Source organism: Bradyrhizobium sp. WSM4872 (assembly GCF_055811715.1).
Genome location: NZ_JBVVPT010000035.1, coordinates 1 through 54,566 on the forward strand (window position 1 = coordinate 1; position 54,566 = coordinate 54,566).

General features: G+C 63.7%; 57 protein-coding genes and 2 pseudogenes (1 of these 59 running past the window's edge). 35 read left to right on the forward strand and 24 right to left on the reverse strand.

Features of this window, described 5'->3' with window-relative positions; translation table 11 throughout:
- Both AC0L3C_RS31420 and AC0L3C_RS31425 read right to left on the reverse strand, forming a co-directional pair.
- Positions 1–273 (reverse strand): hypothetical protein (locus AC0L3C_RS31420; protein ID WP_473409887.1); only part of this gene is annotated, 273 nt, incomplete at its 3' end.
- A gap of 127 nt (positions 274–400) precedes the next feature.
- Complete coding sequence (locus AC0L3C_RS31425; RefSeq protein WP_473259426.1) at positions 401–907, reverse strand: GNAT family N-acetyltransferase; 507 nt, start codon at positions 905–907, stop codon at positions 401–403.
- A 146-nt stretch (positions 908–1,053) separates the two neighbouring features.
- Here AC0L3C_RS31425 and AC0L3C_RS31430 point away from each other — a divergent pair, with 146 nt between their 5' ends.
- The gene (locus AC0L3C_RS31430; protein WP_473258765.1) at positions 1,054–1,443 is read left to right on the forward strand and encodes a COG4315 family predicted lipoprotein; all 390 of its coding nucleotides are present in this window, start codon (positions 1,054–1,056) and stop codon (positions 1,441–1,443) included.
- A 13-nt stretch (positions 1,444–1,456) separates the two neighbouring features.
- Here AC0L3C_RS31430 and AC0L3C_RS31435 read toward each other — a convergent pair whose 3' ends face one another.
- Positions 1,457–2,011 carry a PAS domain-containing protein gene (locus AC0L3C_RS31435; protein WP_473409888.1) on the reverse strand — a complete coding sequence of 185 codons (555 nt, stop codon included), beginning with the start codon at positions 2,009–2,011 and terminating at the stop codon, positions 1,457–1,459.
- 465 nt (positions 2,012–2,476) lie between these two features.
- On the opposite strand from AC0L3C_RS31435, the gene AC0L3C_RS31440 reads away from it, so the two are divergent.
- On the forward strand, positions 2,477–3,313 hold the full coding sequence (locus tag AC0L3C_RS31440; RefSeq protein ID WP_473409889.1) for a rhomboid family intramembrane serine protease: 837 nt from the start codon (positions 2,477–2,479) through the stop codon (positions 3,311–3,313).
- Positions 3,314–3,502: 189 nt separating this feature from the next.
- The gene (locus AC0L3C_RS31445) at positions 3,503–3,931 is read left to right on the forward strand and encodes a CBS domain-containing protein (RefSeq protein ID WP_007611784.1); all 429 of its coding nucleotides are present in this window, start codon (positions 3,503–3,505) and stop codon (positions 3,929–3,931) included.
- Between the two features lie 17 nt (positions 3,932–3,948).
- Here the strand turns inward: AC0L3C_RS31445 and AC0L3C_RS31450 are convergent, their stop codons facing one another.
- Positions 3,949–4,989 carry a patatin-like phospholipase family protein gene (locus AC0L3C_RS31450; protein WP_473258758.1) on the reverse strand — a complete coding sequence of 347 codons (1,041 nt, stop codon included), beginning with the start codon at positions 4,987–4,989 and terminating at the stop codon, positions 3,949–3,951.
- A 241-nt stretch (positions 4,990–5,230) separates the two neighbouring features.
- Between AC0L3C_RS31450 and AC0L3C_RS31455 the strand changes: the two genes are divergently transcribed.
- The 3 genes from AC0L3C_RS31455 (at position 5,231) to AC0L3C_RS31465 (ending at position 10,397) form a co-directional block, all read left to right on the forward strand.
- Entirely contained in the window at positions 5,231–6,304 is a 1,074-nt protein-coding gene (locus AC0L3C_RS31455; protein ID WP_473258755.1) for a hypothetical protein, read from the forward strand.
- A gap of 356 nt (positions 6,305–6,660) precedes the next feature.
- A complete protein-coding gene (locus AC0L3C_RS31460; protein WP_473258753.1) occupies positions 6,661–6,900 on the forward strand; it encodes a hypothetical protein in 240 nt (79 codons plus the stop codon).
- Between the two features lie 1,034 nt (positions 6,901–7,934).
- Positions 7,935–10,397, forward strand: coding sequence for a putative bifunctional diguanylate cyclase/phosphodiesterase (locus tag AC0L3C_RS31465; protein WP_473409890.1), 2,463 nt, complete (start codon positions 7,935–7,937; stop codon positions 10,395–10,397).
- Here the strand turns inward: AC0L3C_RS31465 and AC0L3C_RS31470 are convergent.
- The 3 genes from AC0L3C_RS31470 to thrS all read right to left on the reverse strand — a co-directional run bounded on the left by AC0L3C_RS31470 (position 10,383) and on the right by thrS (position 14,441).
- Entirely contained in the window at positions 10,383–11,651 is a 1,269-nt protein-coding gene (locus AC0L3C_RS31470) for a serine hydrolase domain-containing protein (RefSeq protein WP_473258747.1), read from the reverse strand. The two genes, AC0L3C_RS31465 and AC0L3C_RS31470, sit on opposite strands and share 15 nt — an antisense overlap.
- A gap of 63 nt (positions 11,652–11,714) precedes the next feature.
- Positions 11,715–12,278, reverse strand: coding sequence for a nitroreductase family protein (locus AC0L3C_RS31475; protein WP_473258745.1), 564 nt, complete (start codon positions 12,276–12,278; stop codon positions 11,715–11,717).
- Positions 12,279–12,371: 93 nt separating this feature from the next.
- Positions 12,372–14,441: a threonine--tRNA ligase gene (gene thrS, locus AC0L3C_RS31480; RefSeq protein WP_473409891.1), complete on the reverse strand. Its 2,070-nt coding sequence runs from the start codon at positions 14,439–14,441 to the stop codon at positions 12,372–12,374.
- A gap of 186 nt (positions 14,442–14,627) precedes the next feature.
- On the opposite strand from thrS, the gene AC0L3C_RS31485 reads away from it, so the two are divergent.
- Both AC0L3C_RS31485 and AC0L3C_RS31490 read left to right on the forward strand, forming a co-directional pair.
- Positions 14,628–15,800, forward strand: coding sequence for an MFS transporter (locus AC0L3C_RS31485; protein WP_473409892.1), 1,173 nt, complete (start codon positions 14,628–14,630; stop codon positions 15,798–15,800).
- Positions 15,801–15,892: 92 nt separating this feature from the next.
- Positions 15,893–16,297: a hypothetical protein gene (locus AC0L3C_RS31490; protein ID WP_473258737.1), complete on the forward strand. Its 405-nt coding sequence runs from the start codon at positions 15,893–15,895 to the stop codon at positions 16,295–16,297.
- 44 nt (positions 16,298–16,341) lie between these two features.
- Here the strand turns inward: AC0L3C_RS31490 and AC0L3C_RS31495 are convergent, their stop codons facing one another.
- Entirely contained in the window at positions 16,342–16,668 is a 327-nt protein-coding gene (locus AC0L3C_RS31495) for a GrlR family regulatory protein (RefSeq protein ID WP_007611762.1), read from the reverse strand.
- Between the two features lie 167 nt (positions 16,669–16,835).
- A complete protein-coding gene (locus AC0L3C_RS31500; protein ID WP_473258735.1) occupies positions 16,836–18,182 on the reverse strand; it encodes an alpha/beta hydrolase in 1,347 nt (448 codons plus the stop codon).
- A gap of 329 nt (positions 18,183–18,511) precedes the next feature.
- Here AC0L3C_RS31500 and AC0L3C_RS31505 point away from each other — a divergent pair, with 329 nt between their 5' ends.
- Both AC0L3C_RS31505 and AC0L3C_RS31510 read left to right on the forward strand, forming a co-directional pair.
- Positions 18,512–19,879 carry an APC family permease gene (locus AC0L3C_RS31505; RefSeq protein WP_473409893.1) on the forward strand — a complete coding sequence of 456 codons (1,368 nt, stop codon included), beginning with the start codon at positions 18,512–18,514 and terminating at the stop codon, positions 19,877–19,879.
- A gap of 2 nt (positions 19,880–19,881) precedes the next feature.
- Positions 19,882–21,096, forward strand: a complete 1,215-nt coding sequence (locus AC0L3C_RS31510) for a hypothetical protein (RefSeq protein WP_473409894.1) — start codon at positions 19,882–19,884, stop codon at positions 21,094–21,096.
- 24 nt (positions 21,097–21,120) lie between these two features.
- On the opposite strand, the gene AC0L3C_RS31515 is transcribed toward AC0L3C_RS31510, so the two are convergent.
- Entirely contained in the window at positions 21,121–21,684 is a 564-nt protein-coding gene (locus AC0L3C_RS31515) for a helix-turn-helix domain-containing protein (protein ID WP_473258725.1), read from the reverse strand.
- 354 nt (positions 21,685–22,038) lie between these two features.
- Here AC0L3C_RS31515 and AC0L3C_RS31520 point away from each other — a divergent pair, with 354 nt between their 5' ends.
- The 3 genes from AC0L3C_RS31520 to AC0L3C_RS31530 are packed head-to-tail and all read left to right on the forward strand — an operon-like array spanning position 22,039 to position 24,882.
- Complete coding sequence (locus AC0L3C_RS31520; RefSeq protein ID WP_473280177.1) at positions 22,039–23,352, forward strand: MFS transporter; 1,314 nt, start codon at positions 22,039–22,041, stop codon at positions 23,350–23,352.
- Positions 23,353–23,407: 55 nt separating this feature from the next.
- Complete coding sequence (locus AC0L3C_RS31525) at positions 23,408–23,929, forward strand: MOSC domain-containing protein (RefSeq protein ID WP_473409895.1); 522 nt, start codon at positions 23,408–23,410, stop codon at positions 23,927–23,929.
- A complete protein-coding gene (locus AC0L3C_RS31530) occupies positions 23,926–24,882 on the forward strand; it encodes a PDR/VanB family oxidoreductase (protein ID WP_473409896.1) in 957 nt (318 codons plus the stop codon). The genes AC0L3C_RS31525 and AC0L3C_RS31530 overlap by 4 nt, the downstream gene beginning before the upstream one ends.
- 8 nt (positions 24,883–24,890) lie before the next feature.
- On the opposite strand, the gene AC0L3C_RS31535 is transcribed toward AC0L3C_RS31530, so the two are convergent.
- On the reverse strand, positions 24,891–25,103 hold the full coding sequence (locus AC0L3C_RS31535; RefSeq protein ID WP_473409897.1) for a hypothetical protein: 213 nt from the start codon (positions 25,101–25,103) through the stop codon (positions 24,891–24,893).
- An 88-nt stretch (positions 25,104–25,191) separates the two neighbouring features.
- A complete protein-coding gene (yidD, locus tag AC0L3C_RS31540; protein ID WP_473409898.1) occupies positions 25,192–25,530 on the reverse strand; it encodes a membrane protein insertion efficiency factor YidD in 339 nt (112 codons plus the stop codon).
- Positions 25,531–25,783: 253 nt separating this feature from the next.
- Between yidD and AC0L3C_RS31545 the strand changes: the two genes are divergently transcribed.
- A complete protein-coding gene (locus AC0L3C_RS31545) occupies positions 25,784–26,683 on the forward strand; it encodes a COG3904 family protein (protein WP_473258712.1) in 900 nt (299 codons plus the stop codon).
- A gap of 59 nt (positions 26,684–26,742) precedes the next feature.
- Here the strand turns inward: AC0L3C_RS31545 and AC0L3C_RS31550 are convergent, their stop codons facing one another.
- A complete protein-coding gene (locus AC0L3C_RS31550; protein WP_275168367.1) occupies positions 26,743–27,198 on the reverse strand; it encodes an iron-sulfur cluster assembly scaffold protein in 456 nt (151 codons plus the stop codon).
- A 229-nt stretch (positions 27,199–27,427) separates the two neighbouring features.
- Here AC0L3C_RS31550 and folE point away from each other — a divergent pair, with 229 nt between their 5' ends.
- From folE to AC0L3C_RS31570, 4 genes are all read left to right on the forward strand, one after another.
- Complete coding sequence (gene folE, locus AC0L3C_RS31555) at positions 27,428–28,120, forward strand: GTP cyclohydrolase I FolE (protein WP_473280183.1); 693 nt, start codon at positions 27,428–27,430, stop codon at positions 28,118–28,120.
- A 27-nt stretch (positions 28,121–28,147) separates the two neighbouring features.
- Complete coding sequence (gene hisI, locus AC0L3C_RS31560) at positions 28,148–28,570, forward strand: phosphoribosyl-AMP cyclohydrolase (protein WP_275168366.1); 423 nt, start codon at positions 28,148–28,150, stop codon at positions 28,568–28,570.
- Positions 28,571–28,694: 124 nt separating this feature from the next.
- Positions 28,695–29,714 (forward strand): lytic transglycosylase domain-containing protein, encoded by a 1,020-nt coding sequence (locus tag AC0L3C_RS31565; RefSeq protein WP_473409899.1) that lies wholly within the window; start codon positions 28,695–28,697, stop codon positions 29,712–29,714.
- 206 nt (positions 29,715–29,920) lie between these two features.
- Positions 29,921–31,096, forward strand: coding sequence for a DUF2336 domain-containing protein (locus AC0L3C_RS31570; RefSeq protein WP_473280189.1), 1,176 nt, complete (start codon positions 29,921–29,923; stop codon positions 31,094–31,096).
- A gap of 139 nt (positions 31,097–31,235) precedes the next feature.
- Here the strand turns inward: AC0L3C_RS31570 and AC0L3C_RS31575 are convergent, their stop codons facing one another.
- From AC0L3C_RS31575 to AC0L3C_RS31585, 3 genes are all read right to left on the reverse strand, one after another.
- Entirely contained in the window at positions 31,236–31,814 is a 579-nt protein-coding gene (locus AC0L3C_RS31575) for an Hpt domain-containing protein (protein ID WP_473258703.1), read from the reverse strand.
- A 33-nt stretch (positions 31,815–31,847) separates the two neighbouring features.
- A complete protein-coding gene (locus tag AC0L3C_RS31580; protein WP_007611745.1) occupies positions 31,848–32,393 on the reverse strand; it encodes a response regulator in 546 nt (181 codons plus the stop codon).
- A gap of 88 nt (positions 32,394–32,481) precedes the next feature.
- Complete coding sequence (locus AC0L3C_RS31585) at positions 32,482–33,261, reverse strand: NAD kinase (protein ID WP_007602648.1); 780 nt, start codon at positions 33,259–33,261, stop codon at positions 32,482–32,484.
- Positions 33,262–33,514: 253 nt separating this feature from the next.
- Here AC0L3C_RS31585 and AC0L3C_RS31590 point away from each other — a divergent pair, with 253 nt between their 5' ends.
- Entirely contained in the window at positions 33,515–35,077 is a 1,563-nt protein-coding gene (locus AC0L3C_RS31590; RefSeq protein ID WP_473280193.1) for a S10 family peptidase, read from the forward strand.
- On the opposite strand, the gene AC0L3C_RS31595 is transcribed toward AC0L3C_RS31590, so the two are convergent.
- Both AC0L3C_RS31595 and AC0L3C_RS31600 read right to left on the reverse strand, forming a co-directional pair.
- Positions 35,064–36,452, reverse strand: coding sequence for a serine hydrolase domain-containing protein (locus tag AC0L3C_RS31595; protein ID WP_473280195.1), 1,389 nt, complete (start codon positions 36,450–36,452; stop codon positions 35,064–35,066). The two genes, AC0L3C_RS31590 and AC0L3C_RS31595, sit on opposite strands and share 14 nt — an antisense overlap.
- Positions 36,453–36,560: 108 nt before the next feature.
- The gene (locus AC0L3C_RS31600; protein WP_354058561.1) at positions 36,561–37,103 is read right to left on the reverse strand and encodes a tetratricopeptide repeat protein; all 543 of its coding nucleotides are present in this window, start codon (positions 37,101–37,103) and stop codon (positions 36,561–36,563) included.
- Between the two features lie 257 nt (positions 37,104–37,360).
- Here AC0L3C_RS31600 and AC0L3C_RS31605 point away from each other — a divergent pair, with 257 nt between their 5' ends.
- From AC0L3C_RS31605 to AC0L3C_RS31620, 4 genes are all read left to right on the forward strand, one after another.
- Positions 37,361–37,744, forward strand: a complete 384-nt coding sequence (locus tag AC0L3C_RS31605; protein WP_473409900.1) for a His-rich protein BRANT — start codon at positions 37,361–37,363, stop codon at positions 37,742–37,744.
- Between the two features lie 389 nt (positions 37,745–38,133).
- On the forward strand, positions 38,134–38,529 hold the full coding sequence (locus AC0L3C_RS31610) for a hypothetical protein (RefSeq protein WP_473259424.1): 396 nt from the start codon (positions 38,134–38,136) through the stop codon (positions 38,527–38,529).
- Between the two features lie 289 nt (positions 38,530–38,818).
- A complete protein-coding gene (locus AC0L3C_RS31615) occupies positions 38,819–39,526 on the forward strand; it encodes an outer membrane protein (RefSeq protein ID WP_473258692.1) in 708 nt (235 codons plus the stop codon).
- Between the two features lie 254 nt (positions 39,527–39,780).
- Positions 39,781–40,023 carry a hypothetical protein gene (locus AC0L3C_RS31620; RefSeq protein WP_018455389.1) on the forward strand — a complete coding sequence of 81 codons (243 nt, stop codon included), beginning with the start codon at positions 39,781–39,783 and terminating at the stop codon, positions 40,021–40,023.
- A 28-nt stretch (positions 40,024–40,051) separates the two neighbouring features.
- Here AC0L3C_RS31620 and AC0L3C_RS31625 read toward each other — a convergent pair whose 3' ends face one another.
- Positions 40,052–40,306, reverse strand: coding sequence for a hypothetical protein (locus AC0L3C_RS31625; RefSeq protein ID WP_007602660.1), 255 nt, complete (start codon positions 40,304–40,306; stop codon positions 40,052–40,054).
- Between the two features lie 322 nt (positions 40,307–40,628).
- Positions 40,629–41,003 (reverse strand): hypothetical protein, encoded by a 375-nt coding sequence (locus AC0L3C_RS31630; protein WP_473409901.1) that lies wholly within the window; start codon positions 41,001–41,003, stop codon positions 40,629–40,631.
- Between the two features lie 102 nt (positions 41,004–41,105).
- Here AC0L3C_RS31630 and AC0L3C_RS31635 point away from each other — a divergent pair, with 102 nt between their 5' ends.
- Positions 41,106–41,270, forward strand: a complete 165-nt coding sequence (locus AC0L3C_RS31635; protein WP_473280201.1) for a hypothetical protein — start codon at positions 41,106–41,108, stop codon at positions 41,268–41,270.
- Positions 41,271–41,273: 3 nt separating this feature from the next.
- On the opposite strand, the gene AC0L3C_RS31640 is transcribed toward AC0L3C_RS31635, so the two are convergent.
- Positions 41,274–41,453, reverse strand: coding sequence for a hypothetical protein (locus AC0L3C_RS31640; RefSeq protein WP_473409902.1), 180 nt, complete (start codon positions 41,451–41,453; stop codon positions 41,274–41,276).
- A 246-nt stretch (positions 41,454–41,699) separates the two neighbouring features.
- Between AC0L3C_RS31640 and AC0L3C_RS31645 the strand changes: the two genes are divergently transcribed.
- From AC0L3C_RS31645 to AC0L3C_RS31675, 7 genes and pseudogenes are all read left to right on the forward strand, one after another.
- A complete protein-coding gene (locus tag AC0L3C_RS31645) occupies positions 41,700–43,397 on the forward strand; it encodes a methyl-accepting chemotaxis protein (protein ID WP_473409903.1) in 1,698 nt (565 codons plus the stop codon).
- A 247-nt stretch (positions 43,398–43,644) separates the two neighbouring features.
- A complete protein-coding gene (locus AC0L3C_RS31650; RefSeq protein WP_473258686.1) occupies positions 43,645–44,364 on the forward strand; it encodes a class I SAM-dependent methyltransferase in 720 nt (239 codons plus the stop codon).
- A 79-nt stretch (positions 44,365–44,443) separates the two neighbouring features.
- Positions 44,444–45,148 carry a class I SAM-dependent methyltransferase gene (locus AC0L3C_RS31655; RefSeq protein WP_473409904.1) on the forward strand — a complete coding sequence of 235 codons (705 nt, stop codon included), beginning with the start codon at positions 44,444–44,446 and terminating at the stop codon, positions 45,146–45,148.
- Between the two features lie 52 nt (positions 45,149–45,200).
- Positions 45,201–45,614, forward strand: coding sequence for a GFA family protein (locus AC0L3C_RS31660; protein WP_473258682.1), 414 nt, complete (start codon positions 45,201–45,203; stop codon positions 45,612–45,614).
- A 287-nt stretch (positions 45,615–45,901) separates the two neighbouring features.
- Positions 45,902–46,087: pseudogene (locus tag AC0L3C_RS31665) on the forward strand (cyclic nucleotide-binding domain-containing protein); the annotation flags it as partial.
- Positions 46,088–46,145: 58 nt separating this feature from the next.
- Positions 46,146–46,289: pseudogene (locus AC0L3C_RS31670) on the forward strand (xanthine dehydrogenase family protein molybdopterin-binding subunit); the annotation flags it as partial.
- 158 nt (positions 46,290–46,447) lie between these two features.
- Entirely contained in the window at positions 46,448–46,654 is a 207-nt protein-coding gene (locus AC0L3C_RS31675) for an oxidoreductase (RefSeq protein ID WP_473259421.1), read from the forward strand.
- On the opposite strand, the gene AC0L3C_RS31680 is transcribed toward AC0L3C_RS31675, so the two are convergent.
- Entirely contained in the window at positions 46,651–47,811 is a 1,161-nt protein-coding gene (locus tag AC0L3C_RS31680; RefSeq protein WP_473280314.1) for an iron-containing alcohol dehydrogenase, read from the reverse strand. The two genes, AC0L3C_RS31675 and AC0L3C_RS31680, sit on opposite strands and share 4 nt — an antisense overlap.
- Before the next feature lie 343 nt (positions 47,812–48,154).
- On the opposite strand from AC0L3C_RS31680, the gene AC0L3C_RS31685 reads away from it, so the two are divergent.
- Positions 48,155–49,354: an ABC transporter substrate-binding protein gene (locus AC0L3C_RS31685; protein ID WP_473258679.1), complete on the forward strand. Its 1,200-nt coding sequence runs from the start codon at positions 48,155–48,157 to the stop codon at positions 49,352–49,354.
- Positions 49,355–49,411: 57 nt separating this feature from the next.
- The gene (locus tag AC0L3C_RS31690) at positions 49,412–51,214 is read left to right on the forward strand and encodes an AMP-binding protein (protein ID WP_473409905.1); all 1,803 of its coding nucleotides are present in this window, start codon (positions 49,412–49,414) and stop codon (positions 51,212–51,214) included.
- Between the two features lie 28 nt (positions 51,215–51,242).
- Here AC0L3C_RS31690 and AC0L3C_RS31695 read toward each other — a convergent pair whose 3' ends face one another.
- Positions 51,243–51,755, reverse strand: coding sequence for a winged helix-turn-helix transcriptional regulator (locus AC0L3C_RS31695; protein ID WP_440639825.1), 513 nt, complete (start codon positions 51,753–51,755; stop codon positions 51,243–51,245).
- 239 nt (positions 51,756–51,994) lie between these two features.
- Between AC0L3C_RS31695 and AC0L3C_RS31700 the strand changes: the two genes are divergently transcribed.
- Together AC0L3C_RS31700 and AC0L3C_RS31705 are read left to right on the forward strand one after the other, a co-directional pair.
- A complete protein-coding gene (locus AC0L3C_RS31700) occupies positions 51,995–52,627 on the forward strand; it encodes a DsbA family protein (protein ID WP_473409906.1) in 633 nt (210 codons plus the stop codon).
- Between the two features lie 100 nt (positions 52,628–52,727).
- Complete coding sequence (locus AC0L3C_RS31705; protein WP_473409907.1) at positions 52,728–53,927, forward strand: CaiB/BaiF CoA transferase family protein; 1,200 nt, start codon at positions 52,728–52,730, stop codon at positions 53,925–53,927.
- A 33-nt stretch (positions 53,928–53,960) separates the two neighbouring features.
- Here the strand turns inward: AC0L3C_RS31705 and AC0L3C_RS31710 are convergent, their stop codons facing one another.
- Positions 53,961–54,566: the 3' portion of a glutathione S-transferase family protein gene (locus AC0L3C_RS31710; protein WP_473258669.1), read on the reverse strand. It continues 72 nt past the right edge of the window; 606 of the gene's 678 nt are visible here — the last part of the coding sequence; its start codon lies beyond the right edge, outside the window — the gene reads right to left on this strand; it ends in the stop codon at positions 53,961–53,963.

Sequence of the window (54,566 nt, forward strand, 5' to 3'; positions counted from 1 at the left end):
ACCACCACCTCCGCCGCCACCACCGCCGGCATCGCGCATCGACGAGATGTAGCGGGGATCGGTCTGCTTCATGTAGGTGGGCGAGGTGTCGTGAGTGACGCTGACGCGGCTTCTGCCGCTCGGCGTTGGCTGCTCGATCAGGATGCCGCAGCCCTCGAAGAAAGCGGAATCGCAGCCATAGGTCCGGAATTGAGCCGCGTTGGCACTGGTTGCGCTGAACGCGGCCGTCGCAGCCAATGCAAGCAAAGCAAGTTTCGACAATGTGAGTTTCATGGAAATTCTCCAGCCTCGATTCGGCGAGACCAGAACGGTCCGCACAGTTCTTGGACGAGAGCTGATCGAACCCGGTTCGAGGGAATAGCTTCACGCCGGCGTGAGCTGCGCCGGCGGGGCAGGGACGTTACGTCGCAGCGAGGTCGCGCAGCATGTAGGTTGCGCTGTCGCCGTAGGACGCGAGCTTTGCCCGCAGCTCCGCATCCGCCGTGACCGGCCGAAAGCCGAGACGCTGCCACAGCGGCCGCGTGGCGTAGACCGACACCAATGCGAGCATCGCGATTCCTGACGCGCGCGCGAGCTGTTCGACCACGACGACATAGTCGCGCGCAACGCCGCCGCGAAAGTCGGGCAGCACCGCGACGTCGTGCAAATAGAGGCAATCCGCATGGCCGGGCAGTTGCTCGAGGAAGCCGTCGAGCGGCGGAATCCGGTGCTGCATCCAGGGATGCGCGAGACCGTAGCCGACGATCCCGTCGTCCGCGACAAGCACGCGGCAGCCGTCAGGATAGAGCCGCATCTTTTCCGCGAAGACCTCAGGCCGCTCAGGCAGATCAGGATGGATCCGCGCTGCGATCACGCTGATCGCCGGCAGATCGGAGGCGCGGGCGGGACGCCAATGCGGCTTGCTCATGTCGATCCGTCGTTCCGTCTCAATCATCCCAGTTTATTCCGATGCGACGATGCGCGCAGCGAAAAATATCTTTGCCGCGATCTCAGGAATACGACGGCTCGCGCGGCGTCCTACCCATGCAAGCCCATTGCATGACAGGAGAGACCATGACGACATCCTCGATCCGCCTCGCGCTCACGCTCGCAATATCGCTCGCGATGGTTCCCGCTGCTTTCGCGGCACCGCCGACCAAGACCGGCAAGACCGACAAGGGCAATGTGCTCACCGACGCGAAGGGCATGTCGCTCTATACTTTCGACAAGGACGCGGATGGCAAGTCGGCCTGTAATGGTGCCTGCGCGACCAACTGGCCGGTGCTGAAGGCCGAAGCGAGCGATGCCGCCGCCGACGGCTACACCGTCATCACGCGCGACGACGGCTCGAAGCAATGGGCCTACAAGGGCAAGCCGCTCTACACCTTCGCCAAGGACACCAAGCCCGGCGACGTCACCGGCGACGGCTTTCTGAACGGCGCCTGGCATTTGGCGATGCCGTGAGCGGGGTGCACTCCTAGCGCAGCCCCTCATACACCATCAGCCCGCGTGCGATCTGCAGTTTGCGGATCGCGCGCGGCAGCAGTTTTTCCGGCTGGTGCAGATAGCGCCAGGAGGTGAGGGTGAACGGGCCGAGCGCGCCGCATTCGTCGTCGAACGGCGCGAGCACGCCTGTCACGCTCACAGGTGTATGCGGGCGGGCATTGAACGGCAGCAGCAGCAGCTCGAGATGCGCCTTGCTCCCGTCGTCGCGCGCGGCGGTGATGCCGGCGATTGCGCCGAGGCTCTCGTCGGCGACGATGGTCGTGATCTCCTCGATCTCGCGGCGGCTGCCTTCGTCGAACAGCGCCGCGAAGCTCGAGTCCTTGAGGTCGCACCCTGCGAGCGCGCAGACGCGCGTGCCGGCGACGCGGAACGGGAAGCCGAGATGGGGCTCGCAGGACAGCACGAAGATATCACCGAGCAGGCCGCGCACGGCGGCCGGATCGATATCGGCCCGGTCTGGCGCCCGCGCAGTACCGCGCTTCTCGTTCCAATATTCGAAGAACTCGCGGCTCGACGGATGTTTCATGGCTGAACGCTTATCCCGGGGCGCAAGCTTGCGGGACAAACCTGTCCCGCTTCAGTGCAGCCACGATCCCTGTGTTGTTGTGCAGGAGGGACTTTGCAGCGTCCATGCCGCCGCGGCGTTTTCGGCGCCCTTGGCGCTGCCTTTGCGTCGTTAACGTTAAATTAACTATGCGCTTTCCGTGCGCCGCCCCGCTGCTATGGTGGCCGCGGTCGCAAGCTTCGCCGCTTTTCTCCAGGTTCTCGGCGAGGCCTGTGCACAGGCGTCAAACAGTTTGGTCACCGGCCGCGGGGAGGGGTGGGGATATTCCCGTCTCTCTGGGTACCGGAAGTCCGACACGGATAGGCAGGGCTTTCCCAGGGCCCTGCCTTTTCCTTTTGTGCACTTGCGCAGGGCGGGCAAAGGCGACTATCTCCAAGGCCTGTCGTCAAGACTGTCGCTCCGATCGCGCCTGAAAGCGAAGCCGCCTTGGATTCCCCGCCAAATTCTCCGCCGCAAGATCCTCCGTTGCAAGATGCTTCGTTGGAGGTGCCGGCCGTTGTCGGGGAGCCTCCGCGCGAGCCGATCCTGACGCTGCCGTTCGCGCTGACCGCCTATATCCTCCTGCTCGCGGTGATCCATCTGCGGGTGCTGCTGCCGCCGGAGCTGGAGAACTGGACCATCGACGTCTTCGGCTTCATCCCGAAGCGCTACGATTCCTCGCTGCTCAATCTGGAAATTCCCGGCGGGGCCGGCGCGAAGGTCTGGACCTTCGTCACCTATTCGCTGTTGCACGCCAATCTCACCCATATCGGCTTCAACGTGTTGTGGCTGTTGCCGTTCGGCAGCGCGCTGGCGCGGCGCTTTGGCGCCATCAGGTTCTTCCTGTTCCTCGCGGTGACGGCGGCGGCCGGCGCGCTTGCCCATCTCGTCACCCATGAGCACGCGGTGGCGCCGATGATCGGCGCCTCGGCCTCGGTGTCCGGCGCGATGGCGGCGGCCATCCGCTTCGCCTTCGTTCGCGGCAGCTTCCTGTCGTTCAGCCGATCGGATGCCGATACCGCCGCAAGAGTTCCGGCGCTGCCGCTGGCGCGCGCGCTGCGCGACGGGCGAGTGCTCGGTTTCCTCGCGGTGTGGTTCGGCGTGAACATCGTCTTCGGCGTCGGCGCGATCGGCGTCGATAGCGAGACCACGAGCGTCGCATGGCAGGCGCATATCGGCGGCTTCCTTGCCGGCCTGTTGCTGTTCACGCTGTTCGATCCCGTGCCGCGCGTGCGAAGCGATGCTGCGGATGCGTCATCACAGGACATTTCAGACCGCATTTGAAGCGGCGCTTGCGGCGCCGCCCGAATTCATCCATCATTCCCGAGAAGAATGTTCCGAAGCGACAGGCCACTAGCGGCTTTGCTTCGCAAAGCGCCCGAGCGTGAAACCGGCGCTGAAACTGTTAGTTGAAGACTCGAAGAACAAGTCCGGACCGCGAACAGCGGACGGTTGCGATTCAGGGAGGCGACAATGACGGTACGTTCGATTCTCAATACCAAGGGCCACCAGATCATGAGCGTCGAGCCGGACGCGAAGCTGGCGGTCGCGGTCAAACTGCTCGGCGAGAAGAAGATCGGCGCTGTGCTGGTGATGAACCAGAGCCGGCTGGAAGGCATCCTCTCGGAGCGCGACATCGTGCGGGTGATCGGCGAGCGCGGCGCCGGCGCGCTGGAGGAGCCGGTCTCTCAGGTCATGACCCGCAAAGTGGTCACCTGCAAAGAGACCGACACGGTCGCGGAGCTCATGGAGATGATGACCACCGGCAAGTTCCGCCATCTGCCCGTGGTCGACAACGGCAAGGTGGTCGGCCTGATCTCGATCGGCGACATCGTCAAGCGTCGGGTGCAGGAATACGAGTCCGAGCAGGAAGCTCTGCGCGACTACATCAAGACCGCCTGATCAGTAAGACCGCCTGATCAGGCCTGCTGGTCGGCTTTGGGCGCGGCGCCCTCGGGCGCCGGCGCAAGTTCCTGGATTGCCTCCTGGATGGACTCCAGCGCGCGCTCGGCAGCGCGGGTGCCCAGGGCGATGAGGTCCTCGGAGCGGTGGAAATCGAACCAGCCGAATTGACCGATCCGCGGTGTGATCAGCATATCGGGCGGATCGCCGGCGAGGCGGGCACGGGTGATGCGGTCCTGCATGATGTTGAAGGCGTCGACCATCACCGAAGAGAGGCCGGGCCGGGCGCTGCCGCCGCCGAAGAACTCGCGCTTCACCGTCTTCTCAGGCGAGAAGAATCTCGGGAAGCGCCGCTTTGACGCCGGCTCTTCGGTCGGGGGGATCACCGGTTCAGGTATCGCGCCGTGCGAATACACCGTCGTCGAATAGGTGAAGATGTCGCTGGAAAGATTTGCGGCGATGACGATTTCCGCGCCGAGCGCACGGGCGGCCGAGACCGGCACCGGGTTCACCAATGCGCCGTCGACCAGCCAGCGATCGCCGATCAGGACCGGAGAGAAGATGCCCGGCAGCGCATAGGAGGCGCGCATCGCGTCGACCACGCGCCCGCGCGTCAGCCAGATCTCGTGGCCGGTACGGACCTCGGTCGCGACGGCGGCGAACTTGATCGGGAGATCCTCGATCTGGCTCTGGCCGCAGGCAGCCTCGAGCCGGGTCGCCAACTTCTCGCCGCCGATCAGGCCGGAGCCGTTGAGGCGGATGTCGAGATAGCCGAGGATGTTGCGCATCCCTTGCAGGCTGCGGCCCCATTCTTCCAGCGTATCGAGCCGGCCGGCCGCATAGAGGCCGCCGACCACCGCGCCGATCGAGGTGCCGACCACGACGTCGGGCACGATTCCGTTGGCGAGCAGGGTCCGGATAATGCCGATATGAGCGAAGCCGCGCGCCGCGCCGCCGCCAAGCGCAAGGCCGATGACCGGCCGGCGGATGCTGCCCAGGCCGACTTTCTCGGCGACCCTATCGCTGTTCGAACCCCGACCCTTCAATATGTCCAGCACCGAAACTCTCCTACGCCGGGACCCGCCATCAGACTAGGCACCGTACTCGCGCTCCGCCAGAACCGGGCCGAAGCATGGTTTATGCCGGTTTGGGAAGCGCACGGGGCAAGAGTATGGCGAGGCGCAGCTGCCTCTCGGGTAATCACGCAGGCGTCAACCAGGTTCCAAAACCGTGTCGGGCCGTATTTCTCGGGGAGTCAGAGGCTTGAATTTGCCGCGTTTTCGGTGAAAAGCAGGTGGCATGACTCTCGGGGGTGACGGCATCATCGGATGGCGGCGCAGCGCATCGCTGCTGCCGGCGCTGGTCCTTGCTGCCTGCCTCTATACTCTTGGCCAAAATGCTGCGCAGGCGCAGCTTTTCTCCGATCGTCCGCCGCCGGTGCCGCCCGCGTCGGTGCCAGATCCCGGCGGTGCCGTCAGCCTGGCGCCGCCCTCCGGCCCGGGTGCCGGACCGCCGAGCCTGCCGCCGACCCTGTTGCAGCCGACCACGCCCAGCATGCCGCCGCCCGCGGTCACGACCGTGCCGTCCGCTCCGCCGCTCAACGCGGCCGTGCCCGGACAGGGCGTGCTGTCGCTGACGGCGAAATACGGCAAGGACACCCCGCCGATCACCAGCGGTCTGGTCTGGCGCGTGTTTGCCGATCGTCCCGACGAGAACGGCACCTTCAAGCTGATCCGCGAAGACCGCAATGCCACGCCGAACATCGTGCTGCCGCCCGGCAATTACGTCGTGCACGTCGCCTTTGGTCTGGTCAGCGCGGTGCGCACCGTCGCCCTGAAGGCCGAAACCGACCGGGAATCCTTCGTGCTGCCCGCCGGCGGCTTGCGCATCGAGGGCCGCGTCGGCACCAGTCGCATTCCGCAGAACCAGATCTCGTTCGCGATCTACAAGGGCAGCCAGTTCGAATCCGGCGAGCGCGCCTCCCTGGTGCCGAACGTCGCCGCCGGTGACGTCGTGCTGCTGCCGGAGGGTACCTATTACATCATCTCGAATTACGGTGATGCCAATTCGGTGGTGCGCTCGGACATCCGCGTCCAGGCCAGCAAGCTCACCGACGTCACCATCACCCACCGCGCCGCCGTCATCACGCTCAAGCTTGTCAGCGACAGGGGCGGCGAGGCGCTCGCCAACACCGCCTGGTCGGTGCTGACCCCGGGCGGCGACGTCATCAAGGAATCGATCGGCGCCTTTCCGCGCGTCGTGCTCTCCGAAGGCGAATACCGCGCCATCGCCAAGAACGAGGGCAAGGTTTACGAGCGCGGCTTCAACGTCGTCAACGGCGTCGACGGCGAAGTAGAAGTCGTCGCGCGGTAGTGCGTGAGCGGTGATCCCGCATGCGGCCCGACGCAGGTCTTCGTGTCTGGTGAATACTTCTCATTCAGCGCACGGATCTCCCATATCGTATTACCGCCAGTCCCGCGTGCGAAAGCAGATGCTCTCCGCTGCCCGGTTTGGCGTTGCGATTTGGTTGGTGTTTCGATTTGAACAGCTCTGGCAGCGCTACCAAGAAGGACCGACCAACACCGGCACTGCCGGCTTATTCCAGCGACGCCGCGACTTCCTCACAGCCGGTGCAAGATACCTATTTCCGATAATCAATTTTAGTCGCTTTCCATCCTGCTGCGCTATATGTCGGGCATCACTCCAACGGAGGAGGCCGGAGCAGGCTCGTGCGTCTGCGAGACCGGCAAGGAGCAGGGGCCAAGCTCGTCGACATGTTCGAAGTGATCCTCACCAGGCGTAAGCGGTTCGGCTGGCGGTGGCAGGTGTGCGACCAATCCGGCAAGAAATTTGCCGATGGCTTCGAGCGCACCCGGCCGTCCGCCAAATATCATGGCGAGCGCGCATTGTTCTTTCTGTTGTCGCAGGCCCATCTGCGCAGCCGCTTGGCGACGTCCAGCGAGGACTAGTCGCGTCCGAAGGTCCGTAGCCCGGATGGAGCGCAGCGCAATCCGGGACCGCTGCGTCCGCCTTCGACAACCCCGGATTACGCTGCGCTCCATCCGGGCTACAAGGCCGTGTGTTGCCCGTCGGGCAAAACACCGAAACTGTCCGTCAACGCGCGCCACCAAAAATATTCCGCTTTACCGAAATTCGGAAATAGCATATCCACGCCTCACTCCGGCCCAAGGAAGAGGGGCGTATCGCGATCGTCACGAACGCGGGCCGGACGGCGGTGGACGTTGGTCACATCGGCGCGAAGGACTTCGCAGGGCGGGCAACCGTGAGTGAAGGCGTCGCGCACACGACCGGTGTGATCGGCGTACGGCAAAATCGTGTGGTCCTGGCGCCCGGGGTCTGTGCGCCAAGTGTTGCGGTGATGTGGGTTGCCCAACCGGGCACGCGCGTCAGCCATCCGCAAGGCGACGGGGGCAATAGTGCATCGCTCCCCGGGGAGATCACGACATAAGCCGTAAAGCCACTGCGCAGGGAAGGCCGTGTGTTGGGCTTCACCTGTATGCCGCTGTGCATTGTTCTTACGACAATCTCGCACAGTGGACCGCGGGTGCCAGCCGGCACCCGGTCTTCCCTGCGCCCTCCTTCAATTGAGGGTGAGGCGACGAAGCAAAGCTCGGGCGAACAAGCCGCGAGATGGCGAAGGTGTGTCTGCGAGTGAGATGCGAATTTAAAGAGCGACGCTGCCACCCGCAGATTCCGTCATTGCGAGCGCAGCGAAGCAATCCAGTCTGCCGCCGCGGAAAGATTCTGGATTGCTTCGCTGCGCTCGCAACGACACTGCTGATGCAGCGGTGCGCCAAAGCTTCGGTCTCACGCGCCGCCTCCGCAACGCCTTCGCACAACCGTCATAGTCTCTAACGCCCACTAACCAACGCCCGACTTTAAACTGTCATAATCGCCGAACGGAACCCGCGCTCGTGCGCTCTTTACACACCGTTAAGCGCGGCTGCATTGGATGCGGCGGGAAAGTGCGTTGGGGACTGCCATGAGTGCCGTGAAGAAAGTGTCGGGAAAACCGGCCGCCGAAATGTTCGACGACATCCCGGTGCTTCAGCGCAAATGGCGTGCCGCGTTGAAGCCGGGCGAACGGCTGCCGCGCTACGAGGACGTGATGCTCGGCAGCCTGGGGCGGCTCGCCGACCACATCGCGCTGCTCAAGGGCGACGGCGCGCTCGAACTGTCGCGCAGCGGACGCTACGTGCAGAAATGGCTCGGCGAAGAGCGCTGGGACATCCCGGTCGCCGCGCTCTCGCCCGATTGCGCTACCGCGCTGTCGGAAGCCGCGGCGAGCGCGCTCGCCAACGGGCGGCCACACCTGGCCAGCGCCCATTGCGTGCGCGACGGCATGGTCAGGACATTTGATGTGCTGGCGCTGCCGACCGCATCGCGCTGGGGCGCGACGCTGGTCGGCGCCTACATCAACGAACGCGGCGCGCAATACAATCTCCTGGACGCGATCTTCGCGTCGACCGACGACGCGGTGGTCTCGCTGGCGACGCTGCGCGATGCGGGGGGCAAGCCGTTCGATCTCCAGATCGTGCACCACAACAAGAGTGCGGCGCTGCTGCTGAAGGCCGAAGGCGCGAGCCTGCTGTGGCGCCGGATCGGCGAGGGCGACACGCTGCTGGCCTCGGTTGAAGTCATGGAATTCTTGCTCAAAGCCGTCTCCGGCGGTCGCGGCGAGCAGCTCGAGATCGAGAACGACGGACGCCATCTCCGGCTGAGCGCCACCGCGTTTGCCGACGTGGTCTCGCTGACGATCTCGGATGTCACTGTGTTGAAGCGGCGCGACGCCTCTTTCCGCCTGCTGTTCGACAACAACCCGATGCCGATGTGGGTGTTCGACGCCGCGAGCAAGCAGTTTCTCAGCGTCAACGATGCCGCGGTCCAGCATTACGGCTACAGCCGCGCCGCCTTCCTGCGCATGAAGTTGCACGAGATCTGGCCGCAGGACGAATGGGGCAGCCACGCCGAGGCGCTCGAACGCATCGGCGACGCCTATCACTCCTCGCGCAACTGGCGGCATCTGCGCGCCGACGGCAGCGAGATCGAGGTGTTGACCTTCGGCCGCCGCGTCGCCTTCGACGATCGCGACGGCTATCTGGTCGCGGTGGTCGACATCACCGAACGGCGCAAGGCCGAGGCGCGGATCGCCCACATGGCGCACCATGACGGGCTCACCGATCTGCCGAACCGCGAATACTTCCAGGAGCGCTTGAAGCAGGCGCTCGACCAGGCCAGCGGAAAGCGGGTCGGGGTGCTCTACCTCGATCTCGACCTGTTTAAGAACGTCAACGATTCCTTCGGCCATCCGGTGGGCGACCGCCTGTTGAAGGAGGTTGCCGCCCGTCTGAGCACCGCGGTCCGCGGCGCCAATCTCGCGGCCCGGCTCGGCGGTGACGAGTTCGCGGTGATCCTGGGGGCCGACGTCAGGCCCAACGAGGCCAGCGCCTGCGCGAGCTTGCTGATCGACCTGCTGAAGGCGCCCTACGAGATCGACGGTCAGGAGATGGTGATCGGCGCCAGCATCGGCATCGCGCTGTCGCCGGGTGATGGCGTGACGTCGGAAGAGTTGATGCGCAACGCCGACATGGCGCTGTACCGGGCGAAGTCGGACGGCGGCGGCGTGCATCATTTCTTCGAGCGCGAGATGGATTTGCAGGCGCAGAAGCGCCGTGACATGGAGCTCGATCTGCGCCGCGCGTTTGCCAATGGCGAGTTCGAGCTGCACTACCAGCCGCTGGTCTCGATCGCCTCCGACCGCATCTCCGGCTTCGAGTCGCTGCTGCGCTGGCATCACCCCGACAAGGGCATGATCTCGCCGGCGGAGTTCATTCCGGTCGCCGAGGACATCGGCCTGATCACCCAGCTCGGTGAGTGGGTGCTGCGCGTGGCTTGCTCCGAGGCGGTGAAATGGCCCGTCGACGTCAAGGTCGCGGTTAATCTGTCGCCGGCGCAGTTCCGAAGCCGCAATCTGGTTCAGGTCGTGATCTCGGCACTGGCGCAGTCCGGCCTGTCGCCGAAGCGGCTCGAGCTCGAGATCACCGAGTCGATCTTCCTGGCCGAGACCGACGCCAATCTCGCCATCCTGCATCAGTTGCGCGAGCTCGGCGTCAGCATCTCCATGGATGATTTCGGCACCGGTTATTCCAGCCTCAGCTATCTCCGCAGCTTCCCCTTCGACAAGATCAAGATCGACCGCTCCTTCGTCAAGGATTTGGCAGGGCGGCCCGATTGCGTCGCGATCGTTCGCGCGATCTCGGGGCTTGGCCGCAGCCTCAACATCACCACGACCGCGGAAGGCGTCGAGACCGAGGATCAGCTCGCGTGGTTGCGCGCCGAAGGCTGCAACGAAGTGCAGGGCTTCTTGTTCAGCGCGGCGCGGCCCGCCGCCGAGATCGCAAAGCTGCTCGCCGATTTCGGCCAGCGTGCTTCACGGGCGGCGTAACTCGGGCGGATAACAATCATAGACCAGCGCTTTGAAGGCGGGCGTGATGCGGCTGCGCTCGTTCTGAGTCTGCTGCATCAGCAGGTAGACCATGTCGAGCTTGGGATCGACGCCGAAATAGGTGCCGCTGCCACTGTCCCATTTCAACTCGCCGAGCGAGCCGGGCGGAGGCGGTCTGGCGTTGCCGGGATCGGTCCGCACCGCGAGGCCATAGCCATAGCCGAAGCCGTCGCCCGGAAAATAGAAGTAATCGCGTCCGACGCCCGAGCCCGGCCCGACGTGATCGGTCGTCATGGCCTTGAACGCGGCGGGGCTCAGATAGCGCTTGCCGTCGAACTCGCCGCCATTGAGCAGCATCTGCGAGAAACGCTGATAGTCGGTGATGGTCGAGAGCAGTCCTCCGCCGCCGGACTGCCATTCGGGATGGTCCAGGCGCTCGCGCTCGGCGGCGAGCAGGATGTTGTCGTTCGGCAGCGGCCGTGCCATCCGCGCGAGCTCGTCCTCGGTCGTCAGCGCGAATTTGGTGCTGCTCATGCCGAGCGGATCGAAGATGCGCTGCTTGAGGAATGCGTACAGCGTCTGGCCCGAGATGATCTCGATGACGCTGCCGAGCACGTCGGTGGAATGACCGTAGCGCCACAGCGTCCCCGGCTGCCGCGCCAGCGGCAGCTTCGCGATGCGTTGGGCGAATTCCCTGTTGTTGAACTGACCTTCGAAGATATTGGCGGCCTTGTAGGCCTGCTCGACCCATTTGCCACCGATATAGTCGTAGCTGATGCCGGAGGTGTGCCGCAGCAGATCCTCGATGTTGACGGGACGGATGGGGGCCACGAGATCCAGATGCAACGTGCCGTCGGGATTGGTGACCTCCAGTCCCACCTTGGTGTCGGCGAAGAGAGGAATGTATTTCGACACGGGATCGGCGAGCGCAAGCTTGCCCTCGTCGATCAGCATCATCGCGCCAAGGCACGTGATCGGCTTGGTCATCGAGTGGATGGCGAAGATCGTATCGGACGTCATCGCGAGGCCCGTCCTGGTGTCGCGCACGCCGAAAGTCTTCAGATAGACCGGCTTGCCGTGCTGCTGGACCAGCACCACTACGCCCGGCAGCCGGCCGCTCGTCACCTCGTTGTCGAAATACGCGGTGATACGGTCGAGCCCGTCGGACGACGGCGCGGGGATGTCGGCGGCGCGGCTTCGCGCCATCGTGCCGGCCAGCAGCGCGGCTCCGACCAGAAATTCACGACGCTTCATCCGGGCCTCCTCCCTTGCCGGGATCAAAGCCGCAAGACGTCGAAGGCGTCAACACGCCTTCGGTTAAAATCGCGTCACGATTTCAGAAAGGACCGGTCGCGGACGGTCTTCGCTCGGCCTGGTCGGCTTGCCGATATGGACGAAGCCGGCGAGTTTCTCGTCCGGCTTGAGGCCGAGGCCGTCCAGCACGTCGCGATCGAACGAGAACCAGCCGGTCAGCCAGCAGGCGCCGTAGCCGAGCGCGGTCGCGGCCGTGACGATGTTCATGACGCTGGCGCCGGCCGACAATTCCTGCTCGAAGGCCGGCACCTTCGGATGCGGCTTGGTGAAGCTGACGATGCCGATCACCAGCGGCGCATCCCTGAGGCGTTTGCGCTCGGTCTCGACATCGGCCGCCGCCGCGCCGGGATTCTTCCGGGCAAACACCTTCGCGATCACTTCGCCGGCGCGCTGGCGCGCATCGCCCTCGAAGACGATGAAGCGCCAGGGCGCGAGCTTGCCATGATCGGGCACGCGCGCGCCGATGGTGAGGATGGTCTCGAGCTCGGCGGGGGAGGGGCCGGGCCCGGACATCTCGCGCGGTTTGACCGAGCGGCGGGTCTTCAGGAGTTCGATGGCGTCGGGCACTGCGGTTTCCTCTTCGGCTGGTCGTCGGACGTGCAATCCCCACATAGGAATGCACGCCCGCAACCGAAAGCGAGTTTAGACCGATTTCAGATGTCAGACGGCGCCGCGCGCCCGCTTCACATCCGGCGGGGTCGCTTCGTCGACGAGGGCCGCGATCGCCTCCGCCGTCGTCGTGACATTCTGCCCGTCACTGCCGAGCCGGCGGATCGAGACCGACTGCGTCTCGGCCTCTTTCTTGCCGACCACGAGCAGTGCCGGAATCTTGGCCAACGAATGCTCGCGGACCTTGTAGTTGATCTTTTCGTTGCGCAGGTCGATCTCGGCTCTAAGTCCCGCACGCCGGACCTGCTCCAGCACCTGCTTGGCATACTCGTCGGCTTCCGACGTGATGGTGGTGACCACCACCTGCACCGGCGACAGCCAGAGCGGGAAGTTGCCGGCATAGTGCTCGATCAGGATGCCGATGAAGCGCTCCATCGAACCGCAGATCGCGCGGTGCACCATCACCGGCGGCTTCTTGCTGCTGTCGTGGTCGATGTAGAACGCACCGAACCGTTCCGGCAGGTTGAAGTCGACCTGCGTGGTGCCGCACTGCCAGTCGCGGCCGATGGCGTCGCGCAGCACATATTCGAACTTCGGCCCGTAGAAGGCGCCTTCGCCCGGATTGATCTCGGTCTTGATGTGATTGTTCTGCGACTGGATCTCGCGCAGCACCGTCGCCATCACGCGCTCGGCGTGATCCCACATCGCGTCGGTGCCGACGCGTTTCTCCGGCCGGGTCGACAGTTTCACGGTGAGATCGCCGGTGAAGCCGAAATCGGCATAGGTCGACAGGATCAGCTCGTTGATCTTCAGGCACTCGTCGGCGAGCTGATCCTCCATGCAGAAGATGTGCGCGTCGTCCTGGGTGAAGCCGCGCACGCGCATCAATCCATGCATCGCGCCGGATGGTTCGTACCGGTGCACCACGCCGAACTCGGCGAGCCGCAGCGGCAGGTCGCGGTAGCTCTTGAGGCCATGCTTGAAGATCTGCACGTGGCCTGGGCAGTTCATCGGCTTGAGCGCGAACCAGCGCTTGTCCTCGGCCTCCTCGCCGGCCGACTGCGCCGCGAACATGTTCTCGCGGTACCAGCCCCAATGGCCGGAGGTCTCCCACAGCGACTTGTCGAGGATCTGCGGGGCATTGACCTCGCTGTAGTCGCCGGCCAGGCGCCGCCGCATATAGGCGATCAGCTGCTGGAAGATGGTCCAGCCCTTGGCGTGCCAGAACACGACGCCCGGACCTTCCTCCTGGAAGTGGAAGAGGTCGAGCTCGCGCCCGAGCTTGCGATGGTCGCGCTTTTCCGCTTCCTCGATCTGCTTCAGATAAGCGTCGAGGTCCTCCTGCTTGGAGAATGCCGTGCCGTAGATGCGGGTCAGCATCGGGTTGTTGCTGTCGCCGCGCCAATAGGCGCCGGCCACCTTCATCAGCTTGAAGGCGTTGCCGACCTTGCCGGTCGAAGTCATGTGCGGGCCGCGGCAGAGATCGAACCAGTCGCCCTGGTAATAGATCTTGATCGGCTCGTTGCCGGGAATGGCGTCGACCAGCTCGACCTTGAACGCCTCGCCCTTGTCGCGGAACACCTGTTTGGTCTTTTCGCGATCCCAAACCTCCTTGGTGAAAGGTTTGTCGCGCGCGATGAGCTCGCGCATCTTTTTCTCGATCGCGGCAAAGTCTTCCGGCGTAAACGGCTCGTTGCGGAAGAAATCGTAATAGAAGCCGTTCTCGATCACGGGGCCGATGGTGACCTGGGTGCCCGGCCACAGCGTCTGCACGGCTTCGGCCAGCACGTGGGCGCAGTCATGGCGGATCAGCTCGAGCGCGCGCGGATCGTCGCGGTTGATCAGCTCGATCCTGGCATCGGCTTCGATGGGATCGTCGAGGTCGGAGACCACGCCGTCGAGCGCCATCGCGACCGTGCGCTTGGCCAGCGACGGCGAAATGCCCTTGGCGAGATCGAGACCGGTGATGCTCTTGGCGTATTCACGCCGGGCGCCGTCCGGGAAGGTGAGGGTGATTTTTTCCGGTGGGGTCACGGGTCTCAAATTGCTGAGGCTGTACTGAAAGCCGGATTCGGATTTGGGCTGTTCGGACTTGGACGGGTCCTTGGGCTGGTCGGTCATGGCATGTCTCCTGAGGCTCACTCCTGCGAACGAGCGCAGGTAAGCGGGAACGAGCGATATATCAGGCGATTCGGCCTGCGCAATCCGGCATTTCCAAGAAACCGGCGCGCAAAAGCGGGGGCGCTGCACGAACTATTCCGGGCAATGCCCTTTAACTGGTCGCAAGGCGGTTCTACATGCGCTTGCATGGAAAATGCACACGCCGGCCGTTTCGCGCCAACCGCCCTGATGCTCGGCAATCTCGTCACCGGCTGCTCGGTGTTGGCACCGGCGGGCATGCTGCCGGAATTGGCGACGGGGCTCGACGTCAGCATCCACGCGGCCGCGCTCCTGATCACCTTCGGGGCTGTCATCCTCTGCATCGGCTCGCCGCTGACGGCATGGCTCACCAGCCGGATCGAGCGCCGAACGCTGCTCACCACGACGCTGGCGGTGCTCGCCTTTGGCAATCTGGCCTCGGCCATTGCGCCCGATTATGCGAGCCTCCTCGTCATCCGCCTGGTGATGCTCGCGGTCGGCGCGCTCTATACGCCGCAGGCCGCCGGCACGGCGGCGCTGATCGTGCCGGTGGAGCGTCGCGGCAGCACGATTGCCTACATCTTTCTCGGCTGGTCGCTCGCTGCCGCCGTCGGCTTGCCGCTGATCACCTTCATCGCCAGCCGCTATGGATGGCGCGCGGCCTATGGCGGCATCGGCACGCTGGGCTGCGTCAGCTTGCTGCTGTTGCTGATGCGGCTGCCGGCGGGCTTGAAGGGGACGCCGGTGGACCTGAAGACCTGGAGCGCGGTCGGTCGCAACAGGACGATCCTGCTGCTGCTTGCGATCACGATGTTGCAGATGTCGGGGCAGTTCGTGGTGTTCACCTTCATGGGGCCGCTGCTCAACAAGCTGACCGGCGCGGGGCCGGATGCGATCGGCCTGGTGTTCGCTCTCTACGGCGTCTGCGGCTTCCTCGGCGTTGTCATCGCGACCCGCATCGTCGACACATCAGGGCCCTATCGCACCTCGCTGCTGTTTACCTGCCTGTTGCTTGCGGGGATCACGGGCTGGGCGCTCGGCGCCGGCACGCTCGCGTTGATGGCGGGTGCGGTCGCGATCTGGGGCCTCGGTTTTGCCTCGACCAATTCGATGCAGCAGGTCCGGCTAGTCTCGGCCGCACCGTCGCTGGCATCGGCGACCGTCGCACTCAACACCTCCGTCCTCTACATCGGCCAAGCGGTCGGCTCGGCCGTCGGCGGACTGCTGTTCGCCCGCGAACTCCTGCATACGCTCGGCTTCGTCGCGGTCGGTTTCGTCGTGCTGGCGCTGATCCTGGTGGTCCTGACCCGGCCCCCGCTGGCAACTGCCGCCCCGGCCTGAACGGAAGCGTGCCTGTGTGCGCAAGGTGCTTGGCAAACCGCGCGCCGGGAGGCTAGAAGGCCGGTCATGGGGACCAAAGAGGGTTGACTGAAATGAGGATGATTCTGGCGGTTGCCGCGGTGCTCTATTCAGCCTCCGCGTTTGCACAAGCCGACAAGCCACCACCAATGGTCGGGGACAAGCCGTTGGTTCAGGTCAAGCCCAAGGGCACCAAGGGGGGCACTACGGCGGGGACCAAGGAGGCCGCGGCCAAGCCGGCTGCGGCGCCCAAGGGCAAGCCACAGTCTATCGCGGCGCGGCTCCAGGCTTGCCTGGAACTCGATGACGGCACCAAAGACCGGCTCAATTGCTACGACGCCGTCATCGCGCCGACTCCGAAGCCGAAGCCCGCAAAGGCCAAAGGCTACGCCGATTGTCGTTTCTTCAAGGAAGAGGACGAGCGGCTGGCCTGCTTCAACGGCTTTGCCGAGAGCATTCCGAAGCTGCCAAAAACCTGAGGGCAAGACCTGAGGCCCATGGCCAAGGTCCAGCAGCCGGGCGGTTAGTCGCTGATCCGGCTCAGCACGGCCCTGAAGGCAACGCCCGGCAGTTGCAGTGCGGTGCCTTCGAATTCCGCCGTGTCGCCATCCTCCCGGCCGGCGAGCGTCAGCGTGATCCGGTCAAGACCGAACAACGCCTTGAAGCAAGGGTCGTCATTGTGGCGCTCGGTCGAGATCTTGACTCTGATGCTGTCGCCTTCGCCCGTGCAGGTGCCGATGAATGCGAAAGCGGAATTGCCGCCGCGCATCTTGCCCTCGGTCACATAGACGACGCCGCAACCGGTGCCGTGAACCGTGTGGAAGTCGACCTTGTAGAGTCCCTGACGCACTGCATGTCCCCGCAGAATCCAAAATACAACTTGGCCGGCAAAGTATGATTGTTGCCAGTGGAAGCAATCCGGTCGGCCCCGGGACCGTCGGCCATCAACATCACGTTTTGATCAAGGCTCGAAAGAATTGCGGGCCGTGCAGCCAAATGCCGACGGGCGCAATATCGCTACCGGCTCGATGCGGGTGGATTGGTGGAGGCCACGCGCGTGAGCGCGAGTGATGGCGTCGCTGACATCTTCACCAGGACGTCCTTGAGCGGGTCCCGCGTCCAGGCGCGGGTCACATAGTCACGATGGGTGATGCCGTCTCCGGTTTCGACGAACACCACGCTGCCCGGACGCAAGGGGCCGTCCATGTCTTCGGAGACGGTGATGCCCTTCTGCCGCAGCGTGCTCATCAGTTCGCGGTCGCGCCGCGCGGTGTAGCGGGTGTAGGAGCTGACGAAGAAGCCGGAGCGGTGGCTCTCGATCCATGAGGCGAACTTGTCCATCTCGCCATAGACCGCGTCGAGCAACACGACGCCGCGGACACGATCGCTGATGCCGCCGACCTCGAGGCTCCAGGCCGTCGGCAGGAAGCCGCCGCTGTAGCCGACGATCACGATCGGCATGTTGGCGAAGGCGCGGGCGCTGTTGGGATCGCCGGTGAGGCGGGCGAGATGGCTCGCCGACTCGTCGATGAAGCGTTTGAGGCCGCCGGCCTGCCAGAATTTTCCTGCGCTGGAATCGGCGGCATCGACCGCCATCTGCGGTGCGAGCAGGATGGCATTGGCGCCGGAATCCGTGATCTGTTGCGGCACCAGCTGGCGGTCGCGCACGTCGCGCTCCAGCGTCGCGCCATTGCCGTGGAAGAACACCACGATCACGCCTGGCTTCCGCACGTCGAAATGTTCGGGCACGTGCATCAAGACGCGGTTATCGTTGTAAGTCTCGTCCTGCCAGAACACGCGCCCGGAATAGCTGCGGTGGCCGCGGCGGTCGCCCTTGGAGATGTTGAGGAATGGCGCGTCGGAGGCAGGGTTGTTGCCGAAATAGGGGAAAGCTGACGACTTCATGCTGACGAGCGTCGTCAGGTCCTCGCGCGGCGGACGCTGGTAGGGGGCCTGCGGCGCGAGCGAAGCGACCTTGTAAGGCGCCTGCTCCGGCTGCTGCTGCTGCACGGCGCGCTTGGGTGAGAAGTCCGACATCTGCCGTTGCAGAAAACCCTCGCTCGCGGATGGAAAGCGCTCCTTGAACTGAGGGGCCGGGAAGCGATCCTCGAACGTGTCGTTGCTCGCGACCTGCTGGTTTGTCTTGGCAACGATCTGAACGTTGGCTTGGGCGTTGCCTTGGACGTTGGCCTGCGAGTTCGCCGCGAGAGCTGCCGGATTGGGCGCCTTGCCGCATTGAACCAGGGTCAGCGACAACGGCACCAAGGCTGAGATCAGAGCGATCCGAAGCGCACGACCGCGTGCGCCGGACGTGGTCCGGTCGGCGCGGATGTCAGCTCTCGGTTTCGGAACGGCCCCGACCATTCACCCATGACCCCAAGTCATGACCACAAGTCCATCGGCAATCATTAAGGCAATTGAGCCGATGGGCGTTTAGGCGACGTTAAGTGTCCGGAGAAACTTCCCCACATCCGGAACGATCAAAAGGACCACGCAATCGTGTCGTGATTGTGGGGGACGGGAGCGGGATGTCCCGGTGTTTACGAAGCTTTATTGCCCTGATCGTGGATTAATGGTGCTAGAGTACCGAAGTGACCCCGCCTCATTTAACCCTTGTTAACCCTGCTTGAATTGACTGGACCGAGCTGCACGATGCTTCCCACGAGGCGTGACGCCTGAGGTTGAGGACGGCGATGACGGCATCAGATGCGGGTACTGCACCCTGGACCGGCCGGCTGACCGGAAGCGGGTCGGGGGTCTCCGTTTTGGTTGCGACCGCCATCGTCGTGGCCGACATGATCGGGGTCGGCGTCTTCACCAGCCTCGGCTTCCAGGTCAAGGACATCCCATCGGGCTTCTCGATCCTCCTGCTGTGGACCGTCGGCGGCATCGTCGCGCTGTGCGGGGTGTTCTCCTACAGCGAGCTCGGCGCCATGTTTCCGCGCTCGAGCGGCGAATACAATTTCCTCGGCCGTGCCTATCATCCCGCCTTCGGCTTTCTCGCCGGCTGGGTGTCGGCGACGGTTGGTTTTGCAGCACCTGTCGCGCTCGCCGCGATGGCCTTCGGCGAATACGCCAAATCGGTCGTGCCCGGTGTGCCGCCGATCCCGCTTGCCATCGCCGTGGTGTGGCTGGTCTCGGTCGTGCAACTGACCGGGGTCAGGCACTCCTCGACCTTCCAATTGATCTCGACCATTTTGAAAGTCGTGCTGATCGTTGCTTTCCTGGTTGCAGGCTTCATCGTCGGCGTGCCGCAGCCGATCGCCTTCGCGCCGCAGGCGGGCGATCTCGCGCACATTGTCAGCGCGCCTTTCGCGATCGGGCTCGTCTTCGTGATGTATTCGTTCTCGGGCTGGAATGCCGCCACCTACATCATCGGCGAGATGAACATGCCGCAGCGGGACCTGCCGCGTGCGCTGCTCGCGGGCACGCTGATCGTGCTCGTGTTGTACGTCGCGCTGAATGCAGTGTTTCTCCATTCGACGCCGGTCGGCGCGCTCGCGGGTCAGCTCGACGTCGCCAGCGTCGCCGGCAGCGCGATTTTCGGCAATTTCGGCGGCCGGATCGTCGGCGCGATGATCTGTTTCGGCCTGATCTCCTCGATCAGCGCGATGATGTGGATCGGCCCGCGCGTGATGATGACGATGGGGGAGGACATTCCGGCGTTGCGCGTGTTTTCGCAGAGATCGGTGCGCGGCGCGCCGGCGTATGCCATCCTGTTTCAGCTCGCCGTCGCCAATCTGCTGCTGTTCACGCGCAGCTTCGAGGCCGTGCTCGACTTCATCCAGTTTGCGCTGCTGTTCTGCTCGTTCTTCACGGTCGCCGGCGTCATCAAGCTGCGCATCACGGATCCCGATTTGCCCCGGCCCTATCGCGCCTGGGGATACCCGTTCACGCCGCTCGTTTTCCTGCTCGTGACCGCCTTCATGATGTACTATTTGTTGATCGAGCGGCCCGTGCAATCGCTGTCGGGGATGCTCGTCATGGTCTCGGGCCTGTTGATTTATGCTGTTTTCCGCAGGCGGCCGGTCGCCGCTGGCATCTCATCACATTGCGAATAGACATGTTTCGACCCATGAGAATTGCGGCCGTCGCTCTCACCTTGCTGGCTGCGGCCGTCTCGTCCGCACGTGCCGCCGAGGCAACCTTCGATGATACCGCGCGCTTCCTCGCGGGCATGCAGCCTTCCGCGGATTCGCCGCTGGTGCCGCTCACAAAGGACCCGGGCTGGCAACGCCACGCGAGATTCTTCGACGGCGCCTTCGCCCAGCTCGAGGAGCGCCAGCTCTCGAAGATCCGCAACTGGGCCGACGTCAATCTGGCGGCGCCCAGGCCGACCATGTTTTATTTGTTCAGCGGCCCCGATTTTCTCTACGCCAACGCCTTCTATCCCAAGGCCAGCACTTACGTGCTCGGCGCGCTGGAGCCGGTCGGTGCGGTGGCTGACCTGACGCGATTGCCGCGCGGTTCTGTCGGCGCCGCGCTCTACAATGTTGAGCGCTCGCTTGGCTCGATCTTGAGTTTTTCCTTCTTCATCACCAAGCAGATGAAGGTCGACCTGCACACCAACCAGGTCAACGGCACCTTGCCGATCCTCTATGTCTTCCTCGTCCGCTCCGGCAAGACGATCCGCAATGTCGAGATGGTCGCCCTCGACGACAAGGGCGGCGTGCATGTCGGCAACGACAATCCCGGACCGAACGCGACGCGCGGCGCCCGTATCACCTTTGCAGGCCCCGACGGCGAGGCGCGCACGCTGTATTATTTCTCGACCGATCTCTCCAATTCGGGTGCACGCGCAGCAGGGTTCCTGAAGTTCTGCGAGACGCTCGGCCCCGGCAACAGCCTGATCAAGAGCGCGTCCTATCTGCTGCACTCCGGCAATTTCACCGTGGCGCGCGACTGGTTGCTCGCCAACAGCGCGACCATCGTCCAGGACGATTCCGGCATTCCGCTTTCGAGCTACAATTCGCGGCAATGGCGGTTCTTCCCGTTCGGCCGCTATCTCGGACCCATCAGCGAATTTCCCGGCCGCTACCAGGAACGCTACGCCGCGCTGTTCACGCGCGCCCAGCCGATCGATTTCGGCGTCGGCTACCGGTGGCGGATGCACGAATCGAACTTGCTGCTGGCGGTGAAGGTGCCAGGAAGCGAGACGGCGCCGGGCGCGGAGACCACCTCGTCCGCCGAGCCGTCGCCGAAACCGCCGCGTCCGAAGCGGCCACGTCCGCCCGAGCCGGTCCCGCCGCCACCCGGGCGCTTTTTCTGGTCCCGTTAAGCGTGGTGCTAGGTAGGCCCGGCGTTACGCCGCGGAGCTCTGGGCGACGACGACCAGGACCTCCGCCTTCTGCCGGCCGAGGCTCCTGACCTCGTGCGGTGTCTCGCCCGAAAAATACAGGCAATCGCCCCTGCCGAGGACGAGTTCTTCGCCGTCGAGCTTGATCGCGATCTTGCCGTTGATGACAAACAGCAACTCCTCGCCCGCATGTGAGGCGCGCGTCGCCGATTTGTGCGGTGGGCTCAGGAGGAACGGCTCCATCATCTTGCGGGTGCGGCCGGTTGCCAGGGGCACCACGCCAAAAGTGTCCTGAAACAGCGGCGCGTTGCCGCCCTCACGGCGGAACAGCGTGTAGCGCGGCGCGGGCTCGGCGTTCGGGTCGAAGAAGGTCGCGACGTTGAGCTCGAGCGCGGCTGCCATCCGCAGCAGGGCGGCGAGCGAAGGGATCTTCAGGTTGCGCTCGACCAGCGAGATATAGCCGCGCGTGAGATCACTCTGCTTGGCAAGCTGGTCCAGCGTCAGGCCCTTGGCGATCCGCGCCTGGCGAATGTTGGCCCCGACAGCTGCCGCTTTGCTGACGTCAAGCACGCATGAGTCTCCCGAATTGCTGACGTCTCTTTTGCAACAGATGCCGCTCGACTGCCAGTCCGGCGGGGCGTGCTGTGCCTTCGGCCCCGTGAGGATGTTTTCCAAAAGAAAACTAATGCGCAGAAATTTAGAGCAAGGGCGCGGATATTGTAAGCATAAGCTCTGGAATATGGCGCGAATCAGCTCAAAAGAAGTGCATTTAGCGTGTTTTGCCGCTCCACACGGCATTTGCCGCGTTCCGCGCCGTTGATTTCCAGCAGTAAACATGATCGATTTTTACCGTCCGGGCTGCCGATGGGCTCCGCGGACAGAACCAACTGCTTTCCCTGGCGCCGGTACTTTTTGGAGACATCGATGACCGTAGCAGACGACGTAACCCTGAACGTAGCGCCGGACGAGGCGGCGAGCTTGCGGCGGATCGTGTGGTCGAGCGTGATCGGCACCGCGGTCGAATGGTACGACTTCCTCATCTACGGCACGGCGACTGCGCTGGTCTTCAACAAGGTCTTCTTCGCTGCCGGCAATCCCGCGCTCGCCACCATCGCGGCCTTCGGTACTTATGCGGTCGGCTTTCTGGCGCGACCGCTTGGCGCCGCGATCTTCGGTCACTACGGCGACCGGGTGGGCCGCAAGGCGATGCTCGCGATCACGATCATGGTGATGGGCATCGGCACCTTCCTGATCGGCCTGCTTCCGACCTATCAGCAGATCGGGATTGCCGCGCCGCTGCTCTTGATCGGCCTGCGATTCCTCCAGGGCATTGGCCTCGGCGGCGAATGGGGTGGTGCGGTGCTGATGGTGGTGGAGAATTGCCCGACGCACCGCCGCGGCCTGCTCGGCAGCATGGTGCAGGTCGGCAATCCCATCGGCAATCTCGCCGCGATCGGCATGTTTGCGCTGGTGGCAAGCCTGCCGGAAAGTGAGTTCATGTCCTATGGCTGGCGCATTCCGTTCCTGATCTCGATCTTGCTGGTCGGCGTCGGTCTCTACATCCGGCTCAACATGGAAGAGACCGTGGCCTTCCGTCAGGTCCAGGCCAAAAAAGAGGTCGCTAGTCTGCCGCTGGTCGAGATCTTCAGGCATCACCGCCGGCCTTTCTTTACCGCGGTCGGGCTGAAGATCTCGGAGATCGCCTATGCCAGCATCGGCGGCGTGTTCGTGATGTCCTACGCCACGGCGAATCTTGGCTTGTCTCGTACGGTGGTGTTGAACGGCGCCTTCGCGGCATCGCTGGTCGCGCTGCTCGCCATTCCGCTGTTCGGCTGGCTGTCCGATATCGTCGGCCGCAAAAAGATGTTCTATGCAAGCTGTCTGTTTTCGGCGCTGTTTGCCTTTCCGCTGTTCTGGCTGCTCAACACGCGCGATCCCACCATCGTCATCTGCACCATCGTGGTCGCGATTACTTTCGGACAGATGGTGATGTTCGGCATCGGCGCGCCCTGGTACTCCGAGCTGTTTTCCGCGCGGCTGCGCTATAGCGGCGCCTCGCTCGGGTTTCAGGTCGGTGCTGCCATCAGTGGCGGATTGACGCCGCTGATTGCGGCGGCTCTGATGGCCTGGAGTGGTGGCGCCACCTGGCCGGTTTCGCTGCTGCTGATTGGCTGCGCCGCCATCACGGCGACCGCGACCACGTTCGCGCCGGAAACGGCGAACAAGGAACTGACCTGATCCCGCGGCGCGCCGCTGCTGGCGGCGCGCCATCGGTTCTCAAAAGGATTTTGTCATGCTCGATGAGATAGACGCCGGCTCGGCCGATAGCACAGCACGCCTTGGCTGGACTGGCTTGGTCCGCTTCCTCCATCTCGCCCCGCGCGCGTTCCTGCCAATGCGCGCGATGGAGCAACTCTCGCTCGTCGCCGGCCAAGGGATCGAGGGCGACCGCTACATGATCGGGCGCGAGGAAGGATTTTATTCGCACAAGCCCGAAGAGGGCCGGCAGGTCACCCTGTTCGAACTCGAAACCTTGATCGCGCTCAAGCGCGACGCGGGAATCGAACTCGGTCCCGAGGAGCATCGCCGCAACGTGACGGTCGAGGGCGTGCCGTTGAACCACCTGGTCGGCCGCCGCTTCTGGTTAGGTGAGACCTTGCTGGAAGCAACCCGGTTATCGATTCCATGCCGGCATATCGAGGAGATCACCGGCAAGGCGATCTTCGATCCGCTCATCAACCGCTCGGGCCTCAACTGCAGGATATTGCAAGGCGGCATCGTCAGGGTCGGCGACGCCGTGCGGAACGCGCCATGAGTGCGCGGCCCATAACGACGATCAAGACGGTTGTCGCCGGCATCGAAGGGGCTGGTACGGGGATCAAGGTGTTCACGTTGGCCGATCCCGACCGTTGGGCCTTGCCGTCGTTCAAGCCTGGCGCCCACATCGACCTGCATCTGCCGAACGGTCTCGTGCGGACCTATTCGCTGTGCAATGAGCCAGCCGACAACTCGCGTTACGTCATCGCGCTCAAACGCGAGGCCGATGGGCGCGGCGGTTCGCGCGCGCTTCACGACGAGATTGGCATAGGCGACGTCATCGGCGTGTCACTGCCGCGCGGCGGGCTGGAGCCGGCTGCGGACATTGCGCGCCATGTGTTCGTCGCGGGTGGCATCGGCGTGACGCCGTTCCTGTCGATGGCCCGTCATCTCCTGCAGATTGGCAATGCAGACTTTGTGCTGCACCTCGTCGTGCGCGAGGAGGTGCCACTTGCCGGACACCTCGCGCCGCTGATCGATGCGGGGCGTGTCGTCGTGCACCGTACCTCCTGGGCCGGGCGTCCGGATCTGGCGTCGCTGGTCGGAAAGGTTGGGGTCCAGACGATGGTCGCCTGCTGCGGGCCGGAAGGCATGCGCGACGAGTTCGAGCGCCTGACCACAGCCTGGCCCGCAGCCAATGTTCACATCGAGCGTTTCGTCGCGCCGCCACCGGTGATCGACCCTGACGCAAAGCCCTTCACGCTGTCGCTGGCGCGTACGGGGACCGAAATCCCGGTTCGCGCCGGCCAGACCATGCTGGCCGCATTGCAGGAAGGAGGCATCGACATATCGGCGTCGTGTTGCGGCGGCATCTGCGGCGCCTGCAAGGTCGGCTGGATCGAGGGCAAGCCCGTGCACCGCGATCGCGTCCTGTCGCCATATGAGCGCGAACGCTTTCTCATGATCTGCGTCGCCGGATCGGACGCCGACCGGCTGGTGCTGGACCTCTAAAGTCTAGCCTACCAGTGCACGCTCTGGCTCGGCACGATGAACGCCGTCGTACTGGTCGGCGTGGCCGTGCTCGTCGCCAGATACCAGCCGGAGCCGACGACGAGCACCAGCAGGCCGATGATGGCGAACATGTCGAGGGTTCTGGGATCGTGGCCTCGCGCACCATCCCGCGAATCCGGTCCAGACCTGAAGTGAAAATGAGGGCTGATTTTCCAGCGCATTGTTTTTCCTCCCGCGGGAGCATCACATCAACGCGAGGGGCGGAATTTCGGTTCCACTCCAGGTAAGGACGCGTGAAGCGCGTCGTGCTTAGGACGCGTTGACGCCGCGCCAGCGGCCGTAACGCCAGGGCGAGTACCAGCGCGCGCCCTGTGGCGCGGTGAGGGGCACGTTGTCGATGCCCGAGGTGCCGAAGGGGTTGCAACGGAGCAGGCGCGCGAGCGTCATCCAGCCGCCGCCCCATAGCCCGAACCGTTCGATCGCCTCATCGCCATAGGTGGAGCAGGTCGGTAGGTGCCGGCAGTTGTAGCCAACCAGCGGCGAGAGCGTGTGGCGGTAGATCCAGATCAGCGCGCGGCCGAATCTGCGCGGAAGCCGGAGCGCGCCCGCGACGGAATTGGAACAGTGCTCGCAGGCTGATTGCTTCATGGGCGCTTTGCCGAGATCGTGGGCGAGGTTCTGCGCGGTTCCGGCGCAGGGAACTATAAGCTGTTGTTTGTACGTCATATTTTGCGTGCTTTTTGGGAGCAGTGCAGCAAGTGCCTATGGACGAGCTGTATTCCCCCGGATACCATTTTTGTGACGTTCATGTGAGACTCATTGGAACGTCAGAACGGGGCTTGGCTGAGTCGGCTCGCCGTAAGGCTTGGGCTAAAGCTTGGGACTTGGGGAAGGGACCAGTTTGAAACTTCTGAAGGCGCTCAAACTTCGCGGCTGGTTGCTGGTGGGAACCGCTGCTTGTGGAGTCGTGCTGGCTGGCGCCGTCGCGACGCTCGGGTCGTCGGCTCGGGCCGGTGTTGCCCTCGAAGAGCGCAAGCTGCCAATGAAGTTCGTCTGGGTCGCCTGCGAGCCGAATTGCCGCGGGTGGGTCAGTGCGGTCGGCATCATCACCGCCGATACGCCCAAAGACTTCGAAGAGTTTTCCCGCGGACGCCAGCTCGGCGGCGCCACCGTGGTGCTCGATTCCAGCGGTGGTTCCGTCAACGACGCGATCACGCTCGGCCGGCGCTTCCGCAATCTCGGACTCTTAACCACGGTCGGTATCAGCATTCAGAACCGCGGCGGGCAGTCGGTTCGTCCGGCGGTCGCGCCTCAGGCCTATTGCGAATCCATGTGCGTGTTCCTGCTGCTTGCCGGCAAGAAGCGCTACGTGCCGGAAGCGGCCCATGTGCGGGTCCACCAGATCTGGATGGGCGATCGCGCCGACGATGCCAAGGCCGCGAGCTACAGCGCGCAGGATTTGATGATCGTGGAGCGCGACATTGGCCGGCTCGCCAAATACACGTTCGACATGGGCGGTGCCGGCGATCTGCTATCGCTCGCGCTCAGCGTCCCGCCCTGGGAAGATCTGCACGAGCTCGATGCAGGCGAGCTCAAGCTCACCAATCTCGTCACGACGGATCTCGTGGCCGACGTGCTGCCGCATGTCGACATCTCCGCGCCGGCAATGGCGGAGCTTGCACCGAAGACCCAGGCGAGATTCGGTGCGGAACCGGAGCAGCCTGCCAAGTCGACCAAGACGGCGGAAGCCTTGGTGCCGACGGGCGGCGTGGCCACGCCGGTTGCGGCGTCGCAAAAATAGCCTCAAATCTCTGATCTTATTTCCGGGACCAGCGACGAGCCCGGGATCGGCCTCCGCAATCAGCCTTGCGCCGCAGCCGGCTGCTTCGCCTTCGCCTCGATCTGGCCAATGGCATCGACCACGGCATCGAAGGTCAGGAGCGTCGAGGCGTGGCGCGCCTTGTAGTCGCGGACCGGCTCGAGGAACTTGATCTCTTCCCATTTGCCTTCGGGAGGCGCGCCGTTCTCCTTCAGCATCTTGCGAACAGTTTCGCGTAACTCACGGAGTTCGCTCGCAGTCGATCCGACGATCTGACTTGCCATGATGGATGAAGAAGCCTGTCCCAGCGCGCAAGCCTTCACGTCGTGGGCGAAGTCGGTGACCTTGTCGCCCTCCATTTTGAGGTCGATCTTGACGGTCGAGCCGCACAGCTTGGAGTGGGCGGTGGCGGTGGCATCGGGATCCGACAACCGTCCGAGCCGCGGAATATTCCCGGCCAGTTCGATGATCCGCTTGTTATAAATGTCGTTCAGCATGTGATGGAGTCCAGCAGGATCGGCCTTGGCGTGCGCCGTCCACGGCCCTATATAGGGTCGGAACTGGCGGAAAAACAGTCCAGCGCTGCGGCAGTGGTGTGATCCAGAACCGTGCTGCCGGCGTTAATTTGAAGACCTTTTCGCCGAAACTGTTCTCTCAGGCGTCCGGCGGCTCGCCGCCCCGTCTGCCGGTGACACTCCGGCCGCAAGGCCGTCGAACGGAGTAGACATGGACGCTACAATCAAATCCATCCGCCCCAACAAGCCCTCCGACCGGCAGCCCGAGAGCCGTCCGGCGGAGCTTGATCCTTCCGAATTCCTCGCCGCCGCCGTCCGCGCCGACCAGCCGCGCCCGGCGCGCGCCGAGGCCGAGCAGGCGGTGAAGACGCTGCTCGCCTATATCGGCGAGAATACCAACCGCGAGGGCTTGCTCGACACGCCGCGCCGCGTGGTCGAGGCTTTCGACGAACTCTATCAGGGCTACCACCAGTGCCCGGCCGAGGTGCTCGATCGCACCTTCGGCGAGACCGCCGGCTATGATGATTTCGTCCTTGTGCGAGACATCGAGTTCACCTCGCAATGCGAGCATCACATGATGCCGTTCTACGGCAAGGCGCACATCGCCTACACGCCGGTGGAACGCGTGGTCGGCCTCTCGAAGCTTGCGCGCCTCACCGACATCTTCGCCCGCCGGCTCCAGACCCAGGAGCATATGACCGCGCAGATCGCGGCGGCGATCGACGAGAGCCTCAAGCCGCGCGGCGTTGCCGTGCTGATCGAGGCCGAGCATACCTGCATGTCGGTGCGCGGCGTCGCCAAGCATGGCGCCTCCACCTTCACCAGCCGCTTCACCGGCATGTTCCGCGACAATCCGGCGGAGCAGGCTCGTTTTCTGTCCCTGGTGCGAGGCCTGCAGCGCTGACCTCGCGAATAGACCGGCGAGGGCACTGTGTCCGCTCACTCCCATGAAACCGAGGAAGGTCTCGCCTTCCTTCCCAGGTTCGACGCGGCCGGTCTCGTGACGGTCGTCGCGACCGACGTCGCCACCGGCGACGTTCTGATGGTCGCGCACATGAACGACGAGGCGCTGCGCAAGACCATTGCGACCGGCGAGGCCTGGTATTTCAGCCGCTCGCGCAATGCCTTGTGGCGAAAAGGTGAGACCTCGGGTCAGACCCAGCGCGTGGTCGAGATCCGCACCGATTGCGATCAGGATGCGGTCTGGCTCCGCGTCGAGCAGATCGGCGCGGCGTGTCACACTGGCCGCCGGTCCTGCTTCTACCGCAAGGTCGAGGCCGAAGACGGCGGCGCCAGGCTCGTCTTTGTCGATGCGGACAGGCTGTTCGATCCGGACGCGGTGTACAAGAAATAGTCCTTCCGTCCTGCGGAGGTGCTGGCCCGGATTTACCCCGCATTAACCATATCTGTCCCACGGTGAGACGACAGGGCGCCGAATTGCCGGCGCCACTCAACGCCATGCGGGCGGGCACATCATCATGTCGGTCGACACTTCCAGTGCCTCTCAGACGGCGGTTCTCGATCCGTCGCGGGCACGCGTCGCCGGTGCGATCAAGCAGGCCTCGAACGTCGCTGGCGTCAGCTTCCAGTACATGCTGACCACCGCCAAGATGGAATCGGATTTCGATCCCGCGGCGGGGGCGACTACGTCATCCGCGCACGGGCTCTATCAGTTCATCGAGCAGACCTGGCTCGGCACGGTCAAGGAAGCGGGCACCCAGCTCGGCTATGGCAATTATTCCGACGCCATCACCAGGACGTCGTCGGGCACCTACACCGTCGATGATCCCGCGATGAAGCGGTCGATCATGAAGCTGCGCGACGATCCGGAGGCCGCCTCCAGCATGGCGGCGGCGCTGACGCAGTCGAACAGCTTCAAGCTCACCGGCCTGCTCGGCCGCAGGCCGTCCGACAGCGAACTCTACATGGCGCATTTCATGGGCGTCGGCGGCGCCGCGAAACTGATCGCCAATGCCGAGGACAATCCGCAAGCGGTCGGCGCGCGGTTGTTTCCCAACGCGGCGTCCGCCAATCGCTCGATCTTCTACGCCAAGGACGGCCGCGCGCGCAGCGTCTCCGAGGTCTATTCCGTGCTGGATGCACGCTACGCCGGCGCGGCAAATTCGAAAACCACTCGCAGCGCGATGGCGATGTATGGTGGCACGCCGTCGACCACGCAGGTCGCGAGCGCCAACGGCATACAGCCTGCCGCGCCGCTGATCGAGAATGCCGCGTATCTCCAGACTTTTCCGAACACGCGTGCGGTGACGCAGGTCAGCGCGACGGCGCCGACGACGGTCGCGGAAAATGCACCGAGCACGCCGGTGTTTCGCTCGATCTATCAGCCCGGCGACACCACCCAGCCGGTCTCGACGACCGTGCAGAAATTGTGGGGCAACAATGCCTCGCTCACTTCGGTCGCACCCGCGACGCCCGACGTCCGGCCGCCCCAGCCCCTTGATCTTTTCAGCGATCGCAGCGGCACGTTCTCAAGCTAACACGCACTCCCGTGTCTCGGACACGTCGCAGCGTGAACGCTGCTGCGCAGGGTCCGGTGCGTCAACGGGCCGTCTTTGTTCCCTTAACAAAACGTCAATAAAACCAGCGAGTTATGGTGAACGCTTTGTTAAGCGTCGTGGTTTATTTTGTGTTGCAGGTGACAAGCCGTCACCGCTTCGTCTTCGTTGCGTAAGCCGGAAGCACCATGATTGTTCGGCAGTTCATCAATTGGATCAGGACGGCGCCCGCTGGCGAGCGGGCCGAGGCAACGCGGGCGTTGGCCCGGGCCTGGCTGATCTCAGACCTTTCCCATGACGACCGGGTTGCCGCTGAAGGTGCGCTTCTGATGCTGCTCGACGATCCCTCGCCGCTGGTGCGGCAGGCGATGGCCGAGGCGTTTGCGCGCAGTAGCGAGGCCCCGGCGTCGATCGTGCGGGCGCTGTCGGCGGACCAGCCGACCGTCGCGTTGCCCGTGCTCGAACATTCTCCGCTGCTGATCGACGCCGATCTCGTCGACATCGTCGCGACCGGCAACGACGAGGTGCAGTGCGCGGTCGCGCGCCGCATCGCGCTGCCGGTATCGGTCTGCGCCGCTATTGCCGAAGTCGGCTGCGCGGCGGCAGCGCTCGAGCTGATCGAAAATCCTCATGCCGAGCTTGCGCCGTTCTCCTGGGATCGCATCGTCGAGCGTCACGGGCATCTCGCCGCGATCCGCGAGGCGATGCTGGTGCTGGAGGATCTGCCGTCCGCAACGCGCGCTGCGCTGGTGGCAAAACTCTCGGAGACGCTGGCTCAATTCGTCGTGGCCCGGAACTGGCTGACTGCGGACCGCGCCGAGCGCATCGCGACCGAGGCGCGCGACCGCTCTACCATGAACATCGCGGCGCGCTCGCGCGGCGAAGACATGGAAGGTCTTGTTCGGCACCTGCGCATCACCGGCCAGCTCACCGCGGGTCTCATTCTGCGCGCGCTGCTGTCGAGCAATCTGGATCTGTTCGATGCGGCGCTGGCTGAGCTCGCCGAGCTGCCGCTGGCGCGCGTGTCCGCGCTGCTGCACGATCGCGGCGGCAACAGCCTGCACGCGCTGCTCCGCCGCGCCGGGCTTCCCGAGGCGACGTTTGCGGCCTTCCAGGTCGCGCTCGATGCCTGCCACGAGCAGGGCTTCGTCGACAGCGACGACAATGCAGCGAGGCTGCGCCGCCGCATGGTCGAGCGCGTGCTCACCCATTGCGAGACCGACCGTGGCGCGACCGAGCCGCTGATGGTCCTGCTGCGCCGCTTCGCCACCGAATCCGCGCGCGAAGAGGCAAGGCTGTTCTGCGACGAGCTGGTTGCGGAGGAGGCGGTTGATCGGGTCTACGACGGTCTGATTGCGGCCTGAATTGTCGCTTATGTCGCCCCGGCGAAGGCCGGGGCCCATACCGCGAGGTCTCGCAAGCGAAGCGAGATGGCCGACGCCTTTTGCAACAATTTCCGCTGGTGGGTATGGGTTCCGGCCTTCGCCGGAACGACGCCTATGGCTACCCCGCCGGCGCGATGCTCGGCGCCAGGATCACCTCGAGATGCTCGGGGCGATCGCGGTTGGTGTCGGCGAGATAGTCGTCGGCGACCTTGCGCAGGCGACGGCTGAGCTCGGCGGAGACGCTGATGCTGTCGAGCTTGGTGTTCTCGTGCACGATGGCGAGGATGGCATTGATGTGGTGCGTGAACAGCTCGGCCGGCACCTTTTCGAGATCGGGCGCGTGCTCGATGACGCGGCACAGGCTCTCGGCTACGCCCGCCGCCGCCGGATAGCCGAAAGTCGCGGCATCGCCCTTGATGTCGTGCGCGGCGCGAAACAACTCGTCGCGCCTGTCCTTGGTGAAGCCGTCGTGCCGGATGGCGACGTAGGCCGCCGACAGCCGGTTGATCTCGGTTGCCATCCAGTCCTTGAACTCGCCGGCGAGGCCCGCGAGCGCCTGTTCGGCGCGGCCGATCGGATCGTCCATGTCCTTGTCTTCGACGCGGCGCAGGACCGACCGCAGCGGGTTGGGCTGCGTGATAACTTGATGCGTGGCGAAGGCCGTGATCTCGATGTCTCTTGCGCTGTTCTTCGCCATGATATCGGCCTCGATCGTGAGAGACGTTGCGCGCTAGATGGAAGAGCGAGCCTTGTCGAGCAGCGAGGGCTGCTGCAGCACCTCGTGCTTTTCGCCGACGCGGCGCTCGGGGCCCATATAGGCGGAGTTGATGTTGCGGCGCCGGTCCGGGCCGAAATAGGTCTTGGTCTTGATGAAGGGGCGAGGACTGGCGACCACGTTGAGGATGCGCTGGTAGAGTCCTTTGGCCGAGATCGGCTTGGCCAGGAATTCGGTGACGCCGGCATCGCGCGCCACCGTGACGCGGCGCTTCTCGGAATGGCCGGTCAGCATGATGATCGGCGCGTAAGGATTGCCCTTGGATTCCGGCTGCCGGATCATCTGCGCCAGCTCGAGCCCGTCGAAGATCGGCATCGCCCAGTCGGTGATGACGATGTCGGGCACGTAATGGCTGTACATTTCCAGCGCCGTGGCGCCGTCCTCGGCCTCGTAGACTTCACGTGCGCCAAAGGAATGCAGCAGCGTCCGCAGGATGCGGCGCATGTGCGGATTGTCGTCGCAGACAAGGAAACGCAGCTTGTTGAAATCGATGCGGAACATGGAGCCCGGGCCGGAGCGGTCAACTTTCGTTAACCATATCTCGCCGGGGGTTAATGAAGGGTTGCGATCGGCAGTCCGGCGAGGCGGCTCAGGAGCCGAACTGCTCGCGCAGAATACGCTCTTCCAGGCTATGACCGGGGTCGAACAGCATGCGCATCGAGATGGTCCTGTCGGACAGCACCTCGACGCGGCGGACGTCGCGCACCTCGTCGTGGTCGGCGACTGCCGCCACGGGGCGCTTGTCGCCCTCAAGCACCTCGATCACGACATAAGCCGTGTTCGGCAGCAGCGCGCCGCGCCAGCGTCGCGGGCGGAAGGCGCTGATCGGCGTCAGCGCGAGGAGCGCGGCGTTGATCGGCAGGATCGGTCCCTGGGCGGACAGATTGTAGGCGGTCGAGCCGGCCGGCGTTGCCACCATGATGCCGTCGGCGATCAGCTCGGACATGCGCTCGCGCTCGTCGATCAGGATTCGCAGGCGCGCGGCCTGGTAGGTCTGCCGGAACAGGGCGACCTCGTTGATGGCGTGATGCAGGTGAACACGGTCGTTGGCGTCGGTCGCGCGCATCAGGAGGGGGTGGATTTCGGATTCCTGCGCCGCCTCGAGGCGGGCTCGAAGATCGACGGTCGAGTACTCGTTCATCAGGAAGCCGACGGTGCCGCGGTGCATGCCGTAGATCGGCTTGCCCGTATGCATGTGCTGATGCAGCGTCTGGAGCATGAGCCCGTCGCCGCCGAGTGCGACCACGATGTCGGCGTCCTTCGGATCGCAATTGCCGAAGTCCCTGGTGAGCTGGCCGAAGGCGGCTTGCGCCTCGCTGCTCGGGCTGGCAACGAAGGCGATCCGGTCGTATCGCGCTGGCTTGGTCATGGCTTCCGGGCAGGGCCGCTGGCTGGAGAAAGTTCCGCCGGGCTCGTCTAACGATCTCGACCGGGATTGTCGAGGATGACCGCCTTCACAGCAGACCGGCAACTGCCCATTCCGGTTTGAGGACGAAACCGGGTCGGTTTGTGCCCAACCCGGCTCTTCAGGCACCACCAGAGCGATGATCCCCCAAACCGTCGCAATTCCGCGCTAGCCTTGCGGTCCGCACCGGTGTCGTCGCCGGGCAGGGAGAACGACCATGGCCACGACTATGCCGGCGCTCCGCCGCGCGACCTTGGTGCTGGCAGTGTCCGCATTCGCGCTCGCAGGATTGGCGCGCGCCGACGATCCGCCGCAGCCGCGCTCCGAGGCGGCGGCAGCCGGACAGAAGGCCGGTCGCGGCGGCGCACAAAGCGCGTCGCAGAATTCATCGTCAGCCGCCGAGCCGCACCGTCTTCCGTCGGATTCGACTACGAAGCACACGCTCGATCTTCCCGGCCGCACCCTCAATTTCGCAGCGACCGCCGGATCGATCCGCGTGTTCGACGGCAAGGGCGAGCCGGTGGCCGACATCGCCTATACATCCTATGAGCTCGACGGCGCCGACCGGGCGACGCGCCCCGTGACGTTCCTGTTCAACGGCGGGCCCGGTGCGTCGTCGGCATGGCTCCAGTTCGGCGCGGCCGGGCCGTGGCGGCTGCCGCTCGATGGCGAAGCGCTGTCGCCGTCCGCCTCACCCGAAGTGAAGCCTAACGCGGAGACCTGGCTCGATTTCACCGATCTCGTCTTCATCGACCCCGTCAGCACCGGATATAGCCGCTTTGTCGCGAGCAATGATGACGCGCGCAAATCGTTCTACTCCGTTGACGGTGACGTCAATTCGATCGCGTTGGTGATCCGCCGCTGGCTCGAGAAGCACGACCGGCTGACCTCGCCGAAATACGTCGCCGGCGAAAGCTATGGCGGGATTCGCGGGCCGAAGGTGGTGCGCCAGTTGCAGCTCCAGCACGGCGTCGGCGTCAGGGGATTGATCCTGGTGTCGCCGCTCCTGGACTTCCGCGAGTTCACCGGCACCAGCCTCCTGCAATATGTCGCGACGCTGCCGAGCTATGTCGCGGTGACGCGCGAGGCGAAAGGCCCGGTCAAGCGCGCCGATCTCGCCGACGTCGAGGCTTATGCGCGCGGCGAATTCCTGGCCGACCTCGTCAAGGGCGAGGCGGACAAGGAGGCGACCACTCGTCTTGCCGACAAGGTCGCCGAGCTCACTGGCATCGACCAGGCGGTGAGCCGCCGGCTTGCCGGCCGCTTCGACGTCGGCGAATTCCGCCGCGAGCTCGACCGCAAGAACGGCAAGGTCACGGGGCGCTACGATGCCTCGGTGCGCGGCTTCGATCCCTATCCGGATTCGAGCAGCTCGCGGTTCGGTGATCCCTCCGGCGATGCGCTGCAGGCGCCGCTGACGAGTGCCGCGGTTGACCTGCTGACACACAAGCTCAATTGGCGGCCCGATGGCTCCTACGAGGTGTTGAACGGCACCGTCGAGGGTCACTGGGATTTCGGCCGCGGCATCAATCCGCCGCAGTCGGTCTCCGAGCTGCGCCAGATTCTCGCCACGGATCGGAAGCTGAGCGTGCTGGTCGCGCATGGCCTGTTCGATCTCGCCACGCCCTATTTCGGATCGAAGCGCGTGCTCGACCAGTTGCCGGTCTTCGCAACACAGCGGGTCAAGTTCGTGGTCTATCCCGGCGGCCACATGTTCTATTCGCGGGACGGCTCTCGCCAGGCCCTTCGGAGCGAGGTCGAGACTCTCATTCGGGAGTAGGCCGGCGCTTGCGCGGCTTGTATTTCCGCGCGATCTCGCGCGCCACGACGGCCGCAGGCTTGATGTTGGCGCCCGCGATCCAGACGTCACTGACCTTGCCGCGCTTGTCGCGGACGCGGCGCACCGGCTCGCCGTGGCTCGAGTAGCCAGCGGCCCAGGCAAGCTTGCCGGTGTCGCGGCCGGTGACCTCGATCTCGCCGGCATCCATGAACGGGTTGTTGAACTGCGGATTGGCGACCAGCACGCGGTTGCCCGCGGGTACCAGATCGGTCGCGCCCCAGATCGTCCACCAGCGGCCGGTCCAGTCGCGCACGCGCCGGTCGGGTGCACCACGGGACTGGAAGACGCGCAGGATCTGCATCGCGCCGTCCATCCAGAACGGCGCCGCGCCGTCGATGGAGTTGCTGATGATGCTGATCGCGAGCTCGCAGGCGGGGATGGAGCAGGTCCGGGAGATATAGCCCTGGAAATGGCCGCCGTGGCCAAACCAGTCCCAGCCGTCGAGCTTGCCGGCGCCGATACCCAAGCCGTAATAGGCCTCGAAACTCTGCGGGATGCGCCAATGATGTCGCGTCATCTCGCGGCGGCTTGCGACCGACAGCAGGCTCTTTTTCGCATTGGGCGCGAGCTGCGCGAAGAAGCGCGCCGTATCGGCGGCGGTGGCGGCGAAGCCCGTGGCGGAGGCCATCGCGTGCGCGGGATTGTCGCCGGGAATGACGCAACGCTCTCCGTACGGCACCCTTCGTGTGTGGCCGCGCGCGAACGGCGCACCCTTGGGAAGCGGCGCGTCCGGCTCGGTCTCGCGCAGGCCCGCAGACTCGATGATCTCGCGCTTCATCCAGGCGCGGTAAGGCTCCTTCGTCACGGCCTCGATGACGAGACCGATCAGCCCAAAGCCGTGGTTGGAATATTTGAAGCGTGTGCCCGGCTCGATTGCGGTCGGCAGCTTCAATTCCGCGAGCAGCTCGCTCGCTTCGAGATAGGGACGGCTGTCGATGAACTGGCCGGAATCGGCGCCGTCGCGCGTCAGTCCCGCGCTGTGCGAGAGCACTTGCGCAATCGTCGTTTCCGCGACGCGCGGATGCATGCCGGCGACATATTGGCCAATGGGATCGTCGAGCCGCAGCTTGCGCTGCTCGCGCAGCTTCATGATGCCGGCCGAGGTAAAGCTCTTCGAGTGCGAGGCAATGCGGAAGCGGTGGCGCGGGGTGAGCTTCTCGCCGGTGTCGAGATTGGCGAGGCCGAACGCGTGCTCGGCGACGATTTCGCCGCGATGGGCGAATGCGATGACGACGCCGGGCTGCTGGATTGTGGTGTGCTGGAATTCGATCCAGGAGCCGATGTAGTCGATCGCGGATCGCAGCCACTTGTCCATTGCGCACCGATTTGCGAGGGGAGGATTGGTGGGCAAGCTAGCCGAGAACGCAGAACAGGCACAACCCTGCGGTTGTGCCCGTTCGCTTCGTTCGAAGATGCGATGTTCTTAATAAACGAGGGTCGCCCCGGTCGGCTTGTCGAGCGCGGCGGCGAGCGAGCGATATTCGGAGCTGTCGGTGCCGGCGAGCGAGGCGAGCTTGTTGAGGTGATACTGCGCCTGCTCGCGATTGCCCTGCTCGAGCTGCCAAAGGCCATAATACTGCCAGGTGCGGACGTGGTTCGGATCGTCCTTCAGCGCGAGCTCGTAGTAGACCTTCGACGACTGGTAGTCGCCGAGCTTGCGATAGGAGTAGCCGATCAGATTGGCGACGTCGGCGACGTCGTCGCGCTTGAGCGACTTCAGCTGGCCGATCGCGCCGGTGTAGTCGTGATTGTCGTAGATCGTGGTGTAGGCGGTGCGATAGGCGGCGAGGAATTTCGGATCGCTGATGGAGGAGCTCTTCTTCTTGCCCTTTTTGGTCGAGGTGTCCGACGCCGGCGGCGACGAGGGGGTGTCGCCACCTGCGGCATAGGCGCTGGTCAGAGCCGGCCCGGCCGCCAATGTCATGGCGACAAGTCCCGGCACAAGAAGCGTTGAGAGTTTGCGCATCGAAGTTCTCCCGAATGGAACGTGGCGATCCTACACGATTGCCCAAAGACCGGAACACCCATCAGGCAAAAACATTCCCGGCATCCCGGCCTATTCGGCCTGCGGCCGGATGACAAACTTGTCATCCAGATGAACGGAAGCCTGCTGCGGGCTTCAGATTGGGTTCAGTGCGTGCCCCCTAGGCTCCAACCTACGATCAAAGGGTTGGCGAGAGGGCGCCCGCCTCAAGATCCTTCCAAGAGGAGAGGAGACCAACCATGTTGAAGACCATTTCCGCAGCCTTGCTCGCAGCTTCCGTAATCGCAGCCCCGGCCTTCGCAGCCGAGACCGGCAAGACCACGACGACCACGCCGGTGATCAAGGCAGACCAGAGCCAGACCAAGGTGTCGACCACCGCCGCTAAACCCGATACCGGCCTCAAGGCCAACGCCAAGGCTTCGGACGTCAAGGCTTCGGACGTCAAGGCCGACGCCAAGGTGGACACCAAGTCGAAGGCGATGAACGCCAACGCCGCGGTCACGCCCGACGAGCACAAGACCGTGCGCACGCATCGCCACCACCACAAGCATCTCTCAGCGAAGAAGTCGCTGACGACGCAGCCGGACGTGACCAAGCCGGCGACGATGGAGAAGCGCAGCTAACCACTGATCCTGCGCGGCGGCGTCCTAGCATTGCCCAGCCGCCGCGTGAGGAATTCAGGCCCGGCCCGTCGTCACGCCTTGCGCGAAAGCTCGAGGTGCTGGCGGCGGGCCGGTACGATCATGCTTGAGGCCCGCGAGCAACGTCCCAGGTTTGGCGGTCGCAAACGAAACCTCGAAAACAACCCCATGCACAGTAGCGGGTCGTAGATAAATCAATGGTTTAAGGGGTGGGCTCATCTGCGGATTTTACGAATCTGTTTGACTCGTCGGGCAAAACACCTGTAGACCTGCATCATTGCAACCTTGGGGCTGGAACGTCTCCGAGACGGACCGAGCGGAGAGCGTAGGCAGTGCGGCGACGAGCGGAACGCGCAGTGAGCTTGGCGTTGATGCTGGCACTGCCGCTGGCGCTCACGGGATGTTTCGGCAGCGACGGTGATCGTCCAACCCTGATGGACGGGGCCCAGGCCGGAGGACCACAACCGTTCCCGGATAATTTCCGTGGCGACACGCTGGCCTTGATGCGCAGCTATCTGAACAATCCCGTCGGCGTGCGTGACGCCAGCATGGCCGAGCCGGCGCAGCGCGAGGTCGGCGGCCGGCAGTTCTATGTCAGCTGCCTCCACTTCACCCCACGCGAGACCGACGGCACCTACAAGGCTATGAGGGAGCGCGCCGTGATCTTCGTCAACGGCCGGGCGGACCGCGTCGTCGATCGTGCCAGCGAGCTGTGCGCGGGCGCGGTTTACGTACCCTTTCCGGAACTTGAAAAGATGACGCGGTAGCGCAAAGCCCACCTTCATCGCTGGGTGATAGAACAAAGCCCGCCGGAGCTGCCGGATCACATTTCGGGGAGCTTTGAACGAAGTGGTTTTGCGTCGCGACTAATCGTTACGGCGGGTTCTGTTTCCGACGGAAAAAAACCGTCGGCACGAGCCCGCAGGACGGAACAAAATCGCGTTGTTGCCGCTCCGTCACAGTCACGAACGATCAACGTTCCGGCATCGCCGCGAAGCAACCCAATTCACGCCACGTTGTTTCCTGAGTGTCGTAATTGAAAGAACGGGGATGATCATGAAGAGGATTTTGCTGGGTGCAGTTGCCCTGCTTGCGCTGGCCGCGCCGGCTGCCGCAGCCGACATGCAGGCGCGCACCTACACCAAGGCTCCGGCCTACACGCCGCCGCAGGTGATCTACAACTGGACCGGCTTCTACATCGGCGGCCATGTCGGCGGCGCCTTTGCCGGCGACAGCAGCTTCCAGTCGAGCGACGCGCGCTTCCTCGGCGGTGTCCAGGGCGGCTTCGACTACCAGTTCGCGCCCAATTGGGTCATGGGTGTCGAGGCCCAGTATTCCTGGCTGCCGACCAATAACAGCGGTGCCACGTTCCCGCTGGGCACGCAGGTGACCTCCAATACCGACCAGCTCGGCTCGGTGACCGGCCGCATTGGCTACACCTGGGGTCCGGCGCTGCTTTACGCCAAGGGCGGTTATGCCTGGCGCAACGGCGGCCTCGGCGTCAATATTGCCGGCGTCCCGCAGCCCTTCACCGCCACCGGCAACAGCAAGGATGGCTATACCGTTGGCGCTGGCCTCGAATACATGTTCGCGCCGAATTGGTCGGCCAAGGCCGAGTACCAGTATTACAACTTCGGCAGCACGACGATCACCTCCGGTCCGGTCGACGTTGTCGGCGTCCGCGGCCGGGAGGATGAGCATACCGTCAAGGTCGGCGTGAACTACCGCTTTGGCTGGGGCGGTCCGGCAGCGTCTCGCTACTGACACGCCACCAACGACCACGATCTGACAAAGGCCGGCTCCCGCCGGCCTTTCGTTTGCCGGGCTCTGGTTGCCAGCCTTCTGTCGTTTGCATTGCGTCAACCATCTGGCGCGTCATTTGCAAGCAAACGTTTTGGCGCGCGCTTTCTCACGCGCGTCATGGAGCTCGGGTAAAGCAAAAATAATTTTTGCAGCTTACGGAACTCGCGCGCCGGAACGCGTTATATGAGAATTACCGGGCTGGTGGGACGACGGACATGCGTATCTTGGTGTCGGCTGTGGTGCTCTCGTGCTTCGTCAGTTTGCCGTGCGCTGCCCAAACAATCCTCAAATCCGAGCCTCTGATGCTAGCACCCTATGAGGTAGCCTTCGTCAAGGACGCCTCTTGCTCCTCCGGCAAGGTGCTGAAGGTCACCGGCGCGATCCGTGGGCTGCATCGTCGGAAAGCCTGCGTGGCCTTGGCGGGGGAGCAGGCCTCGCTCGCGACTGCGACGCCCTGAGCTCTGGTTTCCCAGCTTCGATCCGTCTTTAGGAATTCAGTTCAAGCTCCATCCTGGCTTGGCGATCGGCCTCGGCCTTGTTACGGGCCGGATCCTCGCCTTGTGCCGCCCGGCACGGCTTGATCTCGTAATCATTGTCGAGCACCCGGCGTGGCCCAGGGCGGTTGTCATCCGCGGATACGTCCACGACGAGGCCACTTCGCTGCGCGAGCCTCCAGACGTCGGACTCGTCAGGATAGGCTTTGCTGATCTGGGCATCGTTGCAGAACAGGGCGTAGGGCATTCTTCCCGCTCCCGGAAACCGCATTAACGACTTTGCGATGAGAGGGTTCCGCTCGCCGGTTGATCACGCGGCCGTGATCGGGGGCGACGGGCCCCTGAGCCCTTGCCGGGCCCTGAGTCCTTAACGAGTCCTGAATCCCGGAAAAAAGAATCCCCGGGACTCATTTGGCGGAATCAGGGGATGTTTTCGGCCATGTCGACGGACCTGAAAACCTCCTGCGGGCACATGCTGCTGCCCCTCACGCTGGCCCTGTTCGGCGCCTGCGCGGCCAATCTCTGGCTGGTGTGGTCCTGGCTTTAGGCCAGCGACGGGAGATCCGGCTTTACTTGTCAGCCGGTGGACGTGTGGAGGCGTCGCGAATAGCGGCGCGCAGTTTAGTCAGGGTAGCCGCGCAATATTCCTCGCGCTCGCGCTCGAACCGCTCCTGATGCTTGCGGAAATTGGCGATGCGGGCCTGCATCTCGGTGCGGACGTCGTGGCTCGCCACCCGCGGCGGCGGGAGAGGTAGGGGCTGCGGCGGAGCGGCCTGAAGTGGCTCGGTCTCGACGACGGCGTTGACGGGGACGATCTGGACCGACGCGGCCACTGTCGCCATCGGGATCTCCGGTGGATGCAAGTCATCCCTTTTGCCGGTTACCGATTGGACGAAGGCCATTGTCTGCGCGATCAGCGCGTCGCGTTCCGTGATCCACTTCATGGTGCACCCTTCTTGGAGCTATTCCAGCAAAGCTGGCCGGCCGAATCAAGAAGGTGTTGGGAGGGGGATTGCATATTTTTCCCGGCCGCTCGACAGTGGGGAATGGATGCCAAAGCAGATCATTCAGCCGAAGCCGAGGGCTTGAGGCTCGTCCGCGCGTTCCTGTCGCTGCCGGCCGACAAACGGGCGGAGGTGATCGCGTTGGTTGAGGAGTTGGCCCGCGCCAAACGCCGTCCCGAGGAAGGTGCCGACGTCTCGCCGGGGTGAGGGCTAGCGCTCCCGCGGATTGAGGTTGGGCCGGAACGGAGCCCCGACCACCCGAACCGGCGTCGGAGCGGCCACGTCGATCGCCGCCGTTTCAGCCTGCCGCTTTGCCGGAGCCGGTTCGAAGAGCGCAATTGCCGCGGCCAAGGCGCTACAGCACAGCGTCACCGCGTCCAGCAGAAACATGTTTCGGTTTTCTTCCCTGATCCGCATGGGCCGACAACGGAGGACACCGGCGACCGGTTCCGGCATTCCACGCCCGGCTCGCACCCCGGAACAGGCCGAAGCTTACGCGAAGCTTACGGCGGAAGCCCAAATAGTTAGTTTTCCGTAAGACTACCCGGGACATTTGGCATCAAATCTTAACGTCAGCTGGTTCCAATGCACGGTGCTGGGAATATGCATCGGCAGAAAATCACTGGGGCGGCTGCAATGAGCGTTTTGAACAATCTGAAAATCGTGTGGAAGGTCGCGCTGATCGTGGCCGTGATGGGCTTTGCCATGGTCGCCGTCGCCGGCTTCGGCACGCGCGAGCTCTCGGCAACCGTCGATGGCTTCGCCGAGCTTTCCGCAGCACAATCCTCAGCGCTCAACCTGACTCGGGCCCAGCGCCGCGCCGAGACCTATCATGCTGCGCTCTATGCGGTCTTCACCGAGGCGACGGAGGCGGGCAACGCCAACCGTCTCAAGACCGCGACCCAGAACCGCGATGAAATCCGCCAATACCTCGAGGCAGCCGAGCAGGACGATCCCGCGCGCGCAAGCCAGATCAAGAGCATCGGCGACCAGTTGAAAGCCGTGTTCGCCGGCTGCGATCCGGTGCTGAAGGCAGGCTCGCTCGCAAGCAGCCCGGAAGAGAACGCCAAGGCATCCGAACGTGCGCACAAGGAGTGCGATCCGGTGATGGATGCGGCGCTGGGGCGCATTGCCCAGTTCGTGGGCGAGACCGCACAGGCGGTCGCCAAGCGCAAGGACGCCATCAACCGCGACGCCAGATCCGCAACCTGGACCGTGATCGGCGTCAGCGCCGGCGGCCTGATCCTGGGGATCGCGATCGCGCTGTGCATCGGCCTCAATGCGATGTCACGGCCGATTGCCCGCCTCAAGCTCGCCATGGAGGGCCTTGCCCGCAACGATCTCAAGACCGAAGTGCCCGAGAAGGACCGCCGCGACGAGATCGGCGACATGGCGAAGACGGTCGAAATCTTCAAAACTAACGGCATCGAAGTCGAGCGCCTCAAGGCTTCGCAGGCCGAAGTGGAGAAGCAGGCCGCCGATCAGCGCAAGCGCGACATGGTCAACCTTGCCGACGGCTTTGAGCGTGCGGTCGGCGAGATCATCGAGACGGTAGGCTCGGCGTCCACCGAGCTCGAAGCGTCGTCCTCGACGTTGGCCACCACCGCGCAGCGTGCGCAGGAACTGACCTCGGTCGTCGCGGTCGCCTCGGGTGAAGCCACCAGCAACGTGCAGTCGGTTGCGACCGCTACGGAAGAACTGTCCTCCTCGGTCAACGAGATCAGCCGGCAGGTGCAGGAATCCGCGCGGATGGCGGGCGAGGCCGTCACCCAGGCCCGCACCACGACGGTGCGCGTCAGCGAGCTCTCGGTTGCGGCGACGCGCATCGGCGACGTCGTCGAGCTGATCAACACCATTGCCGGCCAGACCAACCTCCTGGCGCTCAACGCCACGATCGAGGCGGCACGTGCCGGCGAGGCCGGCCGCGGCTTCGCCGTCGTTGCCGCCGAGGTGAAGACGCTGGCCGAGCAGACGGCCAAGGCGACCGGCGAGATCAGCCAGCAAATTTCTGGCATCCAGACCGCGACCCAAGAATCCGTCAACGCGATCCGCGACATCTCCGCGACGATCGAGCGGCTCTCCGAAGTGTCGTCGACCATTGCCGCGGCCGTCGAGGAGCAGGGCGCCGCCACCCAGGAGATCTCGCGCAACGTGCAGCAGGCCGCCCACGGCACCCAGCAGGTCTCCACCAACATCGCCGACGTGCAGCGCGGTGCGGCCGAGACCGGCTCGGCCTCCTCGCAGGTGCTTTCCACCGCCAAGATGCTGGCGACCGACAGCAATCGGCTGAAGGATGAAGTCGGGAAATTCCTCCACACGGTGCGCGCCGCCTGAGTCAACGCGGCGGCATCCGTCCGCCGCGTTGCGCACTCATCGCGCCAGCAGAAATCCCATTGCGAATGCGAACAGTACGGCCGTCAGGACGACGGCCGCCGCCGCGCCGGCGGCGATCCTGGCCTTTTCTTTGATGGTGGGGCGCATCGGTGCTGCAATCTACCTCATGTTGAACTCTGATCCAATCTATGATCAGTAGCCGCGCCCGCGACACGCGCGGCCAACGTGCATTCCCGAAGGTCGACCCATGAACGAGGATGTCAGCGACGGCTGGGCCGCGTCCGCGGCCGCCTGGATCGTCGAGCAGGGCGAGGACGGCGACTATGGCCGCCGCTTCGTGCTGGACGCGCCGATGCGGGCGCGGATCGAAGGGCGAGGCTTCCGCAATGCCCTCGACGTCGGCTGCGGGGAGGGGCGCTTCTGTCGGATCATGCAGCGCGCGGGCATCCGCACCACTGGCGTCGATCCAACCAAAGCGCTGCTCGCGCGTGCCATGGAATTGGACCCGCAGGGCGACTACCGGCTCGGCCGAGCCGAGACAATGGAGGTGGATGCCTCCTATGACCTCGTCGTGAGCTATCTCAGCCTGATCGACATGCCCGATCTGGCTGCAGCTATCGTGAAGATGGTGGCAGCGCTGCGGCCGGGTGGTACGCTGCTGATCGCGAACCTCACCAGCTTCAACACGGCCGGTCCGCCCAACGGCTGGACGCGTGACGGTGATGGCGCCCTGCGCTTCACCATCGATCACTACATGGACGAGCGGCCGACCTGGGTGACTTGGCGCGGCATCCGAGTTCAGAACTGGCATCGTCCGCTCAGCACCTACATGACGCTGCTGCTCGATCACGGACTTCAGTTGCGCCTGTTCGCTGAGCCGCAGCCTACGGGCGGGGATCCCGACAGAATTGCCCGTCATCGCCGGGTACCATTTTTCCACGTCATGGAGTGGCAGAAGCCGGCTTAAGGGACGAGGCCTGCGATTTCGAAGGCGCAGTTGAACTGCTAGTGTGTTCGCGACGGAATCTTGTTTTGAGGTCCGCCCGATGATCTCCAAGCGTCCACCCGTGCTCGCCCATGAGCGGTTCGCCGCCGACCGCGACAATTTCGCGGGCCTCGACCTTGCCGCGCGGTTCGAGCGGATCGAGCAGACCAATTTGTGGGGCGCGGCCAGTTCGGTGTCGGGCCTCGGCTCGGAGGATCCCGCGACCGCAGCGATCCGCAAGATGCTTCCACCACTGCTGCAACGGCTCGGCGCACACTCGCTGCTCGATGCGCCCTGCGGCGACGCGGGCTGGATCGGTCGCATCAAGCTGGATCTCGACTACACCGGCGTCGATATCGTGCCGTCGCTCATCGCGGAAAATCGCAAGCGCGTGGCTGGCGGCGAGTTGTCAGGCCGGTTTCTCCTTGCCGACATCACGCGCGATGCGCTCCCCCGCGCCGATGTGGTGCTGTGCCGGGACTGCTTGGTGCATTTGAGTTTCGACCATATCGTCCGCGCCATCGCGAACTTTCGCGCCAGCGGAGCGCGTTTCCTGCTGGTCACGACGTTTCCCGAATGGGAAGACAATCGCGATTGCGAGGACGGCGACTGGCGGGCGTTGAACATGGAGAAGGCGCCGTTCGACTGGCCGCCACCGCGCGCGCTGATCAACGAGCGTTGCGAGGAGGGTGGTGGCGGCTGGCGGGACAAAAGCCTCGGGCTGTGGGCGCTGGAGCAATTATCTGACGGCGGGATACGATGCTGAGAGTGTGCGAGTGGGCAAGCGCTGCGGTCAACTGAGGAAGGAGAGTGTCTCGATGATCGATGCCCAATGTAGGTGCGGCGCTCTCGCGCTGTCGCTTCCCGGACCTTCCGGCCTCGTCGTCGCCTGCCACTGCATTGACTGCCAGCGTCGAACCGGCGCGCCGTTCGGCGTCGGTGCGTTCTATCCGGCGGAGGGCGTCGCGATCTCGGGAACGCCGAAGGAGTACGTCCGGACAGCCGCAAGCGGCGGCAAGGTCCGCAGCTATTTTTGCCCCGAGTGCGGTTCGACGGTCTATTGGAAGGCGGACAATCTGCCTGCGATGATCGGCGTTGCCGTGGGCGCGATCGCGGTTCCGAACTACCCGGCGCCCATCCGCTCGGTTTTTGAACAGTCGAAACATGCCTGGGTGGAGATATCAGGCGCTGAGCACTTCCAGCAAAGCAGCGCACCGAAGCATTCGAAGTGAGAGTTGCGCGTCAAGTTTCGCGCCAAGGCTTCGCGTCGAGATGAGTTGACGCTGTTCCCGTGTGGTTCCGCTGAGGGTCGGAATTGGCGGCAGTCCCTCTGCTTCGCGTGAGACAATAGCTAGTGGTCCGGGTTGGATCGAACTTGACAAAACTCGTTTGCCGACCGGAGCTAACGATGAACGACGCGGAAATTTTCGAACCTTTCTTGAAGCGGTTGCGGGTCAGCACCGAAATTGACGAAGAGGACGAGGTCGCTATCCGTGATCTACCAATCACGGTGAAGCGGATGGCTGGCGGTCAACCGGTCGTTTCTCTCGGAGACCGACCTTCGGCATGCTGCCTTGTCGTTGATGGCTCTATCCTGAGATCAAAGATCGTCGGCGATGGCCACCGCCAGATCATGGCCTTTCACCAGCCCGGCGACATTCCCGATCTGCAGGGCCTCTTCCTACATGTGATGGACCATGACGTCAGCACGCTTGGCGATAGCGTTCTCGGCTTCATTCCCCATGCAGCGGTGCGCTCAGTGACCCGATCCGCACGCCCCGATGGGCGCACGTGGCATCGGCGAGATCGGTATCACAGGAGTTGGCGCGGCGGTAGCAAACGCCATCTTCAATGCGACAGGCCGTCGTATTCGCGACCTGCCGATAACATTGGACAAGCTGCTATAGCGAGTTCACGCGGGACACTCGGCGCAATTTCATTCTCTCCTGGCGGAATTCCGACTGGAGACGTCGCGCGTTAGCACGCCCGCCGGGAACTAGCTGGGTGGCGGCGTGTCATCGACGAGGTGCACGCCGGCGGGCCGATGGCACCGTAGCTACGGCATATTGGCGCCGTTCGCACGCGCGCTCAGGATTGGTCTGCTCCCGGTGCTTACGAAAGTCCGTCCGGTCTTTCGCCACCGGAGAAGAAGTTCGGCGAGCCGATGGGCGAAGAGGAAATCGCGGACGCCATTCGCGCTTTTGCGGATGCGGCGCCTGTGGCTAAGCGCCGGGGATTCGATGCCGTCGAATTGCACGCCGCGCACGGCTAAGCAGCCATTCGCAGCAGATCGAGGATGTCAGCTTCGCTTTTGAATGGCCGCGGATTGGCTTGGACGAAGCGATGATTGATTGCAATCTTGCTAATCTGGTCAAACTTGTCTTCGCCAATCCCGACGTCGGCAAGACGGCCGGGCAATCCAAGTTTCTTGGTGAATTGCGCGAAGGCGGCGGCGGCTTCCATACCGGGCTCGCCAAGGGCCATCGCCAGGCGCTGCTGCGCATCCTCAGTGAACGCCTTGTTGTAGCGAAGCAGGCTCGGCATGATGACCGGTGTGCAATAGTAGTGCGGAACGCCGAAGGTCCCGCCAAGGACATGGCCGATGCCGTGACTGGCTCCCATCGGGACCCGCGCCTGCAGGCCGAAAGCCGCGAGCCACGCGCCATATTGAGACAGTCGGCGCGCCTCCAGATCATCAGGCTGGTGCAAGGTCCGGAGCATTCCCTCGCGCAGGGTGCGGATGCCAGCCAGGACCACCTCGTCGGCGAGCGGCGTGCCGGCGGGTGAGCACAATGCTTCGATGCCGTGATCCATCGAGCGGGTTCCCGATCCCATCCACAGCTTGGAAGGCGTATGAACCGTGAGGGCAGGGTCGAGAATGATCGCCACCGGCATCATCCGGGGATGAAAGAAAATCTGCTTCAGCTTGTTGCGTTCATCCGTGACAAGCGCTGCTGCATTGTATTCGCCGCCATTCAGCGTCGACGGGACCGCGATCTGTCGAATTTTGGGCGATCGAAATGGTGAGACGGTGACCCCAGGGTCCATCGGGAATGGATCAAAACCCGCTTCGTCGGGGATGTCATGTTCCATCGCCATGATGACGATCTTGGCGAGGTCGATCGCCGAGCCTCCGCCGACGGCTACGACCAGGTCGGCTCCGGCGTCCTTGGCTTGACGGGCAACCTCGGCGGCTTGCTTGCGCGTGGTGTGCTCTGCGATTCCATCGAAGGTCGCGACATGTCTGCCGCCGAGCGCGCGCCGGATCTTCTCGATCTCGTCGGTCCTGGTGTTCAAGGTGCGGCTGACGATCAGGAAGACGCGTTTGGCATCAAGTCGCACCGCTTCATCGTTCAAGGCCTCAGACGCAGCCTTGCCGTAAACGACACGATCGATTGCCGGAAAATTGTGTATCCCTGCTTTGCGCATTTGCGTTCTCCCTGTTAGTTCAAAAACGGAAGTGACTATAGGGTGAAGGTCTGGAGGGTGCAACGAACCACCCGTGACCCATAAGGGCTGCAATACTGACTTTGTTCAGACAGGCCCCGTCACGCGCGGACCGGTCGATGACGATCTAATCGCTTGACGGGTTCAAAAAAAGAACTGTATCATAGGAGGAGAAGACGGCCGAACGCAACGGCAGCGACGTGCCGGATTTACGGCTGGACCCGTTCAGCGCGGTGCCTCTTCGCAAGGCCGCGACGAGCCGGCGCTGGCGCAACAAAACAAAGCCGCACACCCGAAAAGGGGTGCACGTTTGGGAGGACGAGCAATGTTGGTGAGATGGAAGATCCTCGCGGCCCTGGCTCTATTGTTGAGCGGACCCGCATTGGCCGCCGACGAGCCGGGAATCTCTGCCACCGAGATCAAGATCGGCGGAGTTTTTCCGTTCAGCGGCCCGGCATCATCGATCGGTCTCGTGGGCAAGGGACTCATGGCCTATATTCAGGCCTTGAATGACCGCGGCGGCGTCAACGGACGCAAGATCAACTACATCGCCTATGACGACGGATATAGCCCTCCCAAGGCGGTGGAGCACGTCCGCAAGCTCGTTGAAAGCGACGAAGTGTCGTTCATGTTCGGCCAGCTCGGCACGCCCGGCATTTCGGCCACTGCGAAATACCTGAAGGCCAAGGGGGTCCCGAGTGTCGCTATCGTCAGTGGTTCGTCCAAGTTCACTGACGTCACCAATTACCCGCTGATCACCACGGGTCTGGTCAGCTACGACACCGAAGGAAAAATCTACGCCAAATATCTGACAAAGACGCTGCCAAACGCCAAGTATGCCATCCTCTATCAGAACGACGATCTTGGCAAAGATTACCTCGCTGCCTTCAAGGCGTTTCTCGGCAAGGATTTCGACCGCAAGATCGTCAGTGCTTCCTACGAGGTCACCGAACCGACGATTGATTCGCAGATTACCAATCTGAAGAGCTCGGGTGCCGAAGCCCTGGTAATCGCCGGCACGCCGAAGTTCGCGGCCCAGGCCATCCGGCAAGCCTCCGTGATCGGCTGGAAGGCGACCGTGATCATCAATTTCCCGTCCGGATCCGTCGGAGGCACGCTTGCACCGGCCGGCCTCGACAAATCGGTCGGCGTGATGGTCGGGACGACCAACAAGGATGTCCTGGATGAGACATGGAAGAGTGACCCGGGCATGCAGGCTTACCGGGCATTTTTCGACAAGTATCTTACGGGCGCCGATATCACCAACGGCAGCTATCTGACCGGTTATCAGCAAGGCGTCCTGCTCGAGCAGATCCTCAAGCAATGCGGTGATGATCTGTCGCGGAAGAATATTCTGGCGCAGGCGAAGAACCTGAAGGACATCGTCGTTCCGACTGTGTTGCCCGGGATCAAGGTCAACACCAGCGAAACCGAGAACATGATCTGGACGCAGATGCGGCTGCAGCGCTGGACCGGCACGACGTGGCAAGCCTTCGGAGAAGTCCTGGACGCCAGGTCCGAGTGACTCTGGCGCAACCCGCCCGTTCTATCGCATCCGCGGTGATTCAGGAGATCGTTCTCGATGTCGACGAAGCCATTGACGTTTGCGCCAAGGGAACTCTCCGTCGAGCCCCGGACCGACGGCACGCTCGTATTGAGGTCGCCGCTCGAATTAGGGCCATGCGACTGGCGGGTCACCGATTTTCTGCCGCGCTGGGCAAGCGCGGTTCCGGACAGAATATTTCTCGCGCAACGCAATGCCAATGGGGAATGGGGCGAGATCACTTATGGCGAAGCATGGTCGCAGGTCCAGGCGGTCGGCCAGAGCCTGATCGATATGGGCGCAAAGCCGGCCGACAGGCTGGCCGTGCTCTCGGGTAACTCCATCGAGAACGCGGTGATGTCTTTTGCGGCGATGTCGATAGGCGTCATTCTGGCGCCAATATCGCCGAACTACACGCTGATGCCCGGCGGCCTTGCGCGTCTCAAGGACATCGCACAGGTGCTGCGTCCGAACTTCGTTTTCGTTCAGAGTGGACGCGATTTTTCCCCGGCCCGTTCCATTCCCGAATTGGCAGATGCGGCCTGGATCAGCGTCGATGGCGCGCCGGACACGACGCCTTTCCGCGTCCTGACGGATCGAACGGAGTGGACAGGATTTGCGCAAGCGTCGAGTGCGGTCTCGACTGACGCCGTCGTAAAAGTCCTCTTCACGTCCGGTTCGACCGGCCTGCCAAAGGGCGTGCTGAACACGCACCGCATGATGGCGAGCTCCCTGCAAATGGGGGGCCTTCTCGTGTCGCCTCCGGAGGCGCCGGTCCAGGTCGAGTGGCTGCCGTGGCACCATACGATGGGCAGCAACGTCATTCTTCACGGCATTCTCAAGAACGGCGGGACTCTCTACATCGATGACGGCCGGCCGCTGCCTCAGCTCTTTCACAAGTCGGTGGCGAACCTCAAGGAGATCTCGCCGACGGCGATGTTCAATGTGCCCGCCGGTTACAATCTTTTGTGTGATGCCATCGAGAGCGACGCGGCCCTCGGCGCGAGCATCTTCAAACGGCTGGATCGATTGAGCTACGCAGGGGCTGCAATCTCGCAAGGCACGCTTGAAAAACTTTATCGACTGACATCGTCGATCACGGGCCGGCGGATTCCGGTGATGTCGGGCTATGGAACGACCGAAACGGCGCCGACAATCAGCACGACGCATTGGGCAACGGATCGGCCGGGCGAGATTGGTCTTCCGGCTCCGGGCGTACAGCTGAAACTGATTCCTGTTTCCGACACGTACGAGGCCAGGGTGAAGGGGCCCAACGTCACCCCCGGTTACCTCGGCAGGGCCGATCTGACCGAGAAGGCCTTTGACGAGGAGGGGTTCTATCGCATCGGTGACACCGTGTCGTTTATCGATCCCGAGAAGCCGGAGCTTGGTCTGCGTTTCACGGGCAGAATTTCGGAGAACTTCAAGCTCGCGAACGGCACGTGGGTTGCGATCGGCAATATGCGCGCCGCCATCCTGGCCGCAACGCGCGGCGTCCTGCTGGACATTGTCGTTGCCGGAGAAAACCGTGAAGCCTGCGCGCTGCTGTGCTGGCTGAACCCGACCGAGGCGGCGCGGATATCGAACGCGCCGGCTGCGGATTTGACCTGCGATCCCAAAGTGATCGAATTCCTGAGACATCGTCTGCAGGAATATAATGAGGCTGTTGGAAGCAGCGAAAAAATCTGCTCGTTCACCCTGCTGAAGGATCCGCCCTCATTGGCCGCGGGAGAAATCACTGACAAGGCCTATGTCAATCAACGTGCTGTGCTCAAACACCGGGCTCTACTAGCGGACCGTCTCCACTGCAACGAACCCGACGCGGCTGTGATTCGAGTCTGAGGATGCGTTTCGCGCGTCGCGCCAATGCTCAAGCGGCGCTGCGGCGGGCCTTTGCCTTCGGCTTTTCGGGTGCCTCCATCATCCGGGGGCTTTGGGCGCCCGGCCCTGGATGGGTATGAACCTCCCTGGCCAGGAGCGGCTCGCCGCATTCAGAGCACACCATGACCGGGTCGAAATCCTTTCCGCACTTGCGGTGCTGGTGCAACAGCGGCCGGCCGCGCTCGTCGACCATGTGAGTGTCGCCCCAATGCACGAGCGCCATCATGATCGGATAGAGGTCGAGGCCCTTCTGGGTCAGGATATATTCGTGACGCTTGGGCGCTTCCTGATAGGGAATGCGGCGCAGGATGCCCAACCGAACCAGCTTCTTCAGCCGCTCGGCGAGTAGATGGCGTGTAATTCCGAGCGCCGACTGAAATCCTTCAAAGCGCCGCGTGCGCAGAAAGCATTCGCGCAGGATCAGAAGCGTCCAGCGGTCGCCGATTACGCCGATGGTTCGGGCCATCGAACACGGCTCTTCCTCCAGTTCTTTCCACTTCATCCGTACTCTCCAGTCATCCCGGCAAGGCCCGCTCGAATCGCCGCCGAGGTCGCCGCATTTCCCTAGCATTCTAGATAGGTACTGAATTTCAAACAATACCAGATAGGTTAGTCAAACCAGCATAAATCCGGCCAAATTTGACAGTTCGATTTTAGAACTGTAGAAGTGAGAATTGGTAAGCCGCGCGATTGGATCGCCGGTCCCTGACCATCCAATACGCTCTGCGGGAGAAAGCGGTCATGACCCTCAAGGTTGAATTCCAGTTCGATTTCGGCAGCCCGAACGCCTATCTGGCGGAGGTCGCCATCCCAGGAATCGAGCGGCGGACGGGCGTAAAATTCGAGTACGTCCCGGTCCTGCTCGGCGGGATCTACAAGGCGACCGGCAACATGTCGCCGTTCGATTCGCTTCGCGGGATCAAGAACAAGCCGGAATATCAAGCGCTCGAAACCCAGCGGTTCATCCGGCGCCACAACATCACGAAATTTCGCCAAAACTCCTTCTTTCCGGTCAATACATTGATGCTGATGCGCGGGGCCGTCGCGGCCCAATTCGAAGGCGTATTCGAACCTTATTTCCGAGCCGCCTATCATCACATGTGGGAAGAGCCCAAGAAGATGGACGACCCCGAAGTGTTCCGGGCCGCATTTTCTTCCTCGGGAATCGACATCGACAGGCTTGTTGCACGCGCTCAGCAGGATGACGTCAAGAAGAAGCTGATCGATCTGACCAATGACGCCGTCGCCCGCGGCGCCTTCGGTTCGCCGACATTCTTCGTCGGCAAGGAGATGTTTTTCGGCAAGGACCAACTCCGCGACGTCGAGGAATCGATCGTCGAGCAGACCCGGCAGCCCGTTTCCAAGACCGGTTAGTTTACCGACTTGCAGTCCGTGCGTGTTGAGGCGAACGGCTGACGGTAAGCCAGAGTTTACCCTCGGCTCGTTGGCAGAAAAAAGATCCAGGGAGAGTGCAATGGCTGGTCCGCTTGGCGGCGTTCGTGTCCTCGATCTAACCGGCGTGGTGTCGGGCCCGTTTGCGACGATGTTTCTCGCAGATCAGGGCGCCGACGTGCTCAAGATCGAGCCGATCGGTGGCGATATCACCCGTCGCAGCCGGGCCACCATCGACAAGGACGGCGAGTTCTCCGCGCTGTTCATCTCATCAAACCGCGGCAAGCGTTCGCTCTCTATCGACGTCAAGAGCCCGGCCGGGCGCGAGGTGCTGGCCAAACTGGTCGCACAAGCCGATGTCCTTGTGCAGAACTTCCGGCCCGGCACCATGGAGCGCCTCGGCCTCGGCGTCGAAGAGCTGCGCCGGCGACATCCGCGCCTGATCTACGTATCGATCAGCGGCGTCGGCGAGACCGGACCTTATGTGAAGAAGCGCGTTTACGATCCGATCATTCAGGGCCTGTCGGGCTTTGCCGATATCCAGTCGCAGCCGGTCACTAACCGCCCGCAAATGATCCGCACCATCGTGTGCGACAAGACCACCGCCGTGTTCACCGCACAGGCGGTGGCGGCGGCGCTCTACGCGCGTGAGAAGACCGGGCAGGGGGATCATATCCAGGTCGCGATGCTCGATGCCATGATCTCATACCTCTGGCCTGAAGGCATGATGCAGTACACGGTGGTCGGAGCCGAGGCCGCTGCCGCCGATCCCAATGACCGGCCGGATCTCGTGTTCAAGACCAGCGACGGCTTCATCACGGCAGGCACTATCTCCGATTCCGAATGGCAGGGCTTCTGCCACGCGTCCGGCGATCCCGAGCTTGCCAACGATATCAGGTTTGCGACCCCTTCGGCGCGTTCGGTCAACGCCACGGCGCGCATCAACAAGATGGCGGAGTATATCGGCCAGCACACGACCGCCGAATGGCTGGGGCGGCTGGACGCTGCGGATGTGCCTTGCGCGCCGATCCTGCGGCGCGGCGAAATCATCCACAACGAGCAGGTGGTGGCGCGCGGGATCATCGCGGAATTCGATCAGCCAAAGGTCGGCCGGGTGCGGCAGCCGAAGCCCGCAGCCCGCTTCGAGGTCAACCAAGCTGCCATCGGCGGACCGGCGCCCCGCGTCGGCGAGCACTCGCGCGAGGTGCTGCGCGAGCTGGGCTACGATGATCGCGCGATCGACGACATGGTGGCCGCGCGCACGTTGCGCGTGGCGATGTAAGCTCAAGCGCTTCGCGCGATCGGTGATCGGCTCTCAAGCCTTGGCAGGCATCGGCGTAATCGGTGCTGCCGGAACATTCGCCGCAGCCGCGCGCTGGTAAGCCTCCCGGATTCGCATACGCTCGAGATAGGGCTGGGCATTGTCACAGATGCCGACACCGTAGGCGACCGCCCAGTCCAGGCACGTCGTCAGCAGGATATCGGCGCTGCTGAAGCGCTCGCCCATGAGGAAATCCCGGCCGTCGGCCAGCGCGACCTCGACGTGGCGCATCTGCGCCCGAAAATATTCGGCGGCTTGAGCGACGACCTCCGGCGCAACGCCGTAAATCGGGCCTAGCGCATCGGCGCTGTGACGGCGCATCACATACAGGCTGGTCGAGTCGAGCTCGGTGACGATGAAGAAGCACCATTCCAGCCACGCGGCATAGTCGCGGGTAGATTCCGGAATCAACGCACGCTCTGGCGTCGAGTACATGCGCGACAAATATGCGACGATCGCGGCACTTTCCCCAATGCAGAAATCGCCGTCCTGCAGCAGCGGAACTTTCTGGCGCGGATTGAGCCTGGTATATTCGGCGGTCTTTGTCTCGCCGGTCCGCGGGCCGATCGGCTTGGTTTTGTAGGGCAAGCCAAGCTCGTG

Coding starts and splice junctions, on each gene's coding strand:
- AC0L3C_RS31595 (WP_473280195.1), bottom strand. CDS start 36,452: ATGGACAAGTGGCTGCGATCCGCGATCGACTACATCGGCTCCTGGATC.
- AC0L3C_RS31590 (WP_473280193.1), top strand. CDS start 33,515: ATGGCCACGACTATGCCGGCGCTCCGCCGCGCGACCTTGGTGCTGGCA.
- AC0L3C_RS31445 (WP_007611784.1), top strand. CDS start 3,503: ATGACGGTACGTTCGATTCTCAATACCAAGGGCCACCAGATCATGAGC.
- AC0L3C_RS31500 (WP_473258735.1), bottom strand. CDS start 18,182: ATGGTCGGGGCCGTTCCGAAACCGAGAGCTGACATCCGCGCCGACCGG.
- AC0L3C_RS31705 (WP_473409907.1), top strand. CDS start 52,728: ATGGCTGGTCCGCTTGGCGGCGTTCGTGTCCTCGATCTAACCGGCGTG.
- AC0L3C_RS31615 (WP_473258692.1), top strand. CDS start 38,819: ATGAAGAGGATTTTGCTGGGTGCAGTTGCCCTGCTTGCGCTGGCCGCG.
- folE (WP_473280183.1), top strand. CDS start 27,428: ATGGACGCTACAATCAAATCCATCCGCCCCAACAAGCCCTCCGACCGG.
- AC0L3C_RS31490 (WP_473258737.1), top strand. CDS start 15,893: ATGAGGATGATTCTGGCGGTTGCCGCGGTGCTCTATTCAGCCTCCGCG.
- AC0L3C_RS31600 (WP_354058561.1), bottom strand. CDS start 37,103: ATGCGCAAACTCTCAACGCTTCTTGTGCCGGGACTTGTCGCCATGACA.
- AC0L3C_RS31650 (WP_473258686.1), top strand. CDS start 43,645: ATGAACGAGGATGTCAGCGACGGCTGGGCCGCGTCCGCGGCCGCCTGG.
- AC0L3C_RS31565 (WP_473409899.1), top strand. CDS start 28,695: ATGTCGGTCGACACTTCCAGTGCCTCTCAGACGGCGGTTCTCGATCCG.
- AC0L3C_RS31530 (WP_473409896.1), top strand. CDS start 23,926: ATGAGTGCGCGGCCCATAACGACGATCAAGACGGTTGTCGCCGGCATC.
- AC0L3C_RS31425 (WP_473259426.1), bottom strand. CDS start 907: ATGAGCAAGCCGCATTGGCGTCCCGCCCGCGCCTCCGATCTGCCGGCG.
- AC0L3C_RS31525 (WP_473409895.1), top strand. CDS start 23,408: ATGCTCGATGAGATAGACGCCGGCTCGGCCGATAGCACAGCACGCCTT.
- AC0L3C_RS31550 (WP_275168367.1), bottom strand. CDS start 27,198: ATGCTGAACGACATTTATAACAAGCGGATCATCGAACTGGCCGGGAAT.
- AC0L3C_RS31640 (WP_473409902.1), bottom strand. CDS start 41,453: ATGTTTCTGCTGGACGCGGTGACGCTGTGCTGTAGCGCCTTGGCCGCG.
- AC0L3C_RS31695 (WP_440639825.1), bottom strand. CDS start 51,755: ATGAAGTGGAAAGAACTGGAGGAAGAGCCGTGTTCGATGGCCCGAACC.
- AC0L3C_RS31700 (WP_473409906.1), top strand. CDS start 51,995: ATGACCCTCAAGGTTGAATTCCAGTTCGATTTCGGCAGCCCGAACGCC.
- AC0L3C_RS31630 (WP_473409901.1), bottom strand. CDS start 41,003: ATGAAGTGGATCACGGAACGCGACGCGCTGATCGCGCAGACAATGGCC.
- AC0L3C_RS31580 (WP_007611745.1), bottom strand. CDS start 32,393: ATGTTCCGCATCGATTTCAACAAGCTGCGTTTCCTTGTCTGCGACGAC.
- AC0L3C_RS31660 (WP_473258682.1), top strand. CDS start 45,201: ATGATCGATGCCCAATGTAGGTGCGGCGCTCTCGCGCTGTCGCTTCCC.
- AC0L3C_RS31585 (WP_007602648.1), bottom strand. CDS start 33,261: ATGACCAAGCCAGCGCGATACGACCGGATCGCCTTCGTTGCCAGCCCG.
- AC0L3C_RS31655 (WP_473409904.1), top strand. CDS start 44,444: ATGATCTCCAAGCGTCCACCCGTGCTCGCCCATGAGCGGTTCGCCGCC.
- AC0L3C_RS31625 (WP_007602660.1), bottom strand. CDS start 40,306: ATGCCCTACGCCCTGTTCTGCAACGATGCCCAGATCAGCAAAGCCTAT.
- AC0L3C_RS31605 (WP_473409900.1), top strand. CDS start 37,361: ATGTTGAAGACCATTTCCGCAGCCTTGCTCGCAGCTTCCGTAATCGCA.
- AC0L3C_RS31645 (WP_473409903.1), top strand. CDS start 41,700: ATGAGCGTTTTGAACAATCTGAAAATCGTGTGGAAGGTCGCGCTGATC.
- thrS (WP_473409891.1), bottom strand. CDS start 14,441: ATGACCGACCAGCCCAAGGACCCGTCCAAGTCCGAACAGCCCAAATCC.
- AC0L3C_RS31430 (WP_473258765.1), top strand. CDS start 1,054: ATGACGACATCCTCGATCCGCCTCGCGCTCACGCTCGCAATATCGCTC.
- AC0L3C_RS31520 (WP_473280177.1), top strand. CDS start 22,039: ATGACCGTAGCAGACGACGTAACCCTGAACGTAGCGCCGGACGAGGCG.
- AC0L3C_RS31435 (WP_473409888.1), bottom strand. CDS start 2,011: ATGAAACATCCGTCGAGCCGCGAGTTCTTCGAATATTGGAACGAGAAG.
- AC0L3C_RS31505 (WP_473409893.1), top strand. CDS start 18,512: ATGACGGCATCAGATGCGGGTACTGCACCCTGGACCGGCCGGCTGACC.
- yidD (WP_473409898.1), bottom strand. CDS start 25,530: ATGAAGCAATCAGCCTGCGAGCACTGTTCCAATTCCGTCGCGGGCGCG.
- AC0L3C_RS31635 (WP_473280201.1), top strand. CDS start 41,106: ATGGATGCCAAAGCAGATCATTCAGCCGAAGCCGAGGGCTTGAGGCTC.
- AC0L3C_RS31620 (WP_018455389.1), top strand. CDS start 39,781: ATGCGTATCTTGGTGTCGGCTGTGGTGCTCTCGTGCTTCGTCAGTTTG.
- AC0L3C_RS31470 (WP_473258747.1), bottom strand. CDS start 11,651: ATGAAGCGTCGTGAATTTCTGGTCGGAGCCGCGCTGCTGGCCGGCACG.
- AC0L3C_RS31455 (WP_473258755.1), top strand. CDS start 5,231: ATGACTCTCGGGGGTGACGGCATCATCGGATGGCGGCGCAGCGCATCG.
- AC0L3C_RS31685 (WP_473258679.1), top strand. CDS start 48,155: ATGTTGGTGAGATGGAAGATCCTCGCGGCCCTGGCTCTATTGTTGAGC.
- AC0L3C_RS31690 (WP_473409905.1), top strand. CDS start 49,412: ATGTCGACGAAGCCATTGACGTTTGCGCCAAGGGAACTCTCCGTCGAG.
- AC0L3C_RS31610 (WP_473259424.1), top strand. CDS start 38,134: ATGCTGGCACTGCCGCTGGCGCTCACGGGATGTTTCGGCAGCGACGGT.
- AC0L3C_RS31570 (WP_473280189.1), top strand. CDS start 29,921: ATGATTGTTCGGCAGTTCATCAATTGGATCAGGACGGCGCCCGCTGGC.
- AC0L3C_RS31465 (WP_473409890.1), top strand. CDS start 7,935: ATGAGTGCCGTGAAGAAAGTGTCGGGAAAACCGGCCGCCGAAATGTTC.
- AC0L3C_RS31535 (WP_473409897.1), bottom strand. CDS start 25,103: ATGCGCTGGAAAATCAGCCCTCATTTTCACTTCAGGTCTGGACCGGAT.
- AC0L3C_RS31485 (WP_473409892.1), top strand. CDS start 14,628: ATGGAAAATGCACACGCCGGCCGTTTCGCGCCAACCGCCCTGATGCTC.
- AC0L3C_RS31510 (WP_473409894.1), top strand. CDS start 19,882: ATGTTTCGACCCATGAGAATTGCGGCCGTCGCTCTCACCTTGCTGGCT.
- AC0L3C_RS31575 (WP_473258703.1), bottom strand. CDS start 31,814: ATGGCGAAGAACAGCGCAAGAGACATCGAGATCACGGCCTTCGCCACG.
- AC0L3C_RS31680 (WP_473280314.1), bottom strand. CDS start 47,811: ATGCGCAAAGCAGGGATACACAATTTTCCGGCAATCGATCGTGTCGTT.